Here is a 57,671-nt window from a genome sequence, read left to right as displayed (position 1 = left end):
GAACGTCACCTCGTGGCGTCCGTCGTCCAGCGGGCGGGCGCCGCTCACCTTCATGCCCCAGCGGATCGTCCCGTCCGGGAGGGACTCCAGCAGCAACTCGCGCACCAGACGGGCCCAGCCCCACGATGGTGCGCCACGGTGGCAGGGCACCGCGAAGTCCATCCCGACCACAGCGAGCTGGTGGACGAGGTGATCGACTGGTACGACGGTGTGACGGTCGGCATCGAGCGCACGGTGATGCCGCAGGCCGCCGATGAGTTCGCCCTGAAGCGATGGGCGGCGCACGGCTATGAGACCGATCCGGCCTCGCTCGGCGACACCGGCTCCTGGACGCAACTCAATGTGCGGGACCTCGACGACGTGGAACAGCCGGTGCTGCCGGACGGATTCCGCTTCCGCACCGCCGACGAGGCCGGGCCGCAGGCCGCGGTCCAGGCCCATGTGGACGCCTGGGCTCCGTCACCCTATACAGCCGAGGGCTACGAGGGCGTCCGGCGGACACCGCCGTATCGCGGCGACCTGCACGTCCTGGTGGAGGCGCCGGACGGAACGATGGCCGCATCGACGATCATGTGGCTCGACGAGGCGAACAGGACCGCCGAATTCGAGCCGGTCGGAACGCATCCGGACTACTGGCGGCTCGGACTGGGCAGGGCGATGCTGCTGCACGGGATGCATCTGGCACGGGAGGCCGGGGCCCATCACATGACGGTCGCCTGTCTGGGTGCGCCGGGGCATCCCCAGGCGCGCGGGCTGTACTACAGCGTCGGGTTCCGGGAGTTCACACGAGATGTGCCGCTCATCAAGACCGGGGACCAGGCCGTGTCGCGGAAGTGCGTGCGGTGACGGACCGGACGTTCTGAGCCACCGCTGACGCCGGGCCACCGCGCTCTCGGGCCGGTCGAGGGCTCAGCGCGCCAGCAGTCGCGCAGCGACTGCGCGATCGCGTCGGGGGCCTCTTCGGCCATGAAGTGGCCGCAGGAGACCATCGAGTGGCTCAGGTCGGCGGCCCAGGCGCCCCACAGGGCGGCGGCCTCGTACCCGAGGGCCGCGCCCCAGTCCTGCTGGAGCATTGGGACCTCCGAATCCCACCCCTGCGGCGTGCCTTCGTCGCCAGGCCACCGCCGTACGCCCTGCGTTCGTCCCACCCCCTACGACAACGTCGGCCGTCAAGACCACCACTCGGTCTTGACGGCCGACGTCACGTCACGCGGGGCCCCGGATCAGCCGACAGCGTCCCGGAGGGCCGGGCAGCGTCGGGGGTCCGACTGGTCGGGGTGCCGCCGCGGCGGCGTCAGGCGCAGTGGAACCTCGCGTCCGCCCAGTCGCCGTGGTCGCCGGACTTCGTGCCGTCGGTGTCGGTGACGACGAGATGGACGTGACGGCCACCGTCCAGCGGTACGTTCACCGGCACGGGGTCGGACTTGCCGCTGACGGTGGGGGAGGACCACAGCGTCTTTCCGTCGGCTACGACGGAGAAGGACACGCCGCCGTAGCCGTTGATCTCGTCGTCGATGCCGACGGTGGCGGTGAACGAGGAGCACTGGCCGCCGAGCCAGAACTCGATGTCGGAGTCGGCGTGCGCGCCGATGCCCTTGGCGTAGGTGGTGCCGTTCAGGGTGAGCGTATGGCCGTCGCCGGCCGCCGACTCCCCGTTGCTGCGGTCGCGTTCGGGTGGTCCCCAGCCGTTGGTGGCGTTCAGCCAGGGCAGATCACTGGCCCACGCCTCCCCCTTGGGCGGGGCCGGCATGGTGCGCACGGCCGTCCGTTGCGTGGCGACCGCGTCCTGCCCCGCCGCCCGGTAGCGGGCGGTGCCGCTGAGCACGGCCTCGCCCACACCGGCGTCGGCCGGCGCGGTCACGGTGAACTCCGCGCTCGCCCGTTCCCCCGGCTCCAGACGGCCGACCGTCCGCGCCGGCGAGACGGTCCAGCCGTCGGGTGCGCTCACGGACAACTCGGTCGCCCCGGCGCCCGTGCTGCCCGCGGTGAACCCGACCGTGACCTTCTCGGACACGCCGACGCCGATCTCGGCGGGCGGCGCGACCGAGACCGTGCCCGTCGCCCCGGGAACCTTGCCACCCACCGCGCTCGCGCCGTCCACGTCGACCCCGAAGGCCCGGTCGGTGCTGATGCTGCGGGTCTTGATCTGTACGACACCGCCCCGGTCGGAGGCGTCATACCACCAGCCCCGGTCGGCGGCGTCGAAGGCGGCCTTGGAGGTGAATTGGGGCAGCGCACCGCCGTCCAGGCCGACGTGGTGCGGGGCGGAGCCGGTGTGCACCGTGAACCGGTACGGGCGGCTCTTCTGCTTGCCGGCGTAGTCACCGGCGTCGGCGCCGACCGCGATGCGCACCGCTCCCGCTCCGCTGTCCGGGGCGGTCACCGTCACCCGCTGCTCGGCGTACTTGCCCTGCCGGTGCTGCCGGGTGACACCGTCGTCCTCGTACAGCGTGAAGGAGGTGCGGCCCTGCGGGTAGACGTCCCAGGCGAGCGGGGAGTCCGCGGTGCGGTCCTGGTAGGAGTTGATGCCGGGCCACATCGGGATCGACGCCCCCGCCTTGACGAACAGCGGCAGGGTGTCCAGGGGAGCCTGGTAGCCGTCGACCGTGGTCGGACCGTGGTAGGTGCGGCCGGACCAGTAGTCGATCCAGTCGCCCTTGGGCAGGTAGATGCCGTCTCGGACGGTGGTGTCGCTGTAGACGGGCGCGACCAGGAAGTCCTCACCGGTGAGGAACTCGTACTTGGCGGCGTCACTCGCCGCCTTCGGGTCGTCGGGGTACTCCAGCGTCAGCGGCCGTACGGCGCCCACACCGGTGCGGTTGGCCTGCGCCGCGTAGGTGTACATGTACGGCAGCAGGGATTCCTTCAGCTTCAGGTACTTGCGGTTGATGCTGGTGTACGGCTCCCCGTACTGGTAGGGCTGCTTGTCCTTGGCGGCCCAGCCGTCCATCGTCATCACGGCCGGCAGGAACGACTTCCACTGCAGGTCGCGGGTGTAGGTCTTGGCGCTGCCACCGAAGATGCCGTCGATGTCGCCGCTGGTGTACGCGAGACCCGACATGGTGGCGCCGGCGTAGGTGGGTATCTGCCAGCGGATGTAGTCCCAGCTGCCGGACTGGTCACCGCTCCACTGCACACCGCAGCGCTGGGCGCCGGCCCAGCTCTCCGGGGCCCAGGTGAAGCCGCGCGCGTCGCTGTTGTCCTCGATGCCGCGGTAGGCGTCCTTGCACCCGTCCAGGGCGAACTTGTAGCCGGAGCCCACCCAGGCGACGTCCAGCTTGGCCACCCGCTGGCCTGCCTTGACCTGGTCGGCCAGCTTGTCCAGACCGTCCTGGGTCCACAGGCCCATCTGCATCTTGCGGTCGTTGAGGCCCTTGGCGGTCTCGGCGAGGTCCTCGTAGCCGCAGCCGTAGCCGTCGTTGACGAGCATCCAGCCCAGCGGCATGTCGTTCTTGACGTAGTCGTCGGCGACCTTGAGGGCGTCCAGGGTGCGCCGCTCGCCGCGGTTGGCGTTGTGCAGATAGCAGTCGGAGTCGCCGACCTCCAGGCCGTAGATCGGGGGAAGCATGGGGCGCCCGGTGAGCTTGGTGTACTGGCCGATGACGTCCTTGGTGGAACCGCCGGCGAAGTAGTAGGCGTCGAACCGGTTCTCCTGCTCGGTGGTGGTGACCGGGTCGGCGAAGGCGTAGGTGCCGGGCGCGTAGGTGTTGCGGTAGACGCCGTAGCCCGCCGAGGAGAGGTAGAGCGGCACCGAGTTGGGGTGTCCGCCCTCGTTCCAGTTGTAGTCGACGCCCACCTTGAGCGTCTTGCCGCGGTGCGAGGTGTTGCCGCTGCCGTTCTGCTCGCCCGTGCCGTAGAACTGCTCGTCGGCGCCGCGCGTGAGCGTCTGGGTGGTGGTGGTGCCGTCCCAGCTGATGCCGCGGGTCTCCTCCCACAGCCGGGTGCCGTCGGCGCGGTACAGGGCGAACCGCAGCGGCGCCTTGTACACCCGCAGGGTCACCTTGTCCGTGGACAGTTCGTAGCGGTCACCGCGGTCGGTCCAGCGGGTGGCAGGTGGATCGCCCTGCGGTAGTACGATGTCGCCGCCGACGGGGTCGGTGAACGTGCCGTCCGGGGCCACCTCGATGCGGAAGGTGTCGGCCGAGACGAAACTGACCCGGGCCTTCGCCGTGCCCGCCGTGAAGGTGTAGGCGGCGCCGGACCGGGAGAACCCGGTGACCGCCCCGATGACGGTCGGGGTCCCGGACGCGGTGGCCGCCGCCGCTCCGGCCGGTGCGGCCGGTCCGATCTCGGCCGCCAGGACGGCGAACAGAGCCGTGGCGGCCAGGACCGCCCCTCTGGAACGGAAAGCCTTGCGTCTGCGGGATGGAGCGCTCATGTCGATCCCTTCGCACACGTCGATCGGCGTGGGGCGGTTGCTTGAACTTGCTTGATACGCCGCTGAATCAAGCACAACCAATCACGCGGAGAAGGTATAGCGCACAGGGAACGCCTGTGACCAGAGTGCGTACCGGGTGAGGTGAGCGTGGATGCCGGACGGCCCGGCGGATCGGCGTCGGCGGCTGGACGGCACGCCTGCGGCGCTGCGCAGGTCCGGTCCGTCGCGAGCGGCACGCCGACGACGGCCTCCGTGAGGGGGACACGCGGTGTCCGACGTCCGCGCTGCTTGTCCGGCTGACCCACCACCGGACGCACGCGACCGACCTGTGCGCCACGCCGGCGGCTCTCCGCACATGGTGAAGCGACGGGCCTTCGGCATGGTGCGCGCCGAAGGCCCGTCGCTGTGTGGTCGTATGGCCCGCTCGAAGTGCGTTCACCTCATGGAGCCGGAATCCCCCGAACCCTGGTCACCTCACCGAACTGCTCGAGCCCGGCCGTGAGGATCTGATGGCCTGTCACGGAACCAGTGCGACAGGGAGCCTCTCCAGTCCCCGGAAGGCGGGGAACGGGACCTTGAGCCATTCGGCCTCGGATGCCGGGAAATCGAGCTCGATCTTCGGGAACCTCTGGAAGAGCGTGGTCAACGCCGTTCGCATTTCCATTCTGGCCAACGGCGCACCGAGGCAGTAGTGCGCGCCGCTGCCGAAGCCGAGGTGCGCGCTCTGCAGACCCTCCCGCTTCACGTCGAAGGTGTCGGGGCAGGCGAACTTCTCCGGATCCCGGTTCGCGGAGGCGACCGCGATCTGCACGAGGGAACCCTTGGGGATGAGCGTGCCCCTGATGTCGATGTCCTCCAGCGCATGCCGGAACGTCGCGTTCTCGACCGATCCCTCGAAGCGGATGACTTCCTCGATGGCGTTCGGCAGAAGTTCCGGATCCTCCAGGATCTCCTGCAGTTGATCGCGGTGGGTCAACAGGTCGAAGACGGCGTTGCCGATGAGGTACGCGGTCGTCTTGTGGCCGGCGAAGAGCAGCACCCACAGGGTCGACAGAAGCTCGCCGTCAGTCATGGCACCTTGCTCGTCCTGCGTCCGGATCAGGTCACTGAGAAGGTCGTCGGACGCGTTCTTGCGCTTGCGCAGGATGAGATCGGCGAAGTAGTCCCGCAGAGCTCCCTCGGCCTGTGCCAGTTTTTCCTTGTCCTTCTTGCTGAATCCGGTGCGCGCGACGGTGGTGCACCATTTCTGGGCTTCCGCGCGCTCTTCCTCGGGAATTCCGATGAGCTCGCAGATCACGATGAGGGGCAGCGGGAAGGCGAAGGACGACAGCAGGTCGATGGGTGCGTCGGTGTCACAGCGGTCCAGCAGCTCGTCGGTGATCTGCTGAATACGAGGACCCAAGGACTCGATTCGGCGCGGACTGAACGCGCGGTTGACGATGCGGCGCAGCCGGGTGTGCTTGGGCGGGTCAGAGAAGAGCATGTTGTCGTCGAGCGCGATGGACGAGTCGCCGAAAATGGTGTGGTACGCGTCCATGGCCGCGTACATGTCCTTGCTGATGCGCGGATCCGTCAAGGCGGCCTTGGCGTCGTCGTACCGGGTGATCAGGTAGGTCTCCACCCCGTGCGGGGGAGACAGGCGGCACACCGGGGCCGACTCGCGCAGGCACGCGTACACCGGATAGGGGTTGGCGCGATACGCCGCTGAACCGCGCGAGGCCGCCGCGATCGCGTCCGCTGTCGAGTCCGTCGTGTCCCGTTCGTCGAGCTGAGTCATCATCCCGGCCTTTCTCAAAGCAGCTTCCGCCCCGGCCACGGGACAGCAGATGTACGACTTACGATCCACCGGTCCCCTGAAGGATCCCGTACGTAAACGCAATTCGCCCGATCGCACCTACCGGCTCTCGCGCGGTCGTTGGGGCCCGTGTCCACAGGCTGCGGCAAGGCGGATTTTCCGCTGATCGGGTGATCGCTGCTTATCGGCTCGCCGCGCATGGCAAAAGAACTGAGAGCGAGTCATGGAACCATCGGCCACCGCGCTGCGGAGATGCTGATCCCAGAGGAGAAACGCGATGAACGATCGCGGCAACGAGTATGTGCCCGTCCTGGTCGTGGGGGGCTCACTCGTGGGCCTGTCCGCATCCGTGTTCCTCGGGCGCCTTGGCGTCGAGCACTGTGTCGTCGAGCGCCATGCCGCCACGTCGGCACATCCGCGCGGCCGCGGCAACAACATGCGGACGATGGAACTGTTCCGGACCGCCGGCCTTGAGCCGCGCATCCGGAAGGCCGCGACCACGCTGTCGAAGAACCACGGAATCCTTCAGGTCGACACCCTGCGCGGTGAGAACCGGCGCTGGCTCTCGGCGCGGATCACGGGCAGGCCGCCGGAGGCGGACCTGTGCTCGACGATCCGCTGCGCGTGCAGCCAGAACGATCTGGAACCGGTCCTGCTGCAAGGCGCCCGCGACCTGGGCGGGGACGTGCGCTTCGGCACGGAACTGCTGTCCTTCAGCCAGGACGACGACGGGGTGCGGGCCGTTCTGCAGACCAGGGACACCGGTGAGACGTACACGGTGAGATCGGACTACCTGCTCGCCGCCGACGGTCCGCGCAGTCCCGTCCGCCAGCGGCTCGGGATCGAGCACTCGGGATCGGGAGATCTGTTCCACAACGTCAGCGTCACCTTCCGCAGCAAGCTGCTGCGCGAGGTCGCGGGGGAGCAGAAGTTCGTCGTCTGCTACGTCACCGACCCCACCGGCGAAGGCGTGCTGCTGCCCGTGGACAACGAGGAGCAGTGGGTTTTCCACGTGCCCTGGTTCCCGGAGCGCGGGCAGACGCTGGAGCACTTCACCGATGCCCGGATCACCGACCACATCCGGGCGGCGGCCGGGGTGCGCGATCTGGACGTGGAGATCACCGGGAGAGCGCCGTGGCATGCGGCGGACCGCGTGGCGAACAGTTATCGGGACGGACGTGTGTTCCTCATCGGTGACTCCGCCCACGAGATGCCACCGACCGGGGCGTTCGGATCCAACACCGGTATCCAGGACGCGCACAATCTCGCGTGGAAGATCGCCGCGGTCCTCCGTGGCTGGGCGGGCTCGACGTTGCTGGACAGCTATGAGGCCGAGCGTCGGCCGGTGGCTCAGACCACCAGCGCGCGAGCGACCCTTCAGGCCGCTCGTGAACAGCACCCCGGCTACTCCGCCAGGACGGCGTCGAACGACACCGCTGACCTGATGACCGTGGCGCTGGGCTACCGGTACGCCTCGCGGGCGGTGGTCGGCGCGAACGCGGAGGACCCTGTCATCCCCGACGTCCTGTGCCTGAACGGCGAGCCCGGAAGCCGCGCACCGCATCTCTGGGTCACGCACGACGGGGCGAAGGTTTCCACCGTTGACCTGTACGAGCGGTCTTTCGTCCTGCTCTGCGGGGGGTCCGGCTGGCGCACCGCGGCCCGCACCGTGGGTGCGCGGCTCAACGTACCGCTCGACGTCTACTCCATCGGTGACGGAGCGGAGTACGACCTGGACACCGGCGGCGCTGCGGACTGGTCCTCGGTGCATGGCGTTGCACCGGAAGGCGCGGTGCTGGTGCGGCCGGACGGCTTCGTGGCCTGGCGGGCCGAGGCCGAGACGGCGGACATGGAAAAGGAACTGACCGGCGTTCTTCTTCAGATCCTCGGGCGCTGAACGTCACCGCGGCTCGACAAGCAGAGCCGCACAAGGGCGACTTCTCCGGCGTCACCACAGAAATGGGAGCCTGTCCATGACATCACTAGAGACGGCGGCGGGCTCGGCCCCACTGGCCGGTATAGGCGACAGCGGGCCGACGGCGGCGGGGGAGGGCGACGCACGCCGGGAGCGTGTGGACGTACACCACCACTACACCGCGCCGGAATGGCTCGACTGGGCGGAGAAACAAGAGATCGTCCATCGTCGGAGGCTGCCGCCGTGGACCCGGTGGGACCTCGGCACAGCTCTCCGCATGATGGACGAGGCGGGCATCCGGACCAGTGTTTTCACCGTCGCGATGCTGGGCCGCCTCCAGGATCCGAAGGTGCGCAAGGAAAGCGCCCTTGTCGCCCTGGAAGCCGCCAGCGACCTTGTCCAGAGTCATCCCGATCGCTTCGCCTTCTACACACCACTGTTCCTGGACAGCCCGGACCTGTCGATGTGGTCGCTCACTCATGGACTGGACGACCTCGGGGCGATCGGCGTCAGTGTGCGGACCAGCGCCAAGGGGGTCTATCTGGGCCACCCCGACCAGGACAGAATCCTGGCGGAGCTCAACGAACGCTCGGCCGTGGTCAGTACGCACCCGATGGACGTACCCGGAGGCGGTGCGGAGCTGGAGGGTGTGCCGCCGTTCCTGTGCGACTTCCTGATGGACACGACGCGCGCGGCGATCAGTCTCATCATCAACGGGACCTTGGACCGCTACCCGAACCTCAGCTTCATCCTGCCGCACGGAGGCGGTTTCCTGCCTTACATCGCCGGCCGCGTGGAGGTGTTCGGCGACTATCTGACGCCCAAGGTGGAACGCGCCCGGGTCCGTGACTACCTGCACCGCTTCTATTACGACACGGCCGGCCCCATGTCCCCCTCGGCCACGCCGAGTCTGCTGTCCACCGTGGATCCCTCCCGGATCCTCTACGGCAGTGACTGGCCCCCCACCCCGGCTCATCTGGTCACGGGTGTCACCGCACCCGCGCTCGACAACGACCCCGCCCTCGACGAACAACAGCGCCGCTGCATCAACCGCGACAACGCGCATCGACTTCTTCCGGCGCTTGCCACTCGTCGATAGCGGCTTCGAGGAGGGGGCACGAGCAGTGCAGAGGGGAGGAGCGGCGACCTGGCCCCGGACCGTGATCGGTCCGGGGCCGATGCGTTGGTGCCTTTGGCAGGCTCCCCGTCGCAGGGCCCCAAAGGGCTCGCAGGGGCTCAGGCGTCGGTGACGCGCAGGCCGGTGTGGGCCTTGTGGCGGCGGTTGACCGAGATGAGGCTGGCGACCAGGGACTCCACCTGGTGGGCGTTGCGCAGCCGCCCGGCGTAGACGCCGTGTATGCCGGGACAGGACCCGGCCGCGTAGTTCTGCCGGGCCCTGGACGATGCGCGCGGCTGCCACCGCTGTACGACATCGGCGTCGATACCGACCGTCCGCCCCACGCAGTCCACGGCAATGACCTCCCGGCTCCTTCGTCCCGGGTGCGGCATGCTGCTTTTGGAGCAATGAGCTGGTCGGGCTGTTGGGTCGTGTCAGGCTGTGGTCTTGTTTGATCACGGTCGTGCCAGGAGGCCGGGGTGTACCGCTCGCGTGAGTGGCTGTACGAACGGATCCGTCGTGGCGGCCCGGCGGATCCCACGGTTTCGCTACGGGTTTACGACTGCGGGCAGGACCCGGTGTCGGCGGTGCACCGCAATGGCCGGATCAGTGTGCGACGAGCGAACGAGGTCCTGGTCTTGGCCGGGCTGCAGTTCGTCGCCCGGCACTTCAGGCTGAGTCGCCGCTACAGCCTGGAGATCCTCCTGGTCAAACCCGTCGCGTTCGCCGGGCCGCCGCTTTGGCGCAGGCCCGGGCCGAGGGCGGCTTCACTGCCACTCATGAGGCGTTCTGTTCGGCGGCGAAGACCAAGGCCGGTGGACATGAGGGCACCCGGGTACTGATCGAGGTGCTGCTGTCGCACCGGCAGTTGCCGGCCGCGGCAGTCGTCGGCGACATGCAGGCTGTTCTCGGCTTCGACTCGCTCAGCATCGACCTGGTGGCCATCGCGGCTCGCCGGTGCAATGCCACCTGTGAGGAGATGGGCGACAGTCCGGCTGAGGGGGCGAAGACCACCTCGCGGCACACCCGGCGACTGTCACCCGGTCCGCGTCCGCTTCCGGACATGACCACGTACCACCGGCTGCTGAAGCCGGTCACCCCGCACCACACCCCGCACCACCTCGAAGAAGGGCACGAGCGCATGAGCCCCGCTAAGGCCGCCCCCACCGACAAGGACGCCGAGGCCGGCCTTGAGTATCAGGTGCCGCCGCGGCGGCTGCCGCTGCCGGAGACGGAAACCCCGCTGATCGGGGTGGGCACCGCGATCGCCGAAGCAGGGGGCTCCAAGCTGCTGTTCCAGATCCTCACCGAGCGGGAGGAGCGCAAGGCCACGGCGATGGCTTCGGCCGCCCCGTGCAGCGCGTGGGGCAAGCCGTTGAAGTCCGCCGAGGGCGAGTACCGGTCCAGCAGGCGATCGTGATGGTGGGGGGCAAGAAGGGGGACAGGGCGGAGCGGCCGCCCCACCCCGACCTGCTGGCGCGTCTGGACAGCGAACTGGGCCGGATCGATGAACAACTGCGCGCTCTGGCCGGCGCCAAGCACCGCGTTCAGGGTCTGTTGGAGGCGGTGGTGGCCATCACCCGGGAGGTGGAGCTGCCCGCGGTACTGCACCGCATCGTGACCACCGCCATGGACCTGGTCGGCGCCCGCTACGGGGCACTGGGAGTTCTCGACGCGTCCGGCGAGTCCCTGGAGCAGTTCATCGTCGTCGGCCTGTCCGAGGAGGAACGGTCGTCCTTGGCCGAGGTGGGGTTTCCTCGAGGTCGGGGCGTGCTCGGACACCTGATCCGCCACCCCGAACCCTTGCGGGTGGACGACATCTCCTCGCATCCGTCGTCGGTCGGCTTCCCGCCTGGTCACCCGCCCATGCGCACCCTCCTGGGCATCGCCGTCAGCGTCCGCGGCGACATCTTCGGCGACCTCTACCTCTCCGAGCGGCGCGACGGACAGCCCTTCGACGTGCACGACGAGACCATCGTCATTGCCCTCGCCCGCGCCGCCGGTATCGCGATTGACAACGTCCGGCTCTTCGAACAGGTTCGTACCGGATCGGAACAGTTCCAGCGGCGCTTGCTGCCGGCGCTGCCCGACATGCGCCCCTTCGAAGCCGCAGCCATCTACCGGCCCGCCGCCAAACCCCACCATTTGGGCGGCGACTGGTACGACGCCATCCTCCTTCCGGACGGCGCGGTGGCGGTCGTCATCGGTGACGTGGTCGGTCACGATCTGCATGCCGCTGCCGCCATGGCCTCCACCCGCAACATGCTGCGCGCTCTGCTGTTCACCCTGCGGACTCCGCCCAGCGCGGTCCTCGCCCAGCTCGATCGCACCCTGGAGGCCATCACCGACAACCCCGTCACCACCACCAGCCTGGCGCGCATCGAACCCACGGGGGCTGCCTGGAGGTTGCACTGGAGCTCCGCAGGCCACATCCCCCCATTGCTGATCGCTCCGGGCGGCCGGGCGGAGTACCTGTTCATGGAACCCGGACTACCACTGAACGTCGACGTCGGGCAGCCCCGCCCCGACCACACCCACCCCCTGGCCCCGGACACCACCGTGGTCTTCTTCACCGACGGCCTCATCGAGCACCCCGACCACCCCCTCGACGAGAGCCTGAACGAGCTCGCCGAACTCGCCACCGCACACGCGGCCCTGCCCCTGCAGGACTTCGTGCAGGCCCTGGCCGACCACCATCCCAGCGACGCGCACGACGACATGGCCATCCTCGCCCTGCGCACCCCGCGCTGAAGCCGCACGGTGCCCCTGCGGCTGAGAGGCAGATCCCTCGGGTCACACATCGCTCCTAGTGGTCACCCGAAGCAATCCCGGCGGAGCACATTGCGAAAGGTCATACAGATGAGCGGCGGTGTCGTGGATCCGGGAGGGTCAGCGAACGGTGGACGAGGGAGCAGAGCCGAGGGGAAAACCTCCCGATGACTGTTGCGAGCCGCGACAGGCTCCGGCGCGTCGGCATGACGGCCCTGCAGATCGGCGCCGTCGCCGCGCTGTACTACACCTCCGGCAAGTTGGGGCTCCTCCAGCAGTTCATGCGTGGCCAGGTCACGCCGTTGTGGCCTCCGACCGGCATCGCCCTGGCCGGCCTGCTCCTGTTCGGACTGCGGGTCTGGCCCGGGATCGCGCTCGGCGCCCTTCTGATCGACATCCCACTGGGACCAACGACCCCCGCCGTGCTCGCCATCACGGCAGGCAACACACTCGCGCCGCTCTGCTCCTACGCACTCCTTCGCCGCAGCGGTTTCCGCGCCCAGACGAACCGCCTCCAGGACGCGCTGGCACTGGTCTTCCTCGGCGCGCTCACCGGCATGCTCATCAGCGCGACCGTGGGCAGCAGCGCCCTGAGCCTCGCTCACGCGCTGCCCCCTGGCGGGTTCTGGCTCACCTGGTGGGTCTGGTGGACCGGTGACGCCATGGGCGTCCTGCTGGTCACGCCGCTGCTGCTCGTCCTCCGCTCGGCGCACTGGCCGAAGGACACGCCACCATCCCGATGGGCGGAGGCATCGCTGCTTGTCGCGGCCACCATCGGCGTCGGTCTCCTCGAAACCTTCCCCGCACCGCTGCTCTTCCTGGGCTTCCCGCTGCTGACCTGGGCAGCCTTCCGCTTCCAGCGCGCCGGAGCCACACCCTGCGCGCTGGCCGTATCCACGTTCGCCATCCTCGCCGTCACCCGCAGGGCAGGCCCGTTCGCCGGGCACACGCTGCTCACCGACATGATTTCGCTGCAGGCATTCAACGGCACCGCCGCGCTGACCGCGCTGCTGCTCTCCGCGGCCATCACCGAGCGGAACCAGACCCAGGAAAAGATCGAAGAGGCCTGCAGACGGCTCTCCGAGATGGTGGCGAGAGCCGCACCGGACACCGGTGGTCCGCCAGTGCTTCCCAACCCCCCGGGCGACGGGGGAGAGAACGGCGGACAGGCTCGAGCGTCGTGATCAATCAGCAACTGCGCTACGGGACCGGGCCCGCCGAACCATGCCTGTCAGGGACGCAGCGGTATCCGCGACCCGGGATCGCCCATCGTCGGGTCGAGGGCCCGGAGCCGGCCATGCTGTCCGTGGCCTGGCCGCAGCACTCCCGCTCCACCGCCGTCGCCGCCTTCGTCCGGGCGGCCGCCTCCGCAGTGCGTCGAGCCGTACTTCTGACCGCCGCCCACCAAGCCCTGGGCGCGGCGCCCGGCCGAGGACCGGACCGGGTGACCCTTCGCGTCTCCGGTCCAACGCAACCTGTTGTTAGACTGGTAGGGACGTTGATCGTTTGTTGAGGAGCCCAGACATGGTGGTGGACGACGACATCTCCGGGTGATACCCGGACCCGACAGGCCACCGGGCTGGTGCGTGGAAGCGCCGCCGACGTGGCCTCGCTGTCGTCCCCTCCTTCCCCCTGTCTGCTGCCGGGGCAGAAGTGTCTTCCCTGCCCCCTCCCCACGAGGTCACCTCCATGCCCGACGCTTCCGTCGTCTGCTCGAACCTGTCCTTCACCTGGCCCGACGACACTCTCGTCCTCCAGGACCTGTCCTTCACCGTCGGCTCCGGCCGCACCGGCCTCGTCGCGCCCAACGGTGCCGGCAAGAGCACGCTGCTCAAGCTCATCGCCGGTGAACTGCGGCCCGGCACCGGGTCGGTCTCCGTGGCCGGCACCCTCGGCTACCTCCCCCAGAGCCTCCCCCTGACCGGCGACCTCACGGTCGCCGAGGTGCTGGATGTCGCCGCGATCATCCAGGCCATCGACGCCGTGGAGTCCGGGGACGTCGACGAAAAGCACTTCACCACCATCGGCGACGACTGGGACATCGAGGAACGCACCCGCGCTCAACTCGACCGCCTCGGTCTGGCCGACCTCACCCTGGATCGCAGCCTGAGCACCCTCAGCGGCGGCCAGGTCGTCTCTCTCGGTCTCGCCGCCCAGTTGCTGAAGCGGCCCGACGTGCTGCTGCTCGACGAGCCCACCAACAACCTCGACCTCGACGCCCGGCACAAGCTCTACGACGTGCTGGAGGACTTCAACGGCTGCCTGCTCCTGGTCAGCCACGACCGCGCCCTGCTCGACCGCATGGAACGCGTCGCCGAACTCGATCGCGGCGAACTGCGCTTCTACGGCGGCAACTTCACCGAGTACGAAGAGGCCGTGCGGGCCGAGCAGGAAGTCGCCGAGAAGAACGTCCGCAACGCCGAGCAGGAGCTGAAGCGGGAGAAGCGGGAGATGCAGCAGGCCCGCGAGCGCGCCGAACGCCGGCAGAGCAACGCCGCCCGCAACCTGAAGAGCGCCGGCCTGCCCCGTATCTTCGCCGGCAACATGAAGCGGGGCGCGCAGGAGTCCGCGGGCCGGGCGGGCCAGATGCACGCCGGCCGGGTCAGCGAGGCGAAGGCCCGGCTGGACGAGGCCGGGCGCGCGCTGCGCGAGGAGCAGCGCATCACGCTCGACTTGCCGGACACCAACGTGCCCGCCGGACGCAACCTGTTCCTCGGCCGGCAGCTCCGCGTCCGCCTCGGCGACAAGGACGTGTTCGACGGCCAGGGCGTCGACCTGACCGTACGGGGCCCGGAGCGCATCGCGCTGACCGGTCCCAACGGTGCCGGCAAGAGCACGCTGCTGCGTCTGCTCAACGGCGACCTGACACCGCACAGCGGCGAGATCAAGCGGGCCGACGGCCGTATCGCCTACCTCTCGCAGCGCCTCGACCTGCTGGACCTGGACCGTACGGTCGCCGAGAACTTCGCCGACTACGCTCCGGAGCGGCCGGACGCCGAGCGGATGAACCTGCTCGCGCGCTTCCTGTTCCGGGGGCCTCGCGCCCATCTGCCCGTCGGGGTGCTCTCCGGAGGCGAGCGGCTGCGCGCCACCCTGGCCTGCGTGCTGTGCGCGGAACCGGCCCCGCACCTGCTGCTCCTGGACGAGCCGACGAACAACCTCGACCTGGTCAGCGCGGGCCAGTTGGAGGGCGCCCTGAACTCCTACCAGGGGGCCTTCGTGGTGGTCAGCCACGACGAGCGGTTCCTGCGCGAGATCGGCGTGAACCGGTGGCTGCGGCTGGCCGACGGCGAGCTGAAGGAGACGGGGGCCCCTGAGGTGTGAGCCGCCGGCGTGTCGACCTGGCCCGCGTCCGAGGCATGCCGCCCCGCGGGCCGAGCACCGATCACGTTGGACGGACCCCATGCCTCAGACCGCTCTGCTCGCCCACGACCTCGTCCACACCCTCGGCGACCGACGGCTGCTCGACGGTGTCTCCCTGACCGCCTCGCCTGGGCACCGCATCGGGCTGATCGGGGAGAACGGCGTCGGCAAGTCGACCCTGCTGCGCCTGCTGGCCGGGACGGACGAGCCCGACGTCGGCAGCGTCACGCGCCCGCCCGACCTGGGCTTTCTTCAGCAGGAGATGCCGTACGACGCCGACGCGACGATCGCCGACGTACTCGACGACGCCCTGCGCGAAGCCAGGGAGGACCTCGCCGAGCTGGAACGGCTCAGCGAGCAGCTCGCGCTGACCGCGCAGGACGCGCCCGAGTACGCCGGCCTGCTCGACGCGTACGGCGTCCGGCTCGAACAGGCCCAGGAACGGGAGGCCTGGGACGCCGACCGGCGTGCCGCGCTCGTGCTCGACGGCCTCGGCCTCGGCGCCTTCGGACACGACCGGACGCTCGGGTCGCTGTCCGGCGGGCAGCGCGGCCGGCTCGCGCTGGCCGCGCTGCTGGTCCGGCGGCCCTCCGCGCTGCTGCTGGACGAACCGACCAACCATCTCGACGACGGTGCCGCCGCCTTCGTCGAGGACCAGGTGCGCGCCCTGCCCGGGGTCGTCGTGGTGGCCAGCCATGACCGGGCCTTTCTGGACGCCGTGTGCACGGACCTGATCGACCTCGACCCCGCGATGGACGGCCCGGTCCGCTACGGCGGCAACTACAGCGCCTACCTGGCCGAGAAGCGTGCCGAGCGGGACCGCTGGGAGCGACGCTGGGCCGAGGAACAGGAGGAGCTGGCCGCGCTGCGGGTCTCTGCTCAGCTCACCGCGCACCGCGTCGCACCGGACCGGGGACCGCGCGACAACGAGAAGATGGGCTACGGCCACCGTGCGGGCCGGGTCCAGAGCCAGATCTCCCGGCGGGTGCGCAACGCCATCCGCCGCCTGGAGGAGCTGGAGCGCTCCCAGGTCGGTGAGCCACCGAAGCCGCTGCGGTTCGAGAGCACGGCGCTCGCGGCACCGGGGGCGGAGGGCGACGGTCCGCTGGTGTCCCTGGACGATGTACGGGTACCGGGCCGGCTCGCACCAGTGAGTGCGCAGGTGTCGGCGACCGACCGTCTGCTGGTCACCGGTGGGAACGGGGCCGGGAAGTCGACTCTGCTGGCCGTGCTCGCCGGGCGGCTCGCACCCGAGGGCGAGGTGCGGCGGCGGCGCGGACTGACCGTGGGCCTGCTCGCCCAGGACACCGTCTTCGACCGGCCGGGCCGGTCCGTCCGGGACACCTATGAGCTGGCGCTGGGAGCCGAGCGGGCCGAGGCGGTACCGCTGGGCTCGCTCGGTCTGATGCACGAAGCGGACCTGGACAAGCCGGTCGGCCGGCTCTCGGTCGGACAGCGCAGGCGGCTCGCGCTGGCGCTGCTGGTGGCGCGACCGCCGCAGTTGCTGCTGCTGGACGAACCCACCAACCACCTGTCGCCGCGCCTGTGCGACGAATTGGAGGCGGCGCTGGGCACCGGCCCCGGCGCGATCGTGCTGGCCAGCCACGACCGCTGGCTGCGACAGCGCTGGCAGGGAGGGGAAATCCGGCTCGGCTCCGACCATCGGCGCCCGGACAGCACGGCACGGGTCAACAGACCTCTCGCCGACGTACGCCGCCACACCCGCAGAGGGTTGGCCAGATGACGGTCGGAAGGGACGGCACCGTCTGTCGAGGGCTGTTCATAAGGGGATCTCCTCCACGAACACTCGTGATCTTGGATGCGAGTGATTCCCTCATGTGCGTGCCGTGCGCCGCGAACTCGTCGCCTGCGGAGGCCTCTTGCGCGGTTGCGGCACCGAATGCGGCGGCCGCCGGGCGGGGCAGGCCCACGGTGAACGCGGCCCCGGCCGCCGCAACGGCGTCGAGGTCGGCATCCGCGTCAGCGGCCTCGGCGACACCTGGTTCACCGCGCCCGCCGCCCGCGTCGAGGGGCTCTACTTCGCCGGATACGGGCCCGAGGACGCCAACCCCGACATCGGTGACAGCGCCATCACCGAGACCAACGGCCTCGGCGGCTTCTCGCTCGCCGCCGCCCCCGCCATCACCGGGTTCGTCGGCGGCACCGTCGACCAGGCGCTGCGCACCAGCCGCGACATGGCCCGCATCACCCTCACCCGGCACGAGGCGTACCGGCTGCCCGCGCTCGGCGGCCTCGGCTCGCCCGTGGCGATCGATCTGCGTGCCGTCGTCGACACCGGCATCGAACCCGTCGTCACCACCGGCATCGCCCACCGCGAACCGGGCATCGGTCAGATCGGAGCGGACTCGTGCACGCCCCGATGGAGTGCTTCGTCAAGGCGCTCGCCGCCTTCCCCGTACCGCGGGACGAGGAACAGGAGGACACCCGGACGCCATGAGCCCGACTGCCCTGCCGGGCCTGGTCAGCGAGCTGGCCCGCGACGTCCTGGCGGGCCCCGCCCGCCATGCTCGCGTCATCGCCGTCGCTCGGCAGGCGCTGTATCTGCTCCCGCACGGACAGCGGGAACCGCTCGCCCTGGTGGTGCCCGGCGCCGTGCGGGTGCCGGCCGCCGTCGTCCTGCCGCGTGCCGCGGGGGAACGGCCCTTCCACGGGCTGACCCCCGGTCCACGGGACGCGTCGGGGCCGGCCGGATCGCGATCGGGTCCCTGTGCCTGACCGCGGGGGAGTTCTGGGTGCCGCCCCCGCGCCCAGGACACCCCACCCGGCCCGGTCCTCGACCGGCTCGCCACGCTCCGCCCGTCCCGGCCACTGCCGCCCGAGGTCCGCCCCGCCGCCCGCGCTCTCGTGCGCATGCTCGCCACGGCGGCACCGCGGCCCGGCGGCGCGCGGCCCGCGCCCTGCTCGGCCTCGGCCCCGGCGCGACACCCTCCGGGGACGACTTCCTGTGCGGCCTGCTGCTCGCCGCCCAGGTGCAGCCGCGCCCGCCGGACTGGCTCGCGGCACTCGCACATATCGCGGCAGAGGCGGACAGTCTCACGCCGCCGGTCTCCGAGGCCCTTCTCCGGCATGCCGCCGAAGGCCTGTGCATCCCTCAGGTCGCGGTGCTGCTGCGGGCCGCCGCGACGGGCGGCGACCCGTCCGGCCCGGTCACCGCCCTGCTCACCGTCGGCCACAGTTCGGGGTGCGACCTGCTGCACGGCCTGTGCGCGGGAGCGCGCCTGGCGACCCGCGCCCGCGAGGGGGTCAGGCCCCGATCCACACCGTCGTGATGTCGCAGAACCCCTTGACCCGTGGTCCGACGGCTCGTGCCCGTACCCGGACCGCCTGCGCGGCCGGAGGGGCCCGCGGTCGAGGCCGGCCGACACCCGCACCGAACGGATCACGGGGCAGCTGTTCGGCCGCGCGGGCCTCGCCCTCCTCCGCCTTCGCATCCTCCTGCGGTGACCGCCACGCAGCGCGACCACGGATTTCGGGACAGAGCCATTCGCTGGACAGTCCCCCCACCCGAAAGGAGGCGAAAGCCGCTGGGCCGGACCGGCGGCGCGCGATCTTGGGTAGTTCTTTACAGCGGGCCGAGAGCCGACGGTCGCGGCCCGGAACCCGGCGGTCGCGGTCAGGGCGAGGCTCGTAGGCGTGTACACGGAAGGCAAAGCCGGTCCGAACCGACGGGGCGGGCGGCGCCGACCAGGATGCGGACGGGCTGACCGTATTCCGCACGTGACACACGCTCGTCCCATAGCTGAACACAAACTGGTTCGCCGGGATTGGCTGCGAGAAGCCGCAGGTGAGCGGGCTCGACCCGGAGGCCGGACGCGGGAGGTAACACATGTGCGGGATCACCGGCTGGGTGTCCTTCGACCGTGATCTGAGGTCCGAGAGCGCGACCTTGGACGCGATGACCGAGACCATGTCCTGCCGGGGCCCGGACGACTGCGGCACCTGGGCCGACGGGCCCGTGGCCCTCGGCCACCGCAGGCTCGCGATCATCGACCTCCCCGGCGGGCGGCAGCCGATGAGCGTCCGGACACCCGAGGGCACCGTGGTGCTCGTCTACTCGGGGGAGACCTACAACTTCACCGAACTGCGCCGCGAGCTGACCGGTCTGGGCCACCGCTTCACGACCGACTCGGATACCGAGGTGGTCCTGCACGCCTACCTCGAATGGGAGGAGGGGCTCGCCAGGCGGCTCAACGGCATGTTCGCCTTCGCGGTGTGGGACGGCCGCCACAACCGGCTCGTGATGGTCCGCGACCGCATGGGGATCAAGCCGTTCTACTACTACCCGACCTCCGACGGCGTGCTGTTCGGCTCCGAGCCCAAGGCCATCCTCGCCAATCCGCTGGCCCCCGCCCGGGTCCGCCTCGACGGACTGCGGGAAGTGTTCGCGATGGTCAAGACGCCCGGACACGCCGTGTGGGACGGCATGCGCGAACTGGAGCCCGGCACCGTCGTCACCGTCGACCGGCAGGGGATGCGCCGACGCGTCTACTGGCAACTTCAGACCCGTCCGCACACCGACGACCGCGCCACCACCATCGCCACCGTACGCTCACTGCTCGACGACATCGTCCGCCGCCAGCTCGTCGCCGACGTCCCTCGCTGCATGCTGCTCTCGGGAGGCTTGGACTCCTCCGCGCTGACCGCCCTGGCAGCCCGCCAACTGGCCGAGCACGGCGAGAAGGTGCGCAGCTTCGCCGTGGACTTCGTGGGGCACGCCGACGACTTCATCGCCGACGAGCTGCGCGCCACACCCGACAGCCCGTACGTGCACGACGTCGCCCACGCCTCCGGCACCGAGCACCAGGACATCCTTCTCGACGCGCAGGCCCTCGCCGACCTCGACGTACGGGCGGAGACGATCCGGGCACGCGACCTGCCCGTGGGCATCGGCGATTTGGACTCCTCGCTCTACCTGCTCCTCCGGGCGATCCGCGAGCACTCCACGGTCGCGCTGTCCGGCGAGTCGGCCGACGAGGTCTTCGGGGGCTACCTCCAGTTCTTCGACGAGGAGGCCCGGCGCGCCGACACCTTCCCATGGATGGCCCAGGCCCAGCGCTTCGGCAGCGATTCCGGCGTCCTGAGCCCCGCTCTCACCAAAGCCCTGGACCTGAAGACGTACGTCGCCGACAGCTACTGCGCCGCCGTATCGGACATCCGCCGCCTCGACGGGGAGAGCGACTTCGAGTACCGGATGCGGAAGATCTGCCATCTGCATCTGACCCGGTTCGTACGGGTCCTGCTGGACCGCAAGGACCGCCTGAGCATGGCGGTCGGGCTGGAGGTACGGGTGCCGTTCTGCGACCACCGGCTCGTCGAGTACGTGTACAACGCTCCGTGGTCGCTGAAGTCGTTCGACGGGCGGGAGAAGAGCCTGCTCAGGGAGGCGACGGCCGACCTGATTCCGCGGTCCGTGTACGACAGGACCAAGAGCCCCTACCCGTCGACCCAGGACCCGAAGTACGCCGTCGCCATCCAGGAACACGTCAGGGACATCCTCGCCCGCCCGTCCCACCCGGTCTTCGACCTGCTGGACCGGGACCGGGTGCACCAGGCCGCCCACCGGGACGCCCCGCAGGTCACGCTGGCGTCGCGGCGCGGTCTCGAACGCACCGTGAACCTGGCACTGTGGCTGGACCTGTACAAGCCGGAACTGACGCTCACCTGACGCCGGGCACGCCGCGGGCCGGTCTCGCCGGAGCCCGCCGGCGGGACCGACCCGTCACTGCCTGGCTGGCCGAAACACGACGGCCCGACCCGGGTCAGCGGGATGCGCTCATCCCGGGCCGAGGGCTTGACCGGCACCTCGCCTTTGACGCTCAGTGCCGGCGAACGAACGTCTGCCGATACTCGTTTCTCTGGGATGGCCAAGACGGTTACCGGCGGATGAGGTGGGTGAGGGTGACGCCGTTGGGGAAGGCGGTGCGCTCGGCGACATGGAAGACGGTGGGGTTGAAGGCGCCGTCGAAAGCCGGGATTCCGGCGCCGGCGACCACCGGGTAGTTCTTGACCACCAGTTCGTCGATCTCGGGCAGGAGGGCGCCTGCGAGCTTGCCGCCTCCGCAGAGCCAGATGTCCAGGCCGGAGCCCTCCTGCCGCTTGAGTTCACGGACGAGGGCGAGTGGGTCGCCCGGGACGACGGTGACGGCGGGGTCGGTGTCGGGCTTGAGGGTGCTGGATACCACGTATTGGCGCAGGTGCGCGTACGGGCTGGTGATCCCCGCGTCGAAAGCGGGGCGGTAGGTGCCGAGGCCCATGACGACGGTGTCGAAGTGCCGGTTGGGCGCGTCGGTGAGGCCCAGGGCGGCGCGGTGGGCGGTCGGGACGGTCTCGGGGTACAGCGTGTTGGTCCAGGAGAAGTAGGCGGCGGTCTGCTGTTCGTCGCCGGCGGGGAAGAAGTCGTACTCGCCGCCGGGGCCGGCGATGCGGCCATCGAGCGTGACACCGACGTAGTACACGAGCTTTCGCATCTCTGATGGCTCCATACGTAGTACTCTAGTTGAAGTGGTCAGAACGTAGTACTACAGATGGAGTGATGTCAATGGTGAGGCGAAACGACCAGCGGCGCGCCGCCCTCGTCGACGCCGCGATCGAGGTGCTGGCCAGGGAAGGCGCACGTGGTCTGACGTTCCGGGCGGTGGATACCGAGGCCGCCGTACCGGCCGGCACCGCGTCCAACTACTTCGCCAGCCGCGACGACCTGCTCACCCAGGCCGGCGCCCGTGTGTACGAGCGGCTCCAGCCCGACGACGCCACGATCGCCCGCCAGCAGGCGGCCGGCCGTGACCGGGAAACCTACGCGGAGCTGATGCGTGAACTCGTCGGCCGCATCGCGCGTTTCCGCACCGGATACCTCGCGCTGCTCGAACTCCGCCTTGAGGCCACTCGTCGCCCCGAATTGCGCAAGGTCCTCACCGAGCGAGTCCGGGCCGACGTCGACGCCAACGTGGCCTACCACGAGGCCTCCGGCCTCCCTGGCGACGCCATGGCCGTCAAGCTGCTCATGCTGGCTCTGAACTGGCTGATCGTCGAGCAGCTCACCCTGCCGGACGTCTTCACGGAAGCAGAGCGTGAACAACTGGTGACGGCCGCGGTCGAACGTATCGTGGCGGCGGAGTAGACGGCTGGCGCACACAGATTCCTCAAGGCGCACTTTGAGTGCGCTGACGATTGGGGAGCGGAATGCCCGCCGGGCAGGCGGCGGTCGCCGCACGCGAGTTGCTTGGCGCAGTGAGCGTTTTCAGAGTGGCGACCGATCGGGTGACGGGTCGGCGTCCCGCAACGCACGAGGCCCCTGTGCCGTTGAGAGAGGTGTTCGACGTCTCAACTCATCAGCGCAGGAGCCTCGTTGGTTCCAGATCCTGCCGTACTCGACCTGCCTTACGCCCTGGTCGAGTGGGTAACCATGCTCATCGTCACCCGTGAGGGTGACCGCCGCTGCTAGCTCCCGCCTCACCAGCGTACTCTCGTCGCCCTGGTCTACCTGCGCCGGCACGATACGCTCGCACAGATCGCCGCTGGTTTCGGTACATCCGTCGGCACCGCCCACGCCTACGTCACCGCCGCCGCCGTCGTCGGCCACCTCTCCCGGCGGGCGCCCGGGCTGCTGCGGGTCCTGCGGGAGACGGATCCCGATCACGTCCTGCTCGACGGAACGCTCGTCGAGTGCGACCGGGTTGGCGACAGCCGGGCCGACTTCTCCCAGAAGCACCGCCGCCACGGCGTGAACGTGCAGGTCGTGGCCGACCCCGCGGGCAAACTGCTGTGGATCTCGCCCGCACTGCCCGGCCGCACCCACGACCTGACCGCGGCCCGCACCCACCGCATCATCCGGATCTGCGAACGTCAGGGCGTGCCCATCCTCGCCGACCGCGCCTACATCGGGGCCGGCTCCTGGGTAACCACGCCGATCAGACGTCTTCCACACCAGGACCTCACCGCGACCCAGCGGACGATCAATCGGGCCCTGCCAGCCGCGCGGGCGCCAGTCGAACGAAGCGTCGCGAGACTGAAGTCCTGGCGCGTCTTCCGCAGAGCCCGCTGCAGTCCCAACCGCATGACGGTCATCGCCGCTGCCGTGCTCACCCTGGAGCGTCAACGCTGAGAGCGCTCCGTTGCCTCTCCAGGGTGAGGACGGCTTTGGTGATGACGGCCACCCAACTGGGACTGACACGGCTTCTTTTGTTTCACGACCAGACGAGTCGCCCTTCGGCGACCTCACAGATCGGATAGTTTCCATCGGCGATCTTCGTCAGCATCTCCGCCACCGAGTCGAAATAGTGAGCCAGCGATTCGTACTCGCCCGTGATCGTGATCTCACCCACGAACCACCTGCCGACACGCCCGTCCCGCACGTCGATGAACTTTCCCATCCAGCCGTCCTGATCCGACAGGAAGGGGATCCACTCATTACGCCAGAACGGATTGTCCGGCCGGTCCGGAGGATCGAATCCACCGGGCATGGAGCGGTTCGCGTAGAGCTTCTCCATCGCCCGGATGCCCAGAAAGAAGCTTCCTTCATCCGGGAACCCGGCGAAGCCGCAACATGCCACATCGTCGTCGACATCTTCCTCAGGAAGATCCAGGTTGTTCTGCAGCAGCCACGCCCGCAGATCCTGAGGGAGGGGGATACCCATCCGTTCCTCGGCGGCCGCGAGCATCTGTTCCGTAGCGGGCCCAGGCAGATCCGCGTGATCGGCCGGGGCGTGCTGCCGAAGAAGATTCATCACGCGGGACCAGCTCTCCGCCACACCCATTCCCCTCTACCCTCTCAACACGGATGCCCCCATACGACAGCGCCACTGGGGATCGGAGCGCCGACCGGAGAACCTCGCAGGGATGGTACTCCGGGCAGGCTTCCTGCCCCCATCCCACGACCACCTTTAGGCACCTTTAGGACCGAAGTGCAGGACTGACCGCTCAGCGAGGTGACCACCCGTCAACTCCTCACAACAAGGCCGCTGTGCCCGGCGAGCCCAGCCGAGGAACCTCCATGGCACCAGCGAGGACGACGTCCGCCGTGGCGCCCTGCAGAGGAACTACACCGGCCGCCTGGCGAGGACGTCGAGTACACAGACCGAACCGCCCCGCTCCTGCGCTTCCTTGCCGAATTGCTCTTGGGCCCCGGACCAGCTGGCCGGAGCCCGCATCAGCCCCTACCGCATCACGTCAGTCGCCAAGGCCGTCCTCACCCTGGCGTGGCGAAGCTGTAAATGCTCAGTGGGCGCCATGCGGGGACTGCACACCGCCCTGGGACTGTGGACGAAGCGCACACTGGAACTGCGGGAGGCGTGAGAGGCGGGCCTGGCGGCCGACGCCCACGGGGTGCTCAGGGGGGACCCCATGGCCGAACACCAGGCGCTGGACGCCTGGACCGTGAAGCGGACCGGCGGGCTGATCGACCGAATGCCGGAGACCAGGTGGATCGTGCGGCGCATCGGGTGTGTGCGCACGACGTGCCGCCGAGTCAGTGTGTGGTCGAGCTGGTCGGGGGGGAAGTCCTGCATCCGTGACCACAGTCCGATGAAGGGTTCTTGTGGTTCTTGTGCCCGCAGCCCGCACAGGTGAGCCACAGCGTCGGTGACCGTCGCGGCGCTGCGTTCGAGCAGGTGCTGCCGGGCGAGGGTGGCCCGGTTGATGGTCGGCCTTGCGGTACCGACCGGATCGGCAGCTCGCGGCGCGGGTCGTGCGGACGCATACGTCGTGGTCCGGGTTTCCGCGGGGGCCGGACACCATCGTGCCCCGGCAGTAGGTGCCGACCTCGATGCCGGACCGCCCGGGCTGTCGGATGAACATGCTGATCGTCACTTTCGCACGATGAGGCGCCCCGGGCCGCGAGCAGTACATGCGCGACCCGGGGGACGTGTCGGTGGAGATCAGGACCTGACCGACCTGCTCGACGGCAGGTACGGCGCCCCGCACACCCTCGTCCTCGACGGCTTCACCGATCCGACGGTCGACGAGTCCAGGGGCGCGGCTCTCCTCGTGCCCTTCGAGGACCGGGCCGTCACGATACGGGCGTGGGCGTACGGGGATCAGTGGGTCGGCACGGGTACGGCGCGGGACGCCGAGGGGATCGAGCGGCCGGTGCTGGTGGTCGCTCACAGGGAGGTGCCCGAGCCCTCGGCGGTCGCTCCGGACGAGGACGTCGACTGGATGGAGCGGCTCATACGGATCACCGGGTGGAACCAGCCCGCCCGGCGGCCGGACCTGGACTGGGCGGAGGTGGAGTCACGCCTGGGCACCGCGCTGCCGAGCGACTACAAGCGCATGGCCGAGACGTTCGGCGAGGGCGCCTTCGACGGATATCTGGGCCTGAACCACGAGCCGTGGACGTCTCTCAGGGAGGACGGGCTGCTCATCTGGGCGGGCACTGAGCACGAGGACCTGTACTGCTGGAGGACCGACGGCGACGATCCCGACCGCTGGCCCGTCGTGGTCCGTTCCTTCGACGGCGAGGACGTCCCCTTCGACTGCCAGACCGCGGAGTTCGTCTGCCGCATCCTCATCGACCCGCACCACCCGTTCACGATGGCCCGCTATTTCGACACCCACTGGTTCATGAACTACCGTGAACGCGGCTGAACTTCGCCGCCAACCGCATCGGCCGCCTGGCTTGCGGCCAACTTCCGGGCCCCGCTGCGGGCTTCGGCCCGAGCGGATCGTGCGCGGCATGACGGCCGATCTCCAGGCGCGCGTGGAAGCCTTCGTCACGCGCGATGTCGAGGCATTCGTCGCCGCTGATGTCGCCTTTCATCTGAAAGTGGCCGTGACAACACACAACCCGGTCCTTTCGGATCTGTACGGCAGCCTGGTAAGCACGTTGGCCGAAGCCATGCGTCGAGGCTCATGCCTCGAGACAGAGGAAGCCGCGGGCGGCTTCGCCGGAGAGTTGATCGGGCATGCGGCCGGCCTTGTCGGTGAGGCCGATGCCGGCGAGGAGCGTGCGGGGCCCGCACCTCTGCCTCGGTGCGGGGCGTTCCCGCCACTCGTCTCGGTGCGAGGGCGAGGTTGCGTACAACGTTCATCGAGGTGCCGTCGACGACGGAGGTGAAGGCCGCGGCCGTCAGCGGGGCCGGCCCTCGGTGCCGAGCGAACCGGCCGTGGGGGAGGAGCCGGCGGCGGTGCGCCGCCTCGTGGAGGTGCCGGCGGAGGGCCTGCGGTACGCGCCGCGGGCCGTGTGGCCGACGGGACATCGGCTACCACGGGCCCCGGAGCGCGACCTGCTCGCGCTGACGCGCGGGGGCCCGGCGCCCGGACTCAGCCCCCTGACGCCGCGCGCACCAGCGCGGCCATCACCCGTACGTCCTCGCCCATCTCCGGGTGCCACTGCACGCCCAGCACGAAACGCGCGCCCGGCAGTTCCACCGCCTCCACCGTGCCGTCCGCCGCATGGGCCGAGGTGCGCAGGCCCTCGCCCAGGCGGGCCACCGCCTGGTGGTGGTACGTCGGGACGCACGTCTCCTCCGGCACCACGGCCGCGTACCGCGTGCCCGCCACCGGGGTCACCGGGTGGGAGCCGAAGACGCCGACGTCCTCGGTGTGGCCGTCGATGTGCTGGACGAGGGTGCCGCCGAGCGCGACGTTCAGCAGCTGCATGCCGCGGCAGATGCCGAGCAGAGGCGTGCCCGAGTCCAACGCTGCCCGGATCAGGGAGAGTTCCCAGGCGTCACGCTCCCGCGCGGGCGGCCCGGTGCGCGGCTCGCGCTCGGCGCCGTAGCGCTCCGGCTCGACGTCCGGGCCGCCCGCGACGACCAGCCCGTCGAGGCGGGCGACCACCGACGCCGCGTGGGACGGATCGTCCGGCGGCAGCATGGCCGCGAGCCCGCCCGCGGCCTGCACCAGCCGCGGGTAGACGGCGGGCAGCAGCGCCGCGGGCAGCTCCCAGACCCCCCAGGACGCCCGGGACTCCAGATAGGTGCTGACGCCGATGAGCGGCTTGCCCACTGAGTGCTCCTTCATGGTCCTCAGCCGCGTTCCCACTCGGCTTCGTCAGTCGCGAGCGCAGAACGCTCCATGGAACGGATTCATACCTTTGTGTCGACGGTGGCGGGAAATCAAGTCCCGTGCGTGACGTCGCCGTGAACCGTCCGCTCACGTCAGGAAGCCGCGCAGCAATGCGGCCGTGCCCGCGCAGTGCTCGCGCATCATCTCCCGGGCGCCGTCGACGTCTCCGTCCAGCACGGCCTCGACCAGGGCGATGTGCTGGCGCTGCGAGTGCTCCAGGTTCCGCACCAGCAGCGGTATGCAGTCCAGCAGGTCGTTCACGGTCGCGCGCACGGCCGCGTACTGCGCGGTGAGCGTCGGCGATCCGGACAGCTCGGCGAGTGTGAGGTGCAGCAGCGTGTCGAGCCGGCGGTACTCGGTGAGCGGCGCGTCGTGCGTGCGGGCGAGCGCGTCCCGCAGCCGCTCCGCCTGCTCGTCGGTGAGCCCGTGTGCCGCGCACAGCCCGGCCGCGCCCACTTCCAGCACCTCCCGGAACCGCAGGACGTCCTCGACGTCGACCTCCTCGATGCGGCGGCGCAGCTCGTCCTCGCCGGGGGCGGCCGCCTTCGGCAGGACGAACGTTCCGCCGTAGCGGCCGCGCCGCGACTCCACCAGACCCTGGTCCTGGAGGACCTTCAGCACCTCGCGCAGCGTCACCCGGCTGATGCCGAGCCGGTCCGCCAGCTCCCGCTCCGACGGCAGCCGCTCGCCGCCGGGCACCAGGCCCAGCCGGACGACCTGGAGTATCTGTTCAAGAGCCTCCTCGAAACCGTTCCCCGCCCGCACCGGCCGCAGCACCGGGGTCAGCGGGTCGTCCGTGAAGGCGCCCTCACCCGCGTCCGTCTGCGACATCTGGCCGCACCCCCTTCCCAGGCAATGGTTCTCGGCAATACCTTATAGGTCTCGGCTGACCGAAGGAGGCTTTCCCGTGGCAGACCGCACGCCCCCGCTCAGCGTCGAGGAGCTTCGCGCCCTCGTCGCGAGCGGCGAGATTGACACTGTTGTCCTCGCCTTCCCCGATATGCAAGGGCGGCTCCAGGGCAAGCGGTTCGCCGCACGCTTCTTCCTCGACGAAGTCCTCCGGCACGGCACGGAGTGCTGCAACTACCTCCTCGCCGTCGACGCGGAGATGAACACCGTCGAAGGCTACGAGATGTCCTCCTGGGACCGTGGCTACGGCGACTTCGCCATGCTCCCCGACCTCGCCACCCTGCGCCGGGTGCCCTGGAACCGAGCCACCGCGATGCTGATGGCCGACCTCGCCTGGGAGGACGGATCACCGGTCGTGGCCGCGCCCCGCCAGATCCTGCGCCGCCAGCTCGAACGGCTCGCCGAACTCGGCTACACGGCCAACGTCGGCACGGAACTCGAGTTCATCGTCTTCAAGGACTCCTACGAACAGGCCTGGGACGCCGGTTACCAGGGCCTCACCCCGGTCAATCAGTACAACGTCGACTACTCGGTCCTCGGCACCGGTCGCATCGAGCCGCTGCTGCGCCGCATCTGCAACGAGATGAGCGCGGCGGGCCTGACCGTCGAATCCGCGAAGGGCGAGTGCAATCCCGGCCAGCACGAGATCGTGTTCCGCTACGACGAAGCCCTGGTCACCTGCGACCAGCACGCCGTCTACAAGACCGGCGCCAAGGAGATCGCCGCACAGGAGGGCTACGCCCTCACCTTCATGGCGAAGTACAACGAGCGCGAGGGAAACTCCTGCCACATCCACCTTTCCCTCGCCGACGCGGACGGCAACAGCCTCATGGCCGGGGACGGACCCGGCGGCATGTCACCGGTGATGCGGCACTTCCTCGCCGGGCAACTGGCCGCGCTGCGGGACTTCTCCCTCCTCTACGCCCCCAACATCAACTCCTACAAGCGCTTCCAGCCCGGCTCCTTCGCGCCGACCGCCGTCGCCTGGGGCTACGACAACCGCACCTGCGCGCTGCGCGTCGTCGGCCATGGCCGGTCGCTGCGCTTCGAGAACCGGCTGCCTGGCGGCGACGTCAACCCGCATCTCGCGGTCGCCGGCCTGATCGCCGCCGGTCTCCACGGTATCGAGCAGCGGCTGGAGTTGCCCGACGAATGTCCGGGCAACGCTTACACCGCCCGCTACGAACACGTCCCCAGCACCCTGCGCGAGGCCGCCGAGCTCTGGGAGAACAGCCCGATCGCCAAGGCCGCCTTCGGTGACGAAGTGGTCGCGCACTACCGCAACATGGCCCGCGTGGAACTCGACGCCTTCGACGCCGCGGTCACCGACTGGGAACTCCGCCGCTCCTTCGAACGCATGTGAGGCCCTTCTTGTCGTACGAGCACGAGAACCACGAGGACAGGGACACGTACGTGCACGAGCACCAGGTACTGAACCCGGCGACGGAAGAAGTCGTCGCGACCGTCCCCGCCGCCACTCCCGAGGACGTCGACGCGGCCGTCGCCCGCGCGGCTGCGGCCCAGACCCGCTGGGCCTCCCTCGCGCCCGCCGACCGGGCCAGGCTGCTGCGCCGCTTCGCCGCCACCGTCGACGAACACCTCGAAGAACTCGCGCAGTTGGAGGTGCGCGAGGCCGGGCACGTCATCGGCAACGCGCGCTGGGAGGCGGGCAACGCCCGCGATCTGCTCGACTTCGCCGCCGGGGGAGTGGAACGCCTGTCCGGGCGCCAGATCCCCGTCCCCGGCGGACTCGACATCACGATCCTCGAACCCCTCGGGGTCGTCGGTGTCGTCGCGCCGTGGAACTTCCCGATGCCGATCGCCGCGTGGGGGACCGCACCCGCACTCGCGGCCGGCAACGCCGTCCTCCTCAAACCCGCGGAGACGACCCCGCTGACGGCCCTCCGGCTCGCCGAACTCGCCCTGGAGTCAGGCCTTCCGGAACACCTCTTCCAGGTGCTGCCCGGCGCGGGCGACGTGGCGGGCAACGCACTCGTCGAGCACCCCGGGGTCGCCAAGATCGTGTTCACCGGATCCACCCGCGTGGGCAAGGTGATCATGGCCAAGTGCGCCGCTCGCGTGAAGCGTGTGACTCTCGAACTCGGCGGCAAGAGCCCCAACATCGTCTTCGCCGACGCCGACATCGAGGCCGCGGCCGCCGCCGCGCCCATGTCGTTCCTCGACAACGCGGGGCAGGACTGCTGCGCCCGCACCCGCATCCTCGTCCAGCGCTCGGTCTACGACCGCTTCCTGGACCTGCTCACGCCCGCCATCGAGTCCGTCGTTGTGGGCGACCCGAACGACGAGCGCACCCAGATGGGTCCGCTGATCTCGAAGGTCCAGCTGGAGCGCGTACGGTCGTATGTCACCGACGACCTGAAGGCGATCCGCGGCAGCGCGCCCGAAGGGCCCGGCTTCTGGTTCCCGCCGACCCTCGTCACCGACGTCGATCCGGCCGCGCCCATCGCCGCCGAAGAGGTCTTCGGCCCGGTCGCCGTCGTCCTGCCCTTCGAGGACGAGGCCGACGCGGTACGGCTCGCGAACGCGACCGAGTACGGCCTGTCCGGATCGATCTGGACACGGGACGTGGGCCGTGCGTTGCGCGTGTCCGGCGCCGTCGCGGCCGGGAACCTCTCCGTCAACTCCCACTCCAGCGTTCGCTACTGGACCCCGTTCGGCGGCTACAAGCAGTCGGGGCTCGGCCGCGAACTCGGCCCGGACGCGCTCGCCGCTTTCACCGAGACCAAGAACGTCTTCATCAGCAACGTTTCCACCAGCACGAACAGCTCGGAGGGCTGAGCACTCATGACCGACACCAGCAACGTCTGCCGCCGCCTCGTCGGCCGTACCGCCGTCATCACCGGTGCGGGCAGCGGCATCGGCCTCGCCACCGCGCGCCGCCTCGCCGCCGAGGGCGCGAACGTCGTCTGCGGCGACATCGACGACACCGCGGGCAAGGCAGCCGCCGAGGAGGTCGGGGGCACCTTCGTGAAGGTGGACGTGACCGACGCCGAGCAGGTCGAGGCGCTGTTCAAGACCGCGTTCGACACCTACGGCTCCGTCGACATCGCCTTCAACAACGCGGGCATCTCGCCGCCGGACGACGACTCGATCCTGGAGACCGGCCTGGACGCGTGGAGGCGGGTCCAAGAGGTCAACCTGACCTCGGTGTACCTGTGCTGCAAGGCCGCCATCCCCTATATGCAGCGTCAGGGCCGCGGTTCCATCATCAACACCGCGTCGTTCGTGGCCATCATGGGCGCCGCCACCTCGCAGATCTCCTACACCGCGTCCAAGGGCGGCGTGCTCGCCATGTCGCGCGAGCTGGGCGTGCAGTTCGCCCGCGAGGGGATCCGCGTGAACGCGCTCTGCCCGGGGCCCGTCAACACCCCACTTCTCCAAGAGCTGTTCGCGAAGGACCCGGAGCGGGCGGCACGACGCCTCGTGCACATCCCGGTCGGGCGGTTCGCGGAGGCCGACGAGATCGCGGCCGCGGTCGCGTTCCTCGCGAGCGACGACTCGTCCTTCGTCAACGCCACCGACTTCCTGGTCGACGGCGGGATCTCGGGCGCCTACGTCACGCCGCTGTAGTCCCCTTCGTCTTCTGGCCACGACCCCGACGGCCGGGCGTCGCAAGGCGCCCGGCCGTCGGTTGAAGCGAAGGCTTGATCATTTCAGGGAAGGAATTCCCAGAACGGGCGGTCAGGCGCGAAGTTGCGAGAACACAACGTCACGTCCTTACCCCTGAGATAATCCAGCAACCACTCACCGAACGTCATCTCGTAGAGAGTCCAGGCCGGACTGTCGAACTCCTGGACCACGACGCGCCAGGGCGACGAGGGCTCATCGGGAACGCGAAGGAATACCGCTTCCCCTGTCGTGGCCGTTGCCACCGGCATCAATTCCCCGGGGTTCGCCCCTGCCGGACTGGGCAGGAACTCCGCCATGTCCTCCTCGCGCCAGAGTTCGAGATCCCCCCTGATCATTTCTCCCAGACTGTGCAGAAGATGACCGGCGGGATGCTTCAGATACAACTGCCCGTTGATCTCGATCGAACCGTAGGCGTTCACGATCTCACGGAAGTCCGCAGGAAATTCGATACCGAATTCCTGCTCCAGTTCGGTCCAAGGCGCCGGATCCGACCAGTTGAACCGTGGTTCACCCAACAGGGCTCGGATCTCTGGAAGCGTTGCCACCACTGGGGCCCCTTCTGGCACGTCGAGCCGAAGCCGGTCTCGGAGTTGATCACAGTACACGAGGGAATCTGCTGGGAGTTTGTTCATTCGGTGAGGGCGGTCTCGATGTCTGGCACGCGTGTTTGCCCGTGGGTCCGCGGGACGGTCACACGGTGAAGTGGTGCGTGCCGGAGCCGACCTGATAGACCGCGCAGCCGTCCTCCTGGCGCAGGTACGTCCCGTGAGTGCGGGTGACCGCCTCCGGAGCGGATGCGGGGATCCACACCTCGGCAGCCGTGTTGGGCGGCACCGTGCAGGTCAGCGTGAAGCGGCCGGCCTGCTGCCGCCAGCGTGTGGAGACGGGCCCGTAGACCGAGGTGAACGTGGCGCGGGAGGAGGTGACGGCTCCGCCCGGACGGGGGCGGATGACGATCTCCCGGTAACCGGGCCGGCCCGCCGAGATGCCGGCGATGTTCGCGTACATCCACTCTCCCACCGAGCCGTAGGCGTAGTGGTTGAAGGAATTCATGCCCGGGTCTTGAAAACTGCCGTCGGGCCGTATGGAGTCCCAGCGTTCCCACATCGTCGTGGAGCCCCTGTCGATCTGGTAGCCCCAACTGGGGAACGAGCGCTGCTGCAACAGGCGATGGGCGACGTCGGTGTGCCCCGTGTCGGTCAGGACGGGCAGCAGCCGGGGCGTGCCGAGGAAACCTGTCGAGAGGTGCCAGTCCCTGGCCTCGATCAGGGCGACGAGCCGTTCGGCCGCGGCCTTCCGCAACCCGTCCGGCATCAGGTCCATCGACAGCGCGAGGACATAAGCCGTCTGGGTATCACCCTTGACCCTGCCGTCGGAGGTGACGTAAGCGTTCCGGAACGCCTCTCGTACTCGTTCGAAGAGATCGCGGTAGGAGGCAGGGTCCTTGCCGAGCTCCGTGGCCATCCGAGCCGCGAGGTCGGCGCTGTGCGCGAAGTACGCCGTGGCGATGACGTCCTTGGGGGTCTCGTCATCGACGTTCAGCCAGTCGCCGTATCCCTCGGCCGGGCGCAGCAGTCGGTCGCTGTGCTTCTCCAGGTACCTCAGCCAGGCCTGGACGGACGGCCAGGCGTCGGCCAGGACCTGGCGGTCGCCGTAGGCCTGGTACAGGGACCAGGGGACGGTGACACCCGCGTCGCCCCAGCCGGCGGTGCCGCCGCCGAGTCCGCCGACGTCCGGTGCCACGTTCGTGAACGCGCCCTCCGCTGTCTGTGCGTCCCGGAGGTCGACGAGCCACTTGGAGAGGAAGCGGGCCGACTCCATCGTGTAGGCGGCCGTGGGCGCGAAGACGTTGATGTCTCCTGTCCATCCCAGGCGCTCGTCGCGCGCGGGCGTGTCCGTCGGAACGGAGAGGAAGTTGCCGCGCAGCCCCCATGTGATGTTGCGGTGCAACTGGTTGAGCATCGGTACGTCGGTCTCGAAGTCGAGCGTGAACGGTGCTGACGTATGCATGACACGCCCGGTGACGGTTTTCGCCGAGGGCGTGCCGGGGAATCCGGTCACCTCGACATAGCGGAAACCGTGGACGGTGAAGCGGGGCTCGTAGCTCTCCTCCCCGTGGCCCTTGAGGGTGTACGTGTCGGTCGCCGACGCGCTCCGCAGATTGGCCGTGTAGACGGTGCCGTCGGGGTTGAGCACCTCGGCGTGTCTGAGCCGGACGGTCGTTCCCGCGGCGCCCGACACCCGCAGGCGTACCGAGCCGACCATGTTCTGGCCCAGGTCGAACACGAAGACACCGGGCTTGGGTTCCGTCACCTTCTTCGGTGTCAGCTCCTCGGCCAGGTGTACCGGACCGGCCTCCTGCGCGACGATCAGGCCGGGGCCGATGTCGCCGGCGCCGCGCACGCCGAGCCAGCTCCCGTCGTCGAAGCCGGGTGAGGTCCAGCCGGGGGTCTCCTTGCGCGCGTCGTACGTCTCGCCACCGTGGAGGTCGGCGGCGACGATCGCCCCGTGGGCGGCCCGCCAGTCGGGGCCCGAAGTAATGCGCTCGCTCGTCCCGTCCGCGTACTCCACCTCCAACTGCGCCAGCAGCGACGGATGTTCGCCGTACTGGTGAGGACCGAACATGCCGACGTCGCCCGCGTACCAGCCGGGTGCGAGATACACCCCGATGGCGTTGGCGCCGGGCCGCAGGAGCGTGGTGACGTCGTACGTCTGGTACTGGACGCGGGTGCGGTAGTCGGTCCAGCCGGGAGCGAGGTGGTCGCGGCCCACGCGGCTGCCGTTGAGGTGGGCCTCGTAGAGACCGAGCGCCGTGGCGTACAGCCGCGCGCGGGACACCTTCCGGCTCCGGAGCCGGAACTCGTGGCGCACCTGGGTGACGGCGTACGAAACCGGGACGACCCTTCCCCAGGGCCCGCCGCCCCACGGGGCCGCCACCCTCGCCGTCGGCCAGTCGCCGTCGTCGAAACCGAGCCCGCGCCAGTCGGCCGGAGGTTCCTGGTCCATGGCCTTCCAGGACGCGTCGGTGACCGTCCTCTGCTCGCCGGAAGCGTTACGGACCGTGAGAACGGCGATGACTCCCGCCGGGCCCGGGGACGCGTTGGTGGCGGAGACGGCGATGACGTTGTCGCCGGTGCGCACCCGGTCCAGTACGTCGATCACGGCCGGGCGGCGCCAGCCTTCGTTGTCGGTCTCCAGGTCGGTGCGGGCCACCTCGACCCCGTTCACGGAGACGGTGTACACGTTGTCCGCGCTGATGACGAGCGTCGCCGCGGTGATCCCCTCGGGCAGCTCCGCGACACCGCGGAACCAACGGGTGACCGCCGGAACACTGCTCGCCGGATCACCCTCGGGGAACCAGATCCAGGAACTGCCCTCCAGGGACGGCACGTCCGTGAGGCTGGCCGGAGCCGAGATCCAGTCGGCCCTCCACTGCCCGGCTTCCATGAGGCCGGTCTCCCACCACGAGGGCTCGCTCCAGTCGGAGGCCCGGCCGTCGGCGTCCCACACGCGTACGGACCAGAAGTAGCGTGTCCGGGGCTGAAGTCCAGGACCCCCGTAGGGTACGAGCACGGACTCGCCGGACACGACCTTCCCGCTGTCCCAGACGTCCGGACGGGACAGGCCCGTAGCGGTGGTGGCGACGCGGATCTGATAGGCGCTCTGCCGCATACCCGGCTTGTCGGAAGCCAACGGCCAGCTCAGCCTGGGGCGTTGCGCATCGAGGCCGAGGGGGTGCTGGGCGTACTCCGTGGTCGGCGCCGTGACGCGCAGGCCGTCGTGCCCTGCGTGCGCCTGCGCCTGGACAGGTTCGGACACTGGCACGGCCGCCGCTGGTACCGAGTCCAAGGTCGCCGCCGCGACTGTGGCGGCCGCTCCCGCCAGAACACTCCTCCTACTGATCACTACGACTCCTCGTCCAGGATTGGATGAATCGATTCAGTGCCGTTGAGTGTGGGTAACGTAAGGGTGGGCGAGGTGAAGGTCAATCAGTGTGCAGGTACTTTCGCAAGCGTCCCGTGTTCCGCTGCCACTCCGAGCGAGGCCGGCACGTGAAGTGGGCGCGAGGTGATTGAACGGTTTCAATCAGGACCCCGAAAGTCCGGGTTCGGCAAGGTCACAGCGCCTGACGTGCCACAGCTGCCCGGCCGTTGGATCTTCCTCGGCGACCCACTGCGTAGTACCCGTCGGCCGGCGCGACATTGCAGGGTGGGATCGTCGCCGACCTCCGCGGGCTCAACCGCGTCGAGACCTGCGCGGCTCAGGTCACCCGATCCGCCAAGAGCGTGCAGGCACAGGTCAGGCCGCCCGCGGGGTGTCCGTGGACTGTGTGGGCCCGCAGGGCCACCTTCTTTGAAATCAGGCTCTGGCGCGCAAATAGGTCCAGGTCAGGGACTATGGAGGCAAAGCGGGGTGCCTGGTGGCCGCCGTGGCTGCCGGGTCCTTGGCCGCGGACGGAAGGGCATGCTCGGCCGGGCAGGCAAGCCTGGTCCGGATTACGCCGGAGCGGCCGGGCCCGTGCCGTCGGGCGTGAAACCGTGCGTGAACGTGACGGGCAGACGTTCGGGGCCGCGCAGACCGCCTGAACTCCATCGCAGCTCGCCCGGCGGCACCGCCAAGGCGAGATCGGGGAGGCGGCGCAGGGCACTCCCGATGGCGACCTGACCCTCCAGCCGGGCCAGCGGGGCGCCCAGGCAGTAGTGGATTCCGTGCCCGAACGCGAGGTGGGCGTTGTCCCGGCGGGTGATGTCCAGACGATCGGGTTCCGGGAACCGCGCCGGATCCCGGTCGGCGATGGCGGAGGCCACCAGCACGGTGGCGCCGCACGGGATCCTCACGCCCGCGATCTCGACGTCCTCCCGCGCGAAGCGGGCGATGCCGGGGTTTACCGGTCCGTCATAGCGCAGGAACTCCTCGATCGCGTCCGGCAGCAGCGCCGGATCGTCCCGCAGCAGCTGAAGCTGGTCGGGATGGGCGAGCAACGCGGCGATGCCGCCGCTGATCAGGTTGACCGTGGTGATGTATCCGGCCACCAGCAGCAGGAACGCCATGGCGATCAGCTCGTCCTCGTCCAGCCGCTTCTCCTCGTCCCGAGCGATGATCAAAGCGCTGAGCAGGTCGTCACCGGCGTTGGCTCGCTTGGCTTCCAGGAGCTTGACCAGGTACGCGCGCATGTGCTGCCACGCACCGTCGACCACGGCCGGGTCCGGCGGCTCGGGACCTCGGAGGATCATGTCGTCGGTCCACCGCTGGAATTCGTACCGGTCCATCGTGGGTACCCCGAGCAGCTCACTGATCACGGCGACCGGTAGCGGCAGCGCGAGGTCGGCGACGAGATCCGCGCGGCCGGTCCGCACGATCGCGTCGAGCAGCCCGTCTGTGATGGCCTGGACACGGGGCCGCAGCTCGGCCACCCGGCGCGCGGTGAACGCCTTCGAGACCAGGCGACGCAGGCGGGCGTGGTCGGGCGGGTCCGCCCGGAGCATGGTGCTCAGCATGGACTCACGCTCCGTCGCGGGCAGCCGGCGGAGGAGCCGGGGGTCAGAAGCGTCGCGTACGTCGCTGCTCAGGCGCGGGTCGCGCAGCGCGGCGAGGCCGTCCTCATAGCGCGTGACCAGCCAGGCCTCCAGGCCGCCGACGATGACCGCGCGCCGCACCGGGCCCTCTTCGCACAGCTGTCGGTAGAACGGGAACGGGTCTGCCGCGAAGGCCGGATCGGCATAGGGAAGCAAGAGCGGCTGATCGCTCATCGTCGTCTCCCGAAGTACGTCGAAGTGCTGCTTTGCAGAACGTCTGGGCTCGCCACGGACTGCGCGGAGGATTCAGCAGACCTTCAGTGCTTATGTCCCAGTATGGCGACTCTGTGATTCGCGCTGAAAGGGCCTGATGGGGTGGACCACGTGCTGTGTGGTGGGCGGCCCCGCCGGAATGGGCCTAGCCCTGCTACTGGCCCGGCCCGGAGTGGAGGTCACTGTCCTGGCACTGAATCGCTGACTTGTACGGCGGCAGTGGTGCGCGACTGGTTCACCGTCACCGCCGACAGACCGAACCCGCGCCGTGGAGCGGCTGACCGACGCCGAGCCATTTATCCGGGGTCACGCCCAGAGGGGGACCGCTACCGTGGGCCCATGCCCCACGCCTCCGCGCTCCTCGTCATCGACATGCAGAACGCCCTGGTGTCCATCGGGTACCGGGCCGCCGAGACCGTCGCCGCCATCGCCCGGCTCCGCGAACGCGCCAGAGCCGCGGGCGTACCGATCGTGACGGTCCAGCACCAAGGTCCCGAGATGGAGGCCGGGAGCGAGGGCTGGCGCATCGTGCCCGAACTCGCCCCCGCCGCCGACGAGGCGGTCGTCCACAAGACCAGTGCGGACGGCTTCCTGGACACCGATCTCGACAGGACTCTGAAAGCGCTGGGTGTGACCGAGGTCGTCGTCACCGGGTTCGCGACCGAGATCTGCGTGGACACCACGGCGCGGCAGGCGCTGAGTCACGGGTACGACCTGGTACTGGTCGCCGACGGGCACACCACGTCCGACCGGACCGGCGCGGGCGAGTACGTCTCACCGAAGCAGTCGATCGCGCACCACAACGAGATCTACCGGCACATCGACTTTCCCGGGCGGAGCATCCGTGTACTACCCGCGTCCGAAGTGGACTTCGCTGCGGCAGGCGACGGCCGCCCGGACGTGGGAGCCGTCATTCGCGCAGTCGTCCATCTCCAGCAGGCCCGCCCCGAGTAGTTCGGCGAGTGGGGTCTCGCGCACGCACGGCCAGACCCCGGTTTCGGTCCAGTCCCGCGACCGGGGCCGAGTCCGCGTGCGCGGCACGTCTCCGCGCGATCCGGGCACGGCGAGGTGACGACCCGCAGTCCTTCGCCCCTCCGGACGGCATGCGCGACGGGCGCGCTGGACATCCGGAGCAGGTCGTCGAGGCCGGCAGGAGTGGGTTCGCGTCCCGGATGGCCGCGCGTGGAAACGCGGTCGACGGACGCCTCGCATGTCCACTACCGTCCGTGGCTGTGAGCAGCAGACTCCGTGAGGTCGCGGCGCGCAACGCCCGCATCGCCGAAGAAGGTTCCTACCGGCTGGAGGACGGTCGCAGGGTCGAGGTGCGTGAGACGCTCGCCGCGGCCCGCTCGGGGACCGTCAGCTACGCCCCCACCACCTTGCGGCAGCTCGCCGCCGAGCGGTTTCCGCTGACGCACCGCACCGCCTTCACGGTCACGGCGGAGAGCAGCCTCCAGGCGGCGCGCCGACTGCGTCTGGCCGGGTCCGGACACATCGCGGTACTCAACTTCGCCTCCGCCCGCAACCCCGGCGGCGGTTACCTCGGTGGCGCCCGCGCGCAGGAGGAGGATCTGTGCCGCACCTCTCTGCTGTATCCGTGCCTGCTTGAGGCTCCCGACCACTACGAGGCACACCGGGCGTCCACGGACCTGCTCTACAGCCACCGCGTGATCTGGTCGCCAGCGGTCCCCGTGCACCGGGGCGACCGCGGTGAGTTGCTGGCCGAGCCCTGCCCCGTGTCGTTCTTGACCTGCCCGGCGCCCAACGCCGGGCAGGCACTGCGGCGCGACCCCGGTGCGGGCGAGAGGATCGCCCGGGTGCTGAGCGAGCGCGCCGGGCTGGTACTCGCGGTCGCCGCCCACCACCGGGTGAGCGAGTTGGTGCTGGGGGCCTGGGGCTGCGGCGTGTTCCGCAACGACCCGGAACAGGTCGCCGACGCCTTCCACGCGCACCTGGCGGCCGACACGGGCGCGTACCGGGACGTGTTCGCGAAGGTCGTGTTCGCGGTGTGGGACCGCACGCCGCGGTCGCCGAACCGGGCCGCCTTCGCCGCCCGGTTCGGCGGATAGCCGGCCGCCGCGGGCGGTTTGCCCGCGGCGGCACAGGCCGGTCCCGCGTCCGCTGCCACGAGTGCCATGCCGGGCAAACGCCGGCCGTGCTGCGGGAGGAGGGCGCGCCGGACGGCCCAACGCCGCTGGGACACCGACCACATGCGACGACCCTGCCCTCCGGCACGCCAGGCTCCGTCGCTTCGCGCGCTCCCGTGAGCCGCCGTGACCAGCCCCGGTCGGGGCATCTACGGCCACACCAGCAACACGTCCCTCATACCGCACTGTTGACGCGTGTCAATGATGATCATAGGCTCCCTCGCCGTCGGCTCCGGCGCGCACCCGGAATCCGGATTCCGTCCGTCTGCGCGCGGCCTCCCCTCGTCGACCCGTCGACGACGGGTCCGGGGTCGCTGCTCGACAGCACCACCTGCACCGCCCTGTACCGACAACTCCGGGAGGAGCAAGTGAGAAGACGTCGTGCGGCCGCCTGGGCCGCCTCAGCCGCCATCACCACCCTCGCATTGACCGGCACACTCGCCGGACCCGCCACCGCGGCACCCGACACCACATCCGGGTCCGCCACCGCGGGGCAGGCCCGGTCGGAGGTGGCCACCGCGACCGACCCCGTCACGCACGAGGAGAACGACCGCGTCCCGGAGGGCTCACTCTGGACGCAGCACTACTTCCCTTCCTCGGACGGCAGCGGGGTCGAACTGCACGCCGACGTGCTGCGCCCGGCGGACCTGCCGGCAGATGCGAAGACGCCGGTGATCCTGTCGGTGGGCCCGTACTTCTCCCACGCGGGGGAGAGCGCTCCCGCGGGGTGGGACCGGGTCGGGCCATCGGCGCGCTTTCAGGATTTCATCGACGGCGCGCGGCTCATGGAGCGTGGATACACCTTCGTGATGGTGGACCTGCGCGGCTTCGGTGGCAGCACCGGGTGCCTGGACTTCCTCGGCCCGGGGGAGCAGGCCGACATCAAGGCGGCCGTCGAGTGGGCAGCGAGCCAACCGTGGTCGACTGGCAAGGTCGGCATGTACGGCAAGTCGTACGACGCCAACACCGGGCTGGCGGCCAATACCCTCAAGCTCAAGCCTCTGCGGGCGATCGTCTCCCAGGAACCGACGTGGAACAGGTACAACTACCTGTACAGCAACGGGGTGCCGCGGTCCAACGTGACCAGCACTCCGCGGGGTTACTACTCGATCGCGACGATGGCGCCGCTGGCCGACGACAGCGACCACTACAAGGCGAACGCGGGGTACGAGAAGAACCACCCCGAGTGCGAGAGTGACAACCTCACCAACACGCAGAACCCCGACCCGAAGTCCCCGTTCTGGCGTGCCCGCGATTTCGCCTCCCGCGCCGCCGGATCCCAGACGCCGCTGTTCGTCACGTCGGGCTTCATCGAGGACAACACCAAGCCCGAGGAGATGCAGAAGTACCTGGCCAACCACCAGGGCCCGCAACGCGGTTGGATCGGCCAGTGGGAACACGTGCGCGGTAACGAGACCAATGCCAAGGGCCAGCTCAAGATGGGACGGGCGGGCTGGTTCGACGAGGTGATGCGGTTCTACGACCAGTACCTCCGCGGCATCGAACCGTCGGTGACCGACCCGGCGTTCTCCCTCGAGGACAGCCTCGGCCACTGGCGCGCCCAGCCGACCTGGCCGGTGACCGACGACTCGTACAAGGTGCGGCTGGCGCCCGGGCGGTACGTCGACGACGGCGGCAAGGCGCAGAAGGCCGCCCTGCCGATGACGGCGCCGGAGTCTCAGGGCTGGGACATCGAGGACGCGCCGGAGGCCGGCTCGCTGACGACCGACGGGACGAGTGCGCTCAGCGCCGACGCACCCGCCAACAGTTACTGGACCTGGTCCACGCCCGCCGCTGAGCAGGTGCGGATCACGGGCAGCCCGCAGATCACGTTGAAGACCAGGGGCCAGGGCAACGTCTGGGCCCGGCTGTGGGACGTCGCTCCGGACGGCAGGGCGACGATGTTCAACGAGAACGTCGCACTGCTGGAAAGCAGCGGATCAACCTCCTTCGCCCTGAAGGCGACGGACTGGACCTTCGAGCAAGGGCACCAGCTGGGGGTCCAGATCGGAACCATCACCTCGAACGGCTGGCGGAGCGTTCCCTCGGGTGAGACGATCACGGTCTCCGACGCGCGGCTCGCCCTGGAGGTTCAGGATCCGCGGTTCGACTCGCCGACCCAGGGGGACCGCTCGCCGTACCTGGACACGTACGTGAGGGCGAACACCACCACGCTGAACAACGTCGGCACCCCCACCTTCCCGCTGAGCATCTCAAAGAACGGATGACCCGGCCGCTGCCCGGCACTCGTCTGTGCGGGTGCCGGGCAGCCTGTCGACTCGGCCGGCCGGCGGCCCAGTCCTGGGGCGAACGCTTCGGAGGGAGCCCGCTCTCCAACGACTCCGCAGCACTCGCCCCGGAATGCCGCGGCGACTTGGGTCATACAGCGGCTAGTCTGCGTGACCTGGCCCGCAACTCCTTCGAGGCGCCCTTCCTGGACGACGACGAGACGCGTCGTGCGCGTTGTCCCGCCGAGGTCGAGGCGTACGACTTCGAGACGGCCGGGGCGGAGTAGGGCTCCGGCTCCTCAGCGGGTGCCCGGGCCCGCTTCCACGGAGGCGAGTCCGCGAGGGCCCGCGGTGCCGAACGCCTGCTGGTCCGGGGCCGGTCCGGCGACCGGCACCTCGATCTCGACGACCGGCTGTTCCGAGGCACCCACCTGGGGCACCGTGCCGGCCGCGGTGCCCGTCGTGGCCGCGACCACCGCGGCCGGGGCGCCGCCCCGGCGCCGGACCGCACCGGGGACGATGGGCCGGCCGCCGGTGTGCAGGGCGACCGCTGTCAACGGCAGCGCAAGCAGGAGCAGTCCGGTGCCCAGCACCAGGCCCATCGCCGGGTAGCCGGCGCTCGCGGACAGCAGGCTTCCGACGAGCGGGCCGCACGCGGTGCCCAGGGAGGACGCGGATCCGGCCAGCACCGCCCAGCGGCCGCGCGGGTCGAGTGAGGCCGCCAGTCCGATGAGGTAGGAGAGGACGATCGGGTAGACGGTGTTCCAGGCGATCTCGCCGGTCGCGAACGACGGCAGGTCGTCCGCCGAGGCGCTGACCGCGATGCAACAGGCGATCAGTGCGGTGCCCGCTCCGATCGGCAGTGCCCGCCCGAGCCGCGCGCCGAGCGCGCTCGCGCCGATGACGCCGAGCAGCCCGGTGCCCAAGGCCGTGGCGAAGACCGCGCCGACGGTGACCTCGCTCAGTCCTGCCTGGTCCAGGCCGATGCGGCCGCTCACACCCCACAGCGAGTTCTGCGCCATGGACCAGAACAGCATCGAGCCCGCGAGGACGAGCCCCGCGCGGCGGTAGGGGAGCGGGCCGCGCGGCGCCGCCGTGTGACCGGGCGCCACGGCACCGGCGAGTCGGCCCGTCGCGAGCCACACCAGCAGCGCGGTCAGCGCGATCGCAGCGAACGGCAGCCCGTGTCCGGAACCGAGGTGAGGTATCGTCAGATACGCGACGCCGGCGAGCGCGGAGACGCTCAGCAGCCCGAAGGTCGAGGTGCGGTGCGGGTCGCGCTGGGCCGCGATGCCCGACGCGGCGACCGTCGTCGCCGTGCCCGAGCCGAAGCCGCCCGCAATCGCCCCGGCGACCACCACCGGCACACTGTCCGACAGCGCCGCGCAGCCGTAGCCGAACGCCGCGAGCAGCAGCCCGGAGCGGGCCAGGCGCCGTGGCCCGAACCGCTCGACGCGTGCCGCGAGCGTGAAGCCCGCCGTGGCCGAACTCAGCAGCAGCGCACTGCCGACGAGCCCCGCTTGCGCGGGCCCGAGGCCCAGCCGGTCACCGAGGCGGCCGACGACGGTGGGCAGCAAATAGGGCGCGAGGTAGCCCGCCATGAAAAGGGCGACGAGGGGCCAGGAGGAACCGCGCGAGAGCGCGGGCGCGGGGGAGGACACGGGCGTTCCCAGGGCATGCGAAAGCGACAGGGGGAGGGTGGAGAAAGAAGGGGGTAGGGGCGACCGTCGACGGACAGGAACGCGAGGCAATTTGTATCAAGCGCGGGCATGTGCAAAAAAGGCGGGATGATGTGATCTGAATCACATTGTGTTTGTTGTCGGGAGTCCTGGGAAAAAGTGACGCCCCGTCTGGTTCGGTGGGGCGTGTTTGTGCAGGTCAGCGACGGTTCGGAGGCGGAGTGGGCAAGGCACTGGTGGGGGTCGTCATCACCGCGCTGCCACCACAGCAGGAGGCCGCCCCACCAAGGCGCGAGGGTGGCTGGCCCGGCGTCAGCCGTGCTGGCAGGGGCCGTAACCTGATCGGGTGGACGACGCCTCTTGCTTCTGCCTCCTGTGCGCCCCTCCTTCGGATGGCCCGGCCTGGGAGGAACGTGATGGCCGCATAGCCGCAAGCGTCTCCGAGTTCGGCTGGCACGTGATGGGTGTCGGTGCCGGGGGCGATGCGCCGGCGGACTGGGCCTACTCGATCGGCTTGTGGCACACCCTGCGCAGCCCTGAGGTCTGCGTCTTCGGCCTGCGGGTCGAGACGATGATGCCCATCCTCAACGTTGCGGGCGGAGAGATCCGGAACGGTCACCCACTGGAAGCCGGCCAGGTGCGTGACGACATCCTGAACGGCTACCAGGTGACGGTCCGGCCCGTCCACCCAAGCTGGTACCGGGACTTCTTCGGTGCCGGGATCGACTTCTACCAGGCCCCTCCGCTTCCGGTCATGCAGTTGTTCTGGCCGGACAAGAAAGGCCGCTTTCCCTGGGACGACCAGGTCGAAGAGTACTGCCGCGCGAGCCGGCCTCTTCTGTGGATCTCGAAGGACGAAACCAGTGGACCGTGGGCCGATCTCGACTGAGGCCGACCCTCGGTCCTGGGCGCGTGGCCTGGATCTCATGGACGATCTCGCAGTGCGCGGCGGGCACCACGATGTCCGCCTCCACGGGCCGTCCCTGGTCACTCGGCGATGAAGCCTCGGCCCCGAGGGGCCGGCCGCCGGCACGGACTCTGTGGGCCGTCTGCGGGAAAGCGGTCCTCGCCTGCTTGTGCCTGCGGTCCGGCTTCCTCACCGCGCTGAACAATCGCCTGGTCGTGGCTTATTCACGCGTCCCGGCGGATTGAGGGGAACGACCGATGGTCGCAGCGGAACACCCGAATCGCAGGGCTCTGCTCGCTGGTGGACTCGCGGTCTCCACGGTGGCGCTTGCGGGGTGCTCGTCGACGAGTGCCACCCCACTGGCGACCAGTGCTTCGCCGGAAGTGGGCCCGACAACGCCCGCCGCAGCATTCGCGAGGCTGATGGATGGCAACAAGCGGTGGGTGAGCGGAGACCTTCAACACCCCGACCGGGATCCGAACCGGCGCCAGTTCGTCGCCCGGGGGCAGAAGCCGTTCGGGGCGATCCTCGCCTGCATCGACTCCCGGGTGCCGCCTGAACTTCTCTTCGACACCGGGCTGGGTGACCTGTACGTGATGCGTACCGGAGGAGAGGCGGTCGAGCCGGTGGTCACGGGTTCCGTGGAGTACGGGCCCATGACGAGTGGCACTCCGCTCATCGTGGTCCTCGGGCATCAGCGGTGCGGAGCCATCGAGGCGGCGTACAAGTCCCTCCATGGCGGCAAGCCGCTGCCGGGCAACCTCGATGCGATCGCCAAGGCTCTGCGTCCGGCGTACGAACAGGCGGTCAAGGAAGGCGATGCCGACCCGGTCGAGACCATGGCCCGCGCGCAGGCCAAGCTGACCGCAGCCGACCTGCGCTCCAACCAGGACCTGGCCCCACTCGTAACAAGGGGCAGTCTTGCCGTGGTCGGCGCGTACTACTCCCTCGACACCGGGAAGGTAGAAGTCCTGGCGGGTGCGCCTTCCTGACCGGTCGACTGAGCCAGACGTGTAATTGCGAGGCCGTTGATGATCAGCCCGGTCGAGACGGTTTGATCGCGCAGGCCTGGTCCAGGTTCAGTGGAACATGCTCAGCCGTGCCCGCCGAGCGGCCTTCGATCGACTGCCGCGAGATGGCCTGGATGAGTGCGGCCGAGGCCGCTGAGTCCCGGAAAATCAGAGCGCGAGTACAGGTCGAGTGGAGAAGTCCTCATACATGTCTTCGCCCTCCGGTCCGTATACGAACTCGGTGGCGAGGAAGGGATTGCGGTTGGCAGTGGCCAGGGGCAGCCATCCCAGCAGGTGGCCGTAGCCGCCGCAGGCCGACTCGCCGCTGTCGCCGCCGTGCACCGCGGTGACATCGCTCGTCAGCTCTGTCCGGTACGTGTCGTAGGCGATGTGCAGGCCCAGGGCGTTCGGTCCGTGCTGCGGCCCGGTGTGGTCGTCGTAGGGGATCCGGTCGAGGGGGCAGTCGTCGCCCCAGCGGAACAGGGTGTTCGCACCGGCGCCGCAGGCGTGCTCCCACTCGTCGGAGCTCGGCATCCGCAGGCCGCGGGCCGCGAGCACGGCCGGCGTGTCGGCGGGAGGCTCGGTCAGGTTCTCGTCCTCCACTGCCATGAGTACCGTCGCCAGGGTGACGCGCCGGCGTGGACTGAGCACCCGCGCAAGGTGGGCCCGCAGGTCGGGGCCGTACCCGAAGCCCTGCTCCAGGCTCTCCTGGTAGTCGGCGGTCTGCTCCGGCGTGGGCTGCCAGGTGTCGAGGTCGAATCCGAGCGTGACCGTGCCACCCGGTACCAGAGCAAATTCCTGTGTACTTCGCTCGATCCGGACGCAGTGCATCCGGGCACCGAGGTGCTCGACGGCCTCAACGGCGACCACGTGGCCACCCGCCAGGTCAGCTGCCTGCTGTGCGACTCGGCGGGCGGTCGACAGGTCGAATGACCGCCACTGATCAAAGGTGAGGTCGGCGAGAGACACGCGTCGCAGTCTTCCACGCGTGCCTGACAGAGCCCGCGTCAGGGCCACTCACTGGAAGACGGGTGCTTCCAGTGCAGGAATCTTGTTGACCTGCGTGGGATCGGTGCCGGTGCCGATGGCTGCGGACTTGGTTCCCCGGGGGCCCCGTGGTTCCCTTCACGATCTGGCACGGGTCCGGCACCTCTTGCGGCGGCAGGGCGAGTGTCACAGGTGACGGAGGCCCATCTCGGACATGCCGCTGCCTGTGAGGTTGGGGGCCAGTAGGGGCACCCAGAAGACGGCGATCGCGAGCGCGAGCGAAGCGAGGCCGACGACCCGGGCGACAAGACGACCCCGCGGGAAGCGTTTCTCTGCGGTGACGATGGCGGCCAGGGCCACCATGGCCCAAAGATTCATCACACCGAACGCCGTGAGCAGCAGCATCAAGGACCAGCAGCATCCCAGGCAGAACGCGCCGTGATGCGCTCCGGCACGTAGATGGCGTGAGGGGCCGCGGTACGACGCGTAGCGCAGCAACAGGCCTATCGGCGAGCGGCACTTGCTGAGGCAGAAATCCTTGAGGGCGGTGAGCTGATAGACACCGTTGACGGCGAAAACGGCGGCGGCTGCCGACGTCCCTGTCGTGGGATGTGTGGTTGCGACGTGTGTCGCGACGACGGCTAAGGCGTATGCCGGCAGCCCGGCGGCGGCCCAGACCAGTACGTAGCCGGCGGTGAACGCGATCATGCGCGGCGCCCGGTGAATGGGGACGGTCCGCGCGTACATCGAGGCGACAGGTGCCGTGGCCGGCAGCATCATCGCGGTCATCATGACCGTCCACATGCCCATGAAGGCGGGCAGATTCCCTGCCATGGTCCGGAAGCCCATGTCCCCCCAGCGCAGTGCCGCCCATGCCCAGGCCGCGGCCGCCGTGAGCAACACCAGCCCGGAGTAGCGCGCGCTGTGCCGGACTGTGATCGTTGTCCTGATCACGCCGACCATGAGAAGGGCGCCGAGTGTGCGTTGCGGCCGGTGAAGTCCCATGAACGGCCGTGTACGCCATTGCCGATGGCCCGCGTCGATCGGGCGATCGTCAACGTGCTGTTCGCCGGGTGGAACATGCCGGTCAGCCCCATCACGGGACCGTCCTCGCCGAACTGTGGGGCCACCTGGTCCTCGATCTCGATGTCGATGGCGTCCGCCACCTGCACCGTGTGGCGGCGACCGTCGTCGTGGAAGTCGATGGAAACGCGTTCGACGCCAAGGACCTCGCCGATGAGGGGGACGAGCGCCGCCATCGGTCCGCCCACCTGCCCGGAGAAGACCTTGCCCAGCGCGTCCGCCTGGCTGTCGTCGGCCGAAGCGTCGACATACAGCGCGACCTGCCAGCCGCCGTCGGCCATCACACGGGGCGCGTCGGCGAAGACGACGACGCTGTGGTCCGACACGTCCACGCCGTCGATCTCACCCCGTGCGACGTGGAACGCGAGAGTCACCTGGCAGCGGTCGTTGTCGGCGGGCGCGGTCATACCTGAGGTGGTGCACGGACACACGGTGTCGCAGTTGCAGCTCTCAAGGTACGTACCGTTCAGATTCCAAGCCATCTCTGTACTCCTGCCTGGGGCTGGGTCGCGCGCCCGCCGGCGATGCGAAGTGGGGTTCAGCCGACAGAGCGAAAGACCTGGTGAGGGCGTCGACCTCGAGTGGCGTCTCGACCTCATGAGGGGAAACGGGGGGACGCGTGCCGCGCGCCCGCCCGGCCACAAGATCGACACCAGGAAAGCTCCTTGGTTCGAACGGCCGTCCGAGTACTTCCCAGGCTAGTCCCGCAATCGCACGCGGGGCATCTGCGACCCGCTCACCCCGCGGGCCCAGGCTTGGATCGCCGAATTCAGCCAGGCGTTGCGCCCCTGCGTGGACGGCGCCTACGTCAACGTGCCGAACGTTGCCATGCAGGACCGGAAGACCGCCTACTGGGGATCCGACTTCGGCCGACTGCGAAAGATCAAGGCGAAGTACCACCCGCACAACGTCTTCCAGTACGACCGGAGCATCCCGCCCGAGTCCCGCTGACCAAGCACGGCCTGAGTTCTCTCCGTTGTCAACCTTCGGACCCGCCTCCTGGGAGAGATCCATGTTCCACACCAAGGCGTCTGGACCAGCGATCTCGACATGCGTGCGATCGGGTGCTCGTGGTGGAGGCTGAGGGTCAGGGGCGGTTCAGACCCCACGTCTGCAGGGCGTAGGGCCGCCCCTTCTCCTCACCCCTGATCAGCGGCACGTCGAGCAGTCTGAAACCCGCCTTGGTGGCCACGGCGACGCTCGCGGCGTTCTCGGCCTCCAGCTCCAGGATCACCCGCCCCGCGCTCAGCTGCTCGAAGGCGTACGCGGCCATGACCCGCACCGCACGCGCCGCCAGCCCCTGGCCGCGGTGCGCCGGGCCGACCGCGTAGCCGAGCTCCGTGCCCTCGGGCGCACGCCGCAGCATCACCTCGCCGAGCGGTGCGCCGCCGTCGACGGTGATGGCGAGCAAGATGGCCGAGCCTTCCGCCCGCAGCTGCCGGTCCCGGTCCAGCCGTGCGCGGGCGGCCGCTTCGTCGAAGGGGGAGACGATCGGCGTCCAGTACGCGATGTCGGGGTGGTCGAACAGCTCCGGCATCGCGGCCAGGTCCGCCTCCGTCCAGTCGCGGAGGACGAGACCCTCCCCCGAGAGCTCGATCCGCTCGGGAAACGACGAAGTGGCGCTGCTCATGGTGGGGGACCTCCCTGGCCTGTTCAGGACAAGGCAGGATAACTGGGCACAGGCAAAGGCTCACCGGCATTTTCCAGGGAGCAGCTGCGTTCGACAGATGCCGTGGACCTCACGCACCAGCTCGAAGAACGGCAGCAAGAACTCGACGCGGCTCGCGCCGCCAACCGTGAGCTGATCACCCGCCTGAACACGACTCCGCGCTCGCGCGAAGTGACCTGGTGCCATATCGGGCAGCGTTCGCCCTCTTGTGTGCGAATCCGGCGCACCGCTACCCTCCGCCGGTGCCTTCCCTAGTCCCGTCCCTGCCGCCCGGCTATCGTTCGCGGCCCTCGACCACCGACGACGTCCCGGCGATTCACGCGCTGGTCACGGCCTGCGAGCGGGAGGTGTACGGGCGGGGGCAGAGCGACGCCGGGGCCATAGCCGCCGATCTCGCGCGGCCGGGCCTGGTGCCGGATTCGGACACCGTCCTCGTCCTCGACCCGGCTGGACGCCTCGCCGCCCGCGCCTGGGTAGACCGGCGCTCCGAGGTGGACGTGCATCCGGAGCACCGAGGCCGGGGCCTGGGCGCCGCACTTCTCGGCTGGACGCTGGCGCGGGCACGGCAGGCCGGCGCCGAGCGCGTCGTGCAGACCGTGCCGGACGCGGACACGGGCGCCGTGACGCTACTGCGCGCGCACGGGTACGTGCCGCTGGTGACGGCCTGGCTGCTGGAGTTCGCCATGCCAGGCGAGCCCGCGGTGCCCGAGCCCCCGGCGGGCATCACGGTGCGGCCCTTCCACACCGGCGACGGGCCCGCCACGCACGTCCTCGTCCAGGACGCGTTCGACGAGTGGCAGGAGCGGCGGCAGTCGTACGAGGAGTGGGCCGCCCACACCGTGGAGCGGCCCACGTTCGCCCCTCAGCGGTCGGCCCTGGCCTTCGCCGGTGATCATCTGGTGGGCGCCGCCCTGGCGCTCGACGTGCCGGGCACGAACGAGGGCTACCTCGAACAGGTCGCCGTACGCCGTGACCACCGCGGCCGCGGCATAGCCCGACTCCTGCTGCGCCATACCTTCCGCGCCTTCCACCGCGCGGGCCATTGCTCCTGCACCTTGTGGACCCACTCGGACACCGGTGCACTGGACCTCTATCTACGGGTCGGCATGACAGTTCGGCACAGCTCCACAGTTTTCCGCAAGGACCTCGGCGCGTAGGACCGCTCCGCAGATTGCTGTGGGCTCGGTACCGCCGGAACGCCGCTCAGTTCTTCCTGGGCGCGGGTGACGGGTGCGTGGGCGATGGGGAAGTTCACCGAGCGGGCAATGAGCGCTGCGCCCGCCGCACCGCTGATGCGGACACTCCGGGCCGAATCTAGACTGAGCGACGCATGGAAAGTCCTGGATTAGGGAGATGTGCACCGTGGCCAAACGAGGGAACAAGCGACGCGGTCGTAAGAAGAAGAAGGCCAATCACGGCAAGCGTCCCAACGCCTGAGCCGACCTGACCCTGTCAAACCGCTACCGCCTCGCCGTCCGGGAACGCGACCGTCACCCGCCCGTCGTCCTCGCGCGTGCACGTGATCGACTCGCGCAGGGCCCAGGGGTGGACGACGTCGCGGGTGAGCACCACCAAGGTGACGTGGACACTCTCCCCGCCCGGATGGCGCACGGCTCGCAGGTACGGGGTCGCCGAGTGCGGGCCGTAGGCGTTCGCCTCGACCTCGCGCGCGACGCCCGTCTCCTCGTCCCATCCGTACAGCGCGGCCACGGCGCTGGTCAGCCCCGACTCCGTACGGGTCAGCGCCCAGCCGGGCACCTGCTCCGAGTGCGGGCGCACCACGTCGGCGACCGCGTACCCGCCCTCGCGCACCGTCACGCCCTCAGGTGCCCGCACCCGGTGCACGCGCAGCTCCCACGGCCCGTGCGCATGCTCGTCGACTCGATCGAGAACTCGTCCTCCATGCCCGGGAGTTGCACGTCGTGACGGCACGACGCGCGGCGCCCCTGGCACATGAGGCACCCGGTCCAGGCCGGATTCGTGCGTGATCCGCTCCACGGTCTCGCTGAGGGTGCTGCTGGAGTCGATGAGGGTCTCGGTCCCGCTGGGCAGCAGGTCCCGCTCGCGGTACCAAACTCGGAGGCGCGGGTCGGCGACCTGGACCAGGTATGCCGGGTCCGGCTTCGTCGCATGCCGAACGATCGTTTCCTGGAGCGGCGCGTCCAGGTAGTAGCAGCGAGATGCCCCGGTGGTCGCGAACGAGGTCCTCAAGCATCGCGCCGTAACGGTCGGCATACTGCTCACGTAGGCGAGCCGCGATGGATGACTTCATTTTCGGAGACGATGAGGTCGAGGGCGGTGACCTTCTCGTGGAAACCCCTGAGCGTCATCGCCCGGTCTCGTCGCGGCGGCAGTACAGGTAGAGGTGGGGCTCGGGCCCGGCGCCGGGGTGGTCCGGGGTGAAGGCGGTGCTGTGCCGGGACAGCACCGTCAGCCCCGCCGCCTCCACCATGCCGACGACGTCCTCCTCCGCGAAGCTCGTCGCGCGGACCGGCCGACCCATGAAGACCACTTCGACGTCCTCCACGTCCGCGGGCACGGTGGCCAGCACCAGATGCCCGCCGGGCCTCATGGCCAGGGCCAGCCGCCGGGTCAGAGCCGACTGCTCGGCGCGGGTCATCTGCAGCAGCGAGAAGAACACGCACACGCCGTCGAACGAGTCCGCCTCGATCGGGAGATCACGGATGTCGCCGCAGCGGAACTCGGCCTCGGGGACCTGACGGGCGGCGAGTTCGACCATGACGGGGGAGACGTCGATGCCCAGCACCGAGTGCCCTGCCGCGATGAGCGCGGCCGCGGTGGGCCGCCCGGTGCCGCTGCCCACGTCCAGTGTCCGTGCGGCGGGCGGCAGCCGCTCGATCAGCCACTCCAGCGCGGACAGGTGAGCGGGTGCCTGCGCGAACGCCTTCTCGTAGGCGGGGCCCAGCGCGTCGAACAGCACGGCGGCAGGCGGCCGTTGGTCTTCGTGCCTCACGTCGGTGTCCCTTCGCTCGCCAGCCTGCATCGTCGCACCCACCCACTGCGTGCCACAACAGCAGCCCAGTGCGAGACCCGGCCGGGCCGGGCAGCGGAGAACGAGAGCCGTACCCAGCCACCGCCGGTTCCTCGCCGCCCGCTGTCAGCCTCTCCACGCACCATGGGCGTCCCGTCGATCCCGGTACAGCGCAAGGCCCGCCGCGAGTACGAGAATCGCGTCAACGTCCTCGCGAGTAGGCGGGCCGTGATCAACGGCTTGGCGTCAACCGCTGTACCAGCCCCAACGACGGTGCACCGACGTATCGTTGGCTGATGCGCGCACACCATATTGACCGCCCAGCCGATCTCGACGTGGTTCGTGAGTCCTATGACCGAGTGGCCGACAACTACGCCCACATGGTGCTGACCACGGGAATCGGCGACATCCGCAGCCATCCATGGCTCAAGGCATCAATCGACGCCTTCGCTGACACCGTGAGCGAACTTGGGCCTGTCCTCGACGTCGGCTGCGGACCCGGAACGGTGACCGCCTACCTTGCCGAACGCGGACTGGACGTGTCCGGGGTCGATCTCTCTCCTCGCATGATCGAGAACGCGCGCCGTCTTCATCCGGAATGCCGCTTCAGCGTCGCCTCTGCCACCGACCTCGACCTTGGAGAAGCGTCCCTTGGCGGCGTGCTCGGTTGGTGGTCACTGTTCAACCTCCCCCGCGACGTCCTTCCTCAGGTTCTCGCCCTGTTCGCGCGCGCCCTGAAGCCAGGCGGACACTTCATCACAGCAACGCACGTCGGCGACGAAGACCTGGTGCGCACCGAGGCCTACGGAGGGGTATCCGTGCGTTGGACGACACACAAATGGCAGCCGGAACAACTCGTGGACCTGATCGAGCAGGCCGGCCTGCGCCCGGTCGCCGAACTTCGGCTCCCCGCAGATGAGCAAACCGGGCCGGGGCTGGTCGTCATGGCCAAGAAAACCGGCTGAGGATCGGGCGTCGGAAGCGGCACAGGGCCTCGTGCCGGGCAAGGTCCCTCCGGACGGTCGCGACGCCGGTTGAAGGTATTGCTCTGCCAGGCAGCAGGCAGCAGGCAGCAGGCAGCAGCCAGCAGGCAGCAGGCGGCAGGCAGCGCGGCGACCGCGACCGGAGCGGGCCTCGTCACGATCGCGGCCGACTGGATCAATAGCCTGTTACGAGGCTCCCGCGTCAGCAGCCAACGATCGTTATCCGCGCTGAAACGATCCTTTGTACGACGGGCGTCGTCCGCATAGGCTGCACGCCACACCACAACTGATGAGAACCGGGAGAGCATCGGTGAAGCCCATGTCATCCCTCCCCGAGACGCTTCAGCGATTAGACGCGCTCATCGAAGATCAGCAGCTGAACCGTGCGGAACTCGTCGATCCGCGTCGGCTGGCAGAGAAGACAGCTCTGCCGGAAAGCACCGTCCGCACGCTCCTCGCCGGCGGAACACCACCCCAAGAGGAGGTGGGCGAACGGGTCTGCGCACGTGTGAGAACTCTCGCCGACGCCTACCTGGCCCGGACCGGGAGACGAAAGCGCGAGCTGGTCGCCGCCGTGCACCGGCAGTGCGGCATCTCCGAGGTCTGGGCCCGACAGATCATCGACGGCAAGAAGGTTCCCTCCGTCGAACTCCTCCACGGCCTGGTGAAGTTCTTCGACCTCAGGGACGCGAAAGAGGCGTTCTTCACCGACGAGGCCCCCGACGCCCTCAACCGGGTACTGCTGTCGACCCTGGACAAGTACGAGAACCCCGAACAGGACCCCGTCCAGGCCCTGCTGAAGAAGTACGGCGTCGTCGCCACAGACATGCGCCACCACGGAAGCCTGAGCGCCGAGCAGCTCGAGACGCTCCTCGCCGGCGTCATCAAGTCCGTCATGCCCCCACAGGAGGACAACGGCCGATGAGTACCCGCGCCATGAAGTCTCTGCTCACCGCCCTCGGCAGGGAAGCATCCAAGGCCATCCAGCGGCCGGACGAACCGAGGGCCGTCATGAAAGCGTTCTGCCAGGCCATGAGCGCGCGCACGGGCCGCCCCATCCAACTGGCCTTCCGCGCGTTCCCCGCAGACCTGCCCGTCCCGGTCTCCGGCATGAGGATCGACTTCGGCGAGCGCTCCGTCATCGTGGTCGAGCAGAGCATGCACCCCGAGGCCCAGCTCGTCATCCTCGGGCACGAGCTGTGGCACGAGGAGAACGGCGACTGCGGTCACCACGTCGCCGGCATGAACGCAGCGGCCCGCGCCACCACCAGCGAGGCGCCCGAAGCCGTGCAGCGAGCGGTCGAGCAGATCCTCACCACGGAGGAAGTCCCGCGGGATGCCCTCCTGACCGTCGCAGCCCGATCCGACTCGGTCGACAGTCACGAAGTGGACGCCGAGACCTTCGGCCTGCTCTTCGGCCGTGAGGTCCGCACGTGGGTGACCGGCCGGTACGCGGAGAGCCCGGTCAGCGCGACCACCGTGGAGGGCCGCCTGAACCTGTCGCTGCTGAACCGAGGTGGGCGCCTTCTCCGATGAGCCCTCACTTCCACGTCCCGTACCTCCTCCCCACCGTTCTGCTCGCCATCGCCCTCGCCTTCAAGGCGCCGACCTTCTTCCGGGCCTGGCGCGACCCCGACGTCAGGGCAACCACCCTGCTGCTGACCTGGGCCACGGTCGTGCTCATCGTGATCACCCCGATCAACATTCACCGGCTCAACGTGCTGACCGGCGTCCCGAACATCGCGGCGCCGTGGGCGTACTCGTTCCTCACCGCGTTCAACGCGACCGGCCTGACCATGATCATTCGGTGGCGCGAAGCACCCTCCGAAGGCCGGCGGCGGCGGATGATCCGCATCTACTGGATCTACGCGGCCGTCGGCGTCGGCCTCTGGGTGACGTTCCTCCTCGCCCACGCCCCCGAACCCCGCATCTACGACCTCGACACCTACTACGCCGGCACGCCATGGATGCGCGAGCACATCCTGCTGTACCTGCTCGCGCACATGGTGTCGTCCCTGGTCGCCACCTACATGCTGTGGCGGTGGCTGCCCGAAGTCACCAACCGGTGGCTGAAGGCCGGCGTGATCTTCCTACAGCTCGGGTTCGCCTCCGGGCTGCTCTTCGACGTCACCAAGCTGATCGCGGTGGGCGCCCGCTGGTTCGGCGTCGACCTCGACCTTCTCAGCACCAAGGCCGCGCCGCCCTTCGCGCTGGTCGAGGCCATCCTGGTCGCCCTCGGGTTCATCGCCCCGCAGGCCGGGCCTGTCCTGCAACGGTGGAGCCGGGACCAGCGTGACTACTGGCGGCTGCGGTCCCTGTGGCGCGTGGTCCGCGTCGTCAAACCCGCCGCGGTCGCCGCCCGGCTCCGCTTCTGGGCCCCGCTCGATCTGCGGCTGATGCAGCGCCGGCAGCGCATCCATGACGCGCTGCGCCTGCTCGCCCCCTACCTCGACCAGGGCCTCTACCGGCAGGCGTACGAGGCGGCCGCGGCCGCCCACGGCGCCGACGAGGCCCATGGGATCGCCGGGGCCGTCGCCATCCAGGCCGCGACCGACGCGTACCGCAACGAGACCCCCACCAGCAGCGGCCAGACCCAGCAGGCCGCGACCGGCATCGCCGACCACATCGACGCCGTCTCCCGGGCCCTGTACCGCCCCCGCCTCATCGGCAGCATCCGCCAGCGGGTGACCAGCACAGAGAGCGTGACCGCACATGCCTGACATAGCTACCGGCAGACCTACCGCCATCGTCATCGGCGCCAGTGCCGCGGGTCTTTTCGCCGCCGCCGCACTCACCGAACACGCCGACGTCACCCTCCTCGAGCGGGACACCCTGCCCGACGGCCCCGAGCCCCGCCGCGGCGTTCCCCAAGCCCGGCATGCTCACCTGGTGTGGAGCGGCGGCGTACGCGCTTTCAACGACCTGGTGCCCGGAATCGTGGACGGCGTCGTCGCCGAGGGCGGCCGTCTGGTCCACATCATGGGCGACATGGTCTCCCGAGCCCCCAACGAGGTGTGGTTCCGCCGCTTCACGTCGACGCACCACCGCAACCTCGTCAGCTCCCGCGACCTCCTCGACGCCGTGCTGCGTCGGCACGTCCTCGCCGACGAGCGGATCACCCTCCGTCAGGACACCACCGCTCTCGCCCTCGTGGGCGACGCCGACCGCGTCACCGGCGTCCGGGTCCGCACGGGCGACGACACGTCCGTCCTCACCGCCGACCTCGTCATCGACGCCTCCGGCCGCGGGTCCCGCGCCCCCCAGTGGCTCGAAGACCTCGGCCTGCCCCGCGTCACCGAACGAGAAGTCAACGCCGGAGTCGCCTACGCCACTCGCATCTACCGCGCGCCGGGCACCACCGCCGACGCTGACTTCCCCCTCGTCAACGTCCAGGCCAACCCTGCGCAGGCCCCCGGCCAGGGCGGAATCATCCTCCCCGTGGAGGGCGGTCGTTGGGTTGTCACACTCTCCGGCACCCGCGGTGGCGAACCCACCAGCGACCCGGATGCGTTCGTCGACTTCGCGCTCGGCCTGGGCGACCCCGTCATCGGGGAGCTGCTCAAGGCCGCCGAGCCGCTTGGCGACGTCGCCACCACACGCAGCACCGCCAACCACCGCCGGTACTACGAGAAACTCGCCCGCTGGCCCGACGGGTTCACCGTCCTCGGCGACGCCATCGCCGGATACAACCCCGTCTATGGCCACGGCCTCACCGTCGCCGCTCAGGGCGCCCTTGCCGTCCGCGACGTCCTGCGCACCACCCCGGTCACGGCTCCTGGGCTCGCGCGCCGTCTCCAGCGCGTCGCGGCCCGGCCCGTCGCCGCCGCCTGGGACCTGGCCGTCGGCCAAGACGCGTTCTACCCCGGCGCCAGTGCCACCCCGCCTACCGCCGTGGAGCGCTACCTCGCCGCGTTCGTCGACCGGGCAGTGGCCACCGGCGCCCGCAACCCGCGCGCGCTCGGCGCCCTCCTGGACGTGATGAGCATGGAGAAACCGGCAACCCGCCTGTTCTCCCCGGACATGCTCGTCCCGATGCTGCTCGGACCCAAGCGGTCGTTCCTGTCGAAGCCGCCCCTCACCGACGACGAGCGGTCCGCCGCCAACCCCTAACCGAGATCAACTTCGCCCAATTGGGCAAGCCACTGGGCCCCGCACGAGTGACGTACGGGGCCCTCCCGTTCCTAGTAGGGCTTGGTCAGGTCGGGTGTGGTGGTGCGTGTCCTTCTGGGCCGGTGTGGCGTTGGGAGTGTGTGACTCCGGACGAGGTTGCTGTGGT

The 57,671-nt window shown here is 69.6% G+C and carries 47 protein-coding genes and 5 pseudogenes (1 of these 52 running past the window's edge); 31 read left to right on the top strand and 21 right to left on the bottom strand.

Annotation, left to right across the window (positions count from 1 at the left end):
• On the bottom strand, positions 1–441 hold the beginning of the coding sequence (locus ACFY3J_RS35395; protein ID WP_390842587.1) for an FAD-dependent oxidoreductase. It extends 717 nt beyond the left edge of the window; 441 of the gene's 1,158 nt are visible here — the first part of the coding sequence; its start codon is at positions 439–441; its stop codon lies beyond the left edge, outside the window.
• Here ACFY3J_RS35395 and ACFY3J_RS35390 point away from each other — a divergent pair.
• A complete protein-coding gene (locus ACFY3J_RS35390; RefSeq protein WP_390842586.1) occupies positions 343–846 on the top strand; it encodes a GNAT family N-acetyltransferase in 504 nt (167 codons plus the stop codon). The two genes, ACFY3J_RS35395 and ACFY3J_RS35390, sit on opposite strands and share 99 nt — an antisense overlap.
• Before the next feature lie 77 nt (positions 847–923).
• Here the strand turns inward: ACFY3J_RS35390 and ACFY3J_RS35385 are convergent.
• The 3 genes and pseudogenes from ACFY3J_RS35385 to ACFY3J_RS35375 all read right to left on the bottom strand — a co-directional run.
• Positions 924–1,079 (bottom strand): annotated as a pseudogene (locus ACFY3J_RS35385) (alpha/beta hydrolase); the annotation flags it as partial.
• Between the two features lie 215 nt (positions 1,080–1,294).
• Positions 1,295–4,378, bottom strand: coding sequence for an NPCBM/NEW2 domain-containing protein (locus ACFY3J_RS35380; RefSeq protein WP_390842585.1), 3,084 nt, complete (start codon positions 4,376–4,378; stop codon positions 1,295–1,297).
• A gap of 517 nt (positions 4,379–4,895) precedes the next feature.
• Positions 4,896–6,155 carry a cytochrome P450 gene (locus ACFY3J_RS35375; RefSeq protein WP_384178665.1) on the bottom strand — a complete coding sequence of 420 codons (1,260 nt, stop codon included), beginning with the start codon at positions 6,153–6,155 and terminating at the stop codon, positions 4,896–4,898.
• A gap of 295 nt (positions 6,156–6,450) precedes the next feature.
• On the opposite strand from ACFY3J_RS35375, the gene ACFY3J_RS35370 reads away from it, so the two are divergent.
• Both ACFY3J_RS35370 and ACFY3J_RS35365 read left to right on the top strand, forming a co-directional pair.
• The gene (locus ACFY3J_RS35370; RefSeq protein WP_384178637.1) at positions 6,451–8,070 is read left to right on the top strand and encodes an FAD-dependent oxidoreductase; all 1,620 of its coding nucleotides are present in this window, start codon (positions 6,451–6,453) and stop codon (positions 8,068–8,070) included.
• Between the two features lie 175 nt (positions 8,071–8,245).
• Positions 8,246–9,187, top strand: a complete 942-nt coding sequence (locus ACFY3J_RS35365; protein ID WP_390842593.1) for an amidohydrolase family protein — start codon at positions 8,246–8,248, stop codon at positions 9,185–9,187.
• Between the two features lie 137 nt (positions 9,188–9,324).
• On the opposite strand, the pseudogene ACFY3J_RS35360 reads toward ACFY3J_RS35365, so the two are convergent.
• Positions 9,325–9,531: pseudogene (locus ACFY3J_RS35360) on the bottom strand (NADPH-dependent F420 reductase); the annotation flags it as partial.
• A gap of 413 nt (positions 9,532–9,944) precedes the next feature.
• Between ACFY3J_RS35360 and ACFY3J_RS35355 the strand changes: the two are divergent.
• The 7 genes from ACFY3J_RS35355 to asnB all read left to right on the top strand — a co-directional run bounded on the left by ACFY3J_RS35355 (position 9,945) and on the right by asnB (position 21,023).
• Positions 9,945–10,625 (top strand): hypothetical protein, encoded by a 681-nt coding sequence (locus ACFY3J_RS35355; protein WP_390842584.1) that lies wholly within the window; start codon positions 9,945–9,947, stop codon positions 10,623–10,625.
• The gene (locus ACFY3J_RS35350; protein WP_384178643.1) at positions 10,625–11,956 is read left to right on the top strand and encodes a PP2C family protein-serine/threonine phosphatase; all 1,332 of its coding nucleotides are present in this window, start codon (positions 10,625–10,627) and stop codon (positions 11,954–11,956) included. Before ACFY3J_RS35355 ends, ACFY3J_RS35350 begins: the two co-directional genes overlap by 1 nt.
• A 185-nt stretch (positions 11,957–12,141) precedes the next feature.
• Positions 12,142–13,158 (top strand): MASE1 domain-containing protein, encoded by a 1,017-nt coding sequence (locus tag ACFY3J_RS35345; protein WP_384187088.1) that lies wholly within the window; start codon positions 12,142–12,144, stop codon positions 13,156–13,158.
• Positions 13,159–13,663: 505 nt separating this feature from the next.
• A complete protein-coding gene (abc-f, locus tag ACFY3J_RS35340; RefSeq protein WP_384187091.1) occupies positions 13,664–15,298 on the top strand; it encodes a ribosomal protection-like ABC-F family protein in 1,635 nt (544 codons plus the stop codon).
• Between the two features lie 79 nt (positions 15,299–15,377).
• A complete protein-coding gene (locus tag ACFY3J_RS35335) occupies positions 15,378–17,081 on the top strand; it encodes an ABC-F family ATP-binding cassette domain-containing protein (protein ID WP_390842583.1) in 1,704 nt (567 codons plus the stop codon).
• 103 nt (positions 17,082–17,184) lie between these two features.
• Positions 17,185–18,627, top strand: a complete 1,443-nt coding sequence (locus tag ACFY3J_RS35330) for a DUF2877 domain-containing protein (RefSeq protein WP_390842582.1) — start codon at positions 17,185–17,187, stop codon at positions 18,625–18,627.
• Positions 18,628–19,184: 557 nt separating this feature from the next.
• A complete protein-coding gene (gene asnB / locus ACFY3J_RS35325) occupies positions 19,185–21,023 on the top strand; it encodes an asparagine synthase (glutamine-hydrolyzing) (RefSeq protein WP_390842581.1) in 1,839 nt (612 codons plus the stop codon).
• A 208-nt stretch (positions 21,024–21,231) separates the two neighbouring features.
• Here the strand turns inward: asnB and ACFY3J_RS35320 are convergent, their stop codons facing one another.
• On the bottom strand, positions 21,232–21,825 hold the full coding sequence (locus ACFY3J_RS35320; protein WP_390842580.1) for a dihydrofolate reductase family protein: 594 nt from the start codon (positions 21,823–21,825) through the stop codon (positions 21,232–21,234).
• Positions 21,826–21,896: 71 nt separating this feature from the next.
• Here ACFY3J_RS35320 and ACFY3J_RS35315 point away from each other — a divergent pair, with 71 nt between their 5' ends.
• Positions 21,897–22,475 (top strand): TetR/AcrR family transcriptional regulator, encoded by a 579-nt coding sequence (locus tag ACFY3J_RS35315; protein ID WP_390842579.1) that lies wholly within the window; start codon positions 21,897–21,899, stop codon positions 22,473–22,475.
• Positions 22,476–22,703: 228 nt separating this feature from the next.
• Positions 22,704–23,459 (top strand): annotated as a pseudogene (locus ACFY3J_RS35310) (transposase family protein).
• Positions 23,460–23,541: 82 nt separating this feature from the next.
• On the opposite strand, the gene ACFY3J_RS35305 reads toward ACFY3J_RS35310, so the two are convergent.
• Entirely contained in the window at positions 23,542–24,111 is a 570-nt protein-coding gene (locus tag ACFY3J_RS35305) for an SMI1/KNR4 family protein (RefSeq protein WP_390842578.1), read from the bottom strand.
• A 654-nt stretch (positions 24,112–24,765) separates the two neighbouring features.
• A pseudogene (locus tag ACFY3J_RS35300) lies at positions 24,766–24,993 on the bottom strand (DNA glycosylase AlkZ-like family protein); the annotation flags it as partial.
• 178 nt (positions 24,994–25,171) lie between these two features.
• Between ACFY3J_RS35300 and ACFY3J_RS35295 the strand changes: the two are divergent.
• Together ACFY3J_RS35295 and ACFY3J_RS35290 are read left to right on the top strand one after the other, a co-directional pair.
• Complete coding sequence (locus tag ACFY3J_RS35295; RefSeq protein WP_390842577.1) at positions 25,172–25,939, top strand: SMI1/KNR4 family protein; 768 nt, start codon at positions 25,172–25,174, stop codon at positions 25,937–25,939.
• The gene (locus tag ACFY3J_RS35290) at positions 25,926–26,408 is read left to right on the top strand and encodes an FCD domain-containing protein (RefSeq protein WP_390842576.1); all 483 of its coding nucleotides are present in this window, start codon (positions 25,926–25,928) and stop codon (positions 26,406–26,408) included. Before ACFY3J_RS35295 ends, ACFY3J_RS35290 begins: the two co-directional genes overlap by 14 nt.
• A 206-nt stretch (positions 26,409–26,614) precedes the next feature.
• On the opposite strand, the gene ACFY3J_RS35285 is transcribed toward ACFY3J_RS35290, so the two are convergent.
• Positions 26,615–27,316: a gamma-glutamyl-gamma-aminobutyrate hydrolase family protein gene (locus tag ACFY3J_RS35285; protein ID WP_384187114.1), complete on the bottom strand. Its 702-nt coding sequence runs from the start codon at positions 27,314–27,316 to the stop codon at positions 26,615–26,617.
• A 132-nt stretch (positions 27,317–27,448) separates the two neighbouring features.
• Entirely contained in the window at positions 27,449–28,192 is a 744-nt protein-coding gene (locus ACFY3J_RS35280) for a FadR/GntR family transcriptional regulator (RefSeq protein ID WP_384187117.1), read from the bottom strand.
• 76 nt (positions 28,193–28,268) lie between these two features.
• On the opposite strand from ACFY3J_RS35280, the gene ACFY3J_RS35275 reads away from it, so the two are divergent.
• The 3 genes from ACFY3J_RS35275 to ACFY3J_RS35265 are packed head-to-tail and all read left to right on the top strand — an operon-like array spanning position 28,269 to position 31,861.
• Positions 28,269–29,633, top strand: a complete 1,365-nt coding sequence (locus tag ACFY3J_RS35275) for a glutamine synthetase family protein (RefSeq protein WP_384187120.1) — start codon at positions 28,269–28,271, stop codon at positions 29,631–29,633.
• Between the two features lie 8 nt (positions 29,634–29,641).
• A complete protein-coding gene (locus ACFY3J_RS35270; protein ID WP_390842575.1) occupies positions 29,642–31,069 on the top strand; it encodes an aldehyde dehydrogenase family protein in 1,428 nt (475 codons plus the stop codon).
• Between the two features lie 6 nt (positions 31,070–31,075).
• Positions 31,076–31,861, top strand: a complete 786-nt coding sequence (locus tag ACFY3J_RS35265) for a 3-oxoacyl-ACP reductase (RefSeq protein ID WP_384187125.1) — start codon at positions 31,076–31,078, stop codon at positions 31,859–31,861.
• An 83-nt stretch (positions 31,862–31,944) separates the two neighbouring features.
• Here ACFY3J_RS35265 and ACFY3J_RS35260 read toward each other — a convergent pair whose 3' ends face one another.
• From ACFY3J_RS35260 to ACFY3J_RS35250, 3 genes are all read right to left on the bottom strand, one after another.
• On the bottom strand, positions 31,945–32,466 hold the full coding sequence (locus ACFY3J_RS35260) for an SMI1/KNR4 family protein (protein ID WP_390842574.1): 522 nt from the start codon (positions 32,464–32,466) through the stop codon (positions 31,945–31,947).
• Positions 32,467–32,611: 145 nt separating this feature from the next.
• A complete protein-coding gene (locus tag ACFY3J_RS35255) occupies positions 32,612–35,827 on the bottom strand; it encodes an alpha-L-rhamnosidase (RefSeq protein ID WP_390842573.1) in 3,216 nt (1,071 codons plus the stop codon).
• A 590-nt stretch (positions 35,828–36,417) separates the two neighbouring features.
• On the bottom strand, positions 36,418–37,671 hold the full coding sequence (locus ACFY3J_RS35250) for a cytochrome P450 (RefSeq protein ID WP_390842572.1): 1,254 nt from the start codon (positions 37,669–37,671) through the stop codon (positions 36,418–36,420).
• A gap of 378 nt (positions 37,672–38,049) precedes the next feature.
• Between ACFY3J_RS35250 and ACFY3J_RS35245 the strand changes: the two genes are divergently transcribed.
• The 4 genes from ACFY3J_RS35245 (at position 38,050) to ACFY3J_RS35230 (ending at position 42,372) form a co-directional block, all read left to right on the top strand.
• Positions 38,050–38,664 (top strand): isochorismatase family protein, encoded by a 615-nt coding sequence (locus ACFY3J_RS35245; protein ID WP_390842571.1) that lies wholly within the window; start codon positions 38,050–38,052, stop codon positions 38,662–38,664.
• 278 nt (positions 38,665–38,942) lie between these two features.
• Positions 38,943–39,779 carry a TIGR02452 family protein gene (locus ACFY3J_RS35240; RefSeq protein WP_390842570.1) on the top strand — a complete coding sequence of 279 codons (837 nt, stop codon included), beginning with the start codon at positions 38,943–38,945 and terminating at the stop codon, positions 39,777–39,779.
• Positions 39,780–40,225: 446 nt separating this feature from the next.
• On the top strand, positions 40,226–42,085 hold the full coding sequence (locus ACFY3J_RS35235; RefSeq protein ID WP_390842569.1) for a CocE/NonD family hydrolase: 1,860 nt from the start codon (positions 40,226–40,228) through the stop codon (positions 42,083–42,085).
• Between the two features lie 146 nt (positions 42,086–42,231).
• The gene (locus tag ACFY3J_RS35230) at positions 42,232–42,372 is read left to right on the top strand and encodes a hypothetical protein (RefSeq protein WP_390842594.1); all 141 of its coding nucleotides are present in this window, start codon (positions 42,232–42,234) and stop codon (positions 42,370–42,372) included.
• Between the two features lie 12 nt (positions 42,373–42,384).
• Here ACFY3J_RS35230 and ACFY3J_RS35225 read toward each other — a convergent pair whose 3' ends face one another.
• The gene (locus ACFY3J_RS35225) at positions 42,385–43,686 is read right to left on the bottom strand and encodes an MFS transporter (protein ID WP_384187182.1); all 1,302 of its coding nucleotides are present in this window, start codon (positions 43,684–43,686) and stop codon (positions 42,385–42,387) included.
• Positions 43,687–44,110: 424 nt separating this feature from the next.
• Here ACFY3J_RS35225 and ACFY3J_RS35220 point away from each other — a divergent pair, with 424 nt between their 5' ends.
• The gene (locus ACFY3J_RS35220; RefSeq protein ID WP_384187142.1) at positions 44,111–44,653 is read left to right on the top strand and encodes a DUF4262 domain-containing protein; all 543 of its coding nucleotides are present in this window, start codon (positions 44,111–44,113) and stop codon (positions 44,651–44,653) included.
• A 19-nt stretch (positions 44,654–44,672) separates the two neighbouring features.
• Here the strand turns inward: ACFY3J_RS35220 and ACFY3J_RS35215 are convergent.
• A pseudogene (locus ACFY3J_RS35215) lies at positions 44,673–44,756 on the bottom strand (GntR family transcriptional regulator); the annotation flags it as partial.
• A 358-nt stretch (positions 44,757–45,114) separates the two neighbouring features.
• Between ACFY3J_RS35215 and ACFY3J_RS35210 the strand changes: the two are divergent.
• Complete coding sequence (locus tag ACFY3J_RS35210) at positions 45,115–45,663, top strand: carbonic anhydrase (protein WP_390842568.1); 549 nt, start codon at positions 45,115–45,117, stop codon at positions 45,661–45,663.
• 186 nt (positions 45,664–45,849) lie between these two features.
• Here the strand turns inward: ACFY3J_RS35210 and ACFY3J_RS35205 are convergent, their stop codons facing one another.
• The 3 genes from ACFY3J_RS35205 to ACFY3J_RS35195 form a co-directional block, all read right to left on the bottom strand.
• Positions 45,850–46,650 carry a hypothetical protein gene (locus ACFY3J_RS35205; RefSeq protein WP_384187148.1) on the bottom strand — a complete coding sequence of 267 codons (801 nt, stop codon included), beginning with the start codon at positions 46,648–46,650 and terminating at the stop codon, positions 45,850–45,852.
• A gap of 204 nt (positions 46,651–46,854) precedes the next feature.
• Positions 46,855–47,631: a DUF2182 domain-containing protein gene (locus tag ACFY3J_RS35200; RefSeq protein WP_390842567.1), complete on the bottom strand. Its 777-nt coding sequence runs from the start codon at positions 47,629–47,631 to the stop codon at positions 46,855–46,857.
• Positions 47,619–48,233 (bottom strand): DUF1326 domain-containing protein, encoded by a 615-nt coding sequence (locus tag ACFY3J_RS35195; RefSeq protein ID WP_384187153.1) that lies wholly within the window; start codon positions 48,231–48,233, stop codon positions 47,619–47,621. The genes ACFY3J_RS35200 and ACFY3J_RS35195 overlap by 13 nt, the downstream gene beginning before the upstream one ends.
• Positions 48,234–48,543: 310 nt before the next feature.
• Here ACFY3J_RS35195 and ACFY3J_RS35190 point away from each other — a divergent pair, with 310 nt between their 5' ends.
• Entirely contained in the window at positions 48,544–48,702 is a 159-nt protein-coding gene (locus ACFY3J_RS35190; RefSeq protein WP_390842566.1) for a BBE domain-containing protein, read from the top strand.
• Between the two features lie 136 nt (positions 48,703–48,838).
• Here ACFY3J_RS35190 and ACFY3J_RS35185 read toward each other — a convergent pair whose 3' ends face one another.
• Positions 48,839–49,381: a GNAT family N-acetyltransferase gene (locus tag ACFY3J_RS35185; protein ID WP_390842565.1), complete on the bottom strand. Its 543-nt coding sequence runs from the start codon at positions 49,379–49,381 to the stop codon at positions 48,839–48,841.
• 281 nt (positions 49,382–49,662) lie between these two features.
• On the opposite strand from ACFY3J_RS35185, the gene ACFY3J_RS35180 reads away from it, so the two are divergent.
• Both ACFY3J_RS35180 and ACFY3J_RS35175 read left to right on the top strand, forming a co-directional pair.
• Positions 49,663–50,577, top strand: coding sequence for a GNAT family N-acetyltransferase (locus ACFY3J_RS35180; protein WP_390842564.1), 915 nt, complete (start codon positions 49,663–49,665; stop codon positions 50,575–50,577).
• A 196-nt stretch (positions 50,578–50,773) separates the two neighbouring features.
• Positions 50,774–50,857, top strand: coding sequence for a 50S ribosomal protein bL37 (locus ACFY3J_RS35175; protein ID WP_372496954.1), 84 nt, complete (start codon positions 50,774–50,776; stop codon positions 50,855–50,857).
• Between the two features lie 15 nt (positions 50,858–50,872).
• On the opposite strand, the gene ACFY3J_RS35170 is transcribed toward ACFY3J_RS35175, so the two are convergent.
• Together ACFY3J_RS35170 and ACFY3J_RS35165 are read right to left on the bottom strand one after the other, a co-directional pair.
• A complete protein-coding gene (locus ACFY3J_RS35170; RefSeq protein ID WP_390842563.1) occupies positions 50,873–51,631 on the bottom strand; it encodes a hypothetical protein in 759 nt (252 codons plus the stop codon).
• Between the two features lie 115 nt (positions 51,632–51,746).
• Positions 51,747–52,424: a class I SAM-dependent methyltransferase gene (locus tag ACFY3J_RS35165; RefSeq protein ID WP_384187185.1), complete on the bottom strand. Its 678-nt coding sequence runs from the start codon at positions 52,422–52,424 to the stop codon at positions 51,747–51,749.
• Positions 52,425–52,708: 284 nt separating this feature from the next.
• Here ACFY3J_RS35165 and ACFY3J_RS35160 point away from each other — a divergent pair, with 284 nt between their 5' ends.
• The 5 genes from ACFY3J_RS35160 to ACFY3J_RS35140 all read left to right on the top strand — a co-directional run bounded on the left by ACFY3J_RS35160 (position 52,709) and on the right by ACFY3J_RS35140 (position 57,505).
• Complete coding sequence (locus ACFY3J_RS35160; protein ID WP_390842562.1) at positions 52,709–53,377, top strand: class I SAM-dependent methyltransferase; 669 nt, start codon at positions 52,709–52,711, stop codon at positions 53,375–53,377.
• Between the two features lie 337 nt (positions 53,378–53,714).
• The gene (locus ACFY3J_RS35155; protein WP_384187169.1) at positions 53,715–54,320 is read left to right on the top strand and encodes a hypothetical protein; all 606 of its coding nucleotides are present in this window, start codon (positions 53,715–53,717) and stop codon (positions 54,318–54,320) included.
• Entirely contained in the window at positions 54,317–54,931 is a 615-nt protein-coding gene (locus ACFY3J_RS35150) for a toxin (protein ID WP_384187172.1), read from the top strand. The genes ACFY3J_RS35155 and ACFY3J_RS35150 overlap by 4 nt, the downstream gene beginning before the upstream one ends.
• Positions 54,928–56,115, top strand: a complete 1,188-nt coding sequence (locus tag ACFY3J_RS35145; protein ID WP_384187174.1) for an MAB_1171c family putative transporter — start codon at positions 54,928–54,930, stop codon at positions 56,113–56,115. The genes ACFY3J_RS35150 and ACFY3J_RS35145 overlap by 4 nt, the downstream gene beginning before the upstream one ends.
• Positions 56,108–57,505 carry an NAD(P)/FAD-dependent oxidoreductase gene (locus ACFY3J_RS35140; protein ID WP_384187177.1) on the top strand — a complete coding sequence of 466 codons (1,398 nt, stop codon included), beginning with the start codon at positions 56,108–56,110 and terminating at the stop codon, positions 57,503–57,505. The genes ACFY3J_RS35145 and ACFY3J_RS35140 overlap by 8 nt, the downstream gene beginning before the upstream one ends.
• Positions 57,506–57,671 lie beyond the last annotated feature (166 nt).

Origin of the sequence: Streptomyces sp. NPDC001231, from assembly GCF_042896885.1 — a bacterium.
Taxonomy (GTDB): Bacteria; Actinomycetota; Actinomycetes; order Streptomycetales; family Streptomycetaceae; genus Streptomyces.
This window is presented reverse-complemented; position numbering and strand designations above follow the sequence as displayed.

Coding starts and splice junctions, on each gene's coding strand:
- ACFY3J_RS35380 (WP_390842585.1), bottom strand. CDS start 4,378: ATGAGCGCTCCATCCCGCAGACGCAAGGCTTTCCGTTCCAGAGGGGCG.
- ACFY3J_RS35375 (WP_384178665.1), bottom strand. CDS start 6,155: ATGACTCAGCTCGACGAACGGGACACGACGGACTCGACAGCGGACGCG.
- ACFY3J_RS35370 (WP_384178637.1), top strand. CDS start 6,451: ATGAACGATCGCGGCAACGAGTATGTGCCCGTCCTGGTCGTGGGGGGC.
- ACFY3J_RS35350 (WP_384178643.1), top strand. CDS start 10,625: ATGGTGGGGGGCAAGAAGGGGGACAGGGCGGAGCGGCCGCCCCACCCC.
- ACFY3J_RS35345 (WP_384187088.1), top strand. CDS start 12,142: ATGACTGTTGCGAGCCGCGACAGGCTCCGGCGCGTCGGCATGACGGCC.
- abc-f (WP_384187091.1), top strand. CDS start 13,664: ATGCCCGACGCTTCCGTCGTCTGCTCGAACCTGTCCTTCACCTGGCCC.
- ACFY3J_RS35335 (WP_390842583.1), top strand. CDS start 15,378: ATGCCTCAGACCGCTCTGCTCGCCCACGACCTCGTCCACACCCTCGGC.
- asnB (WP_390842581.1), top strand. CDS start 19,185: ATGTGCGGGATCACCGGCTGGGTGTCCTTCGACCGTGATCTGAGGTCC.
- ACFY3J_RS35320 (WP_390842580.1), bottom strand. CDS start 21,825: ATGCGAAAGCTCGTGTACTACGTCGGTGTCACGCTCGATGGCCGCATC.
- ACFY3J_RS35315 (WP_390842579.1), top strand. CDS start 21,897: ATGGTGAGGCGAAACGACCAGCGGCGCGCCGCCCTCGTCGACGCCGCG.
- ACFY3J_RS35305 (WP_390842578.1), bottom strand. CDS start 24,111: ATGGGTGTGGCGGAGAGCTGGTCCCGCGTGATGAATCTTCTTCGGCAG.
- ACFY3J_RS35295 (WP_390842577.1), top strand. CDS start 25,172: ATGAGGCGCCCCGGGCCGCGAGCAGTACATGCGCGACCCGGGGGACGT.
- ACFY3J_RS35285 (WP_384187114.1), bottom strand. CDS start 27,316: ATGAAGGAGCACTCAGTGGGCAAGCCGCTCATCGGCGTCAGCACCTAT.
- ACFY3J_RS35280 (WP_384187117.1), bottom strand. CDS start 28,192: ATGTCGCAGACGGACGCGGGTGAGGGCGCCTTCACGGACGACCCGCTG.
- ACFY3J_RS35265 (WP_384187125.1), top strand. CDS start 31,076: ATGACCGACACCAGCAACGTCTGCCGCCGCCTCGTCGGCCGTACCGCC.
- ACFY3J_RS35250 (WP_390842572.1), bottom strand. CDS start 37,671: ATGAGCGATCAGCCGCTCTTGCTTCCCTATGCCGATCCGGCCTTCGCG.
- ACFY3J_RS35245 (WP_390842571.1), top strand. CDS start 38,050: ATGCCCCACGCCTCCGCGCTCCTCGTCATCGACATGCAGAACGCCCTG.
- ACFY3J_RS35225 (WP_384187182.1), bottom strand. CDS start 43,686: ATGGCGGGCTACCTCGCGCCCTATTTGCTGCCCACCGTCGTCGGCCGC.
- ACFY3J_RS35200 (WP_390842567.1), bottom strand. CDS start 47,631: ATGGTCGGCGTGATCAGGACAACGATCACAGTCCGGCACAGCGCGCGC.
- ACFY3J_RS35195 (WP_384187153.1), bottom strand. CDS start 48,233: ATGGCTTGGAATCTGAACGGTACGTACCTTGAGAGCTGCAACTGCGAC.
- ACFY3J_RS35185 (WP_390842565.1), bottom strand. CDS start 49,381: ATGAGCAGCGCCACTTCGTCGTTTCCCGAGCGGATCGAGCTCTCGGGG.
- ACFY3J_RS35175 (WP_372496954.1), top strand. CDS start 50,774: ATGTGCACCGTGGCCAAACGAGGGAACAAGCGACGCGGTCGTAAGAAG.
- ACFY3J_RS35165 (WP_384187185.1), bottom strand. CDS start 52,424: ATGCAGGCTGGCGAGCGAAGGGACACCGACGTGAGGCACGAAGACCAA.
- ACFY3J_RS35160 (WP_390842562.1), top strand. CDS start 52,709: ATGCGCGCACACCATATTGACCGCCCAGCCGATCTCGACGTGGTTCGT.
- ACFY3J_RS35155 (WP_384187169.1), top strand. CDS start 53,715: ATGTCATCCCTCCCCGAGACGCTTCAGCGATTAGACGCGCTCATCGAA.
- ACFY3J_RS35150 (WP_384187172.1), top strand. CDS start 54,317: ATGAGTACCCGCGCCATGAAGTCTCTGCTCACCGCCCTCGGCAGGGAA.
- ACFY3J_RS35145 (WP_384187174.1), top strand. CDS start 54,928: ATGAGCCCTCACTTCCACGTCCCGTACCTCCTCCCCACCGTTCTGCTC.
- ACFY3J_RS35140 (WP_384187177.1), top strand. CDS start 56,108: ATGCCTGACATAGCTACCGGCAGACCTACCGCCATCGTCATCGGCGCC.